Genomic DNA, 57,053 nt, shown 5'->3' with positions numbered 1-57,053 from the left:
CCACAGACCATAACAGGAACTCCTGTAACAATAGCTTTTGTGGGTAGACAGATCTTTTGGATGATGATCAATGTGAACGCGACCGTGATCCATCATTCAGGGAAATACGAGGGATACCATGGCTTCTGAACGCAACACTGTGATGGTGGAACCCGTCGCTGAAACCAAGTCCCCGGAGCGTCGGGCGTGGTGCGCGCCGATTGTGCGGGCCATCGACATCAGCGAAACCGCCGCCGACACCTCCAGCCCGGGTCCTGATTCGGGTTTTAACAGCTGATCGCCCATACGGGCGCTGATGCTGCTTCGTTCTGGTTGCACTTCGCCGCGAACTCGACCCGGGCGGGGCCGCGGCGGAATGCTCGCGTCGAGCCGGCAGCGGTCGGCTTGGATACGGTGGAGATTGGCGACGCATCCCGTCGCCGCTAGGTCTCCGACCTGCCGGTCAGCGGCGACACCGTCGCCGATCTGGCCGCTCTTTCCCGCCCAGCATTGCCCACCCCCAGACCATAACGGGAAGTGCTGTACCAACAACTTTGTGGGTATACGGACCTTTCGGATGATGATTGTGGCCATGATCGTGCCGCATCATTCAGGGAGACACGAGCGATACGATGGCTTCTGAGCGCAACACCGTGATGGCGGAACCCGCCGCTGAAACCAAATCCCCGGAACGTCGGGCGTGGTGCGCGCCGATTGTGCGGGCCATCGACATCAGCGAAACCGCCGCCGACTCCATGGCCTTTGGTAATGATGGGAGTTTTGGCAGCTGATCGTTGACGTGCTCCCCAACGTGTGTCCGGTCAGAACTGGTTTTCAGGGTCAATTTCCCTTCCCGAACGTGTAGATCGGTGCATTCGCCTTTTATCGATCCCCAGAGGCGTTTCGCCAACACACCGTCTTTCGAGTGCCCGCACTCATCCATGCCATGCACACCCCGGCCACCCGATCGGTGTATTGAGGACACCGGCGCGCCGTGGCGAGACAACGCACCCCGCCTCAGCGGGTGCGGCGGGCCGGGGTCAGGGCGCGGCCCTTGGCCGGGGCGTCCGGTGGCGGTTCGGCGGGGGCGGGCGGCGGTTCCACCTGGGCCAGGATGCCGTCCAGCGCGCCGAAGGAATCGGCGGGCGGCGTGGACTCGCCCTTCTGCTGGCGCAGGAAATCCTGCAAGGGACCATAGGCCTTGATGGCCCGGTCCACCTCCTGGTCGCTGCCGGCGCGATAGGCGCCCAGCCGGATCATCTCCTCCATGGCCTCGTAGCGCGAGAGCAGGGTGCGCACAGCGGTGATGGTCCGGTTCTCGCTGTCCGCGTGGCAGGCAGGCAGGGCGCGGGACACGCTCTTCAGCACATCGATGGCGGGATAGCGGCCGCGTTCGGCGATCTTGCGGTCCATGACCACATGGCCGTCCAGGATGCCGCGGACAGCGTCGGCCACCGGCTCGTCATGGTCGCCGCCCTCCACCAGCACGGTGAACACAGCGGTGATATCGCCCGTGCTCGCCGTGCCCGGCCCGGCCCGCTCCAGCAGGCGCGGCAGCTCGGCGAAGACGCTGGGCGGATAGCCCTTGGTGGTCGGCGGCTCGCCGGCCGACAGGCCGACCTCGCGCTGGGCCATGGCGAAGCGGGTGACGCTGTCCATCAGGCAGAGCACGTCCTGGTCGCCATCGCGGAAATATTCGGCCACGGCCATGGTCAGATAGGCGGCCTGGCGCCGGGCCAGCGCCGGCTCGTCGCCGGTGGCGACGATGACGACGCTGCGGGCCAGACCCTCCGGCCCCAGATCGTCCTGGATGAATTCCTGCACCTCGCGCCCGCGCTCGCCGATCAGGCCGATGACATTGACATCGGCGGCGCTGGACCGGGCCAGCATGGCCAGCAGTGTCGATTTACCGACGCCGGAGCCGGCGAAGATGCCCAGGCGCTGTCCGCGGCAGAGCGGGATGAAGCTGTCCAGCACGCGGATGCCGGTTTCCAGCCGGGCGCCCATGCGCCGGCGCTCGAAGGCCGGTGGCGGGGCTGCCCGCAGCGGGCGGTTGGCGTCGCCGCGGCCGATGGGACCCTTGCCGTCCACGGGCCGGCCGAAGGCATCGATCACCCGGCCCAGCCAGGACTGGTCGGGCCGCACCAGCCCCATGGCGGTGCCGGCCTCGACCTGGGCGCCGAGTCCGATGCCGTCCAGCGGAGCGAAGGGTAGCAGCACGGCCCGGCCCTGGCGGAATCCCACCACTTCACACGGGACGGCGCGGCCGTCCCGGGCCATGGCCCGGCAGCCATCGCCCACGGACAGGCGCCGCTCCAGACCTTCGACCTCCAGCGCCAGTCCCGAGCAGGTGACGACCTGGCCGTGGAAGCGCGGTCCCTGCATCTGCTGAATATCGGCCAAAAGTCCGGCCAGGATGGTCATGGCGCATGTCCCTTTGCTGGCATGTCCGGGAAGGAAATGTCGGGGCGTATCGTGGGCGGGGCCGTTTAAAGCCGATTAAAGCCGCGGGACTGCCGCTCCTGCCTTAAACGCCGCTTTAAAACCGGCGTGGAACCATCCGCCTCGACCGACCGCACCCAGGAGGGGACCTGATGGACCTTTCATCCATCGGCCTGTTCAAGCTGGCCAGCCAGCGCATGGATTATCTGTCCGCGCGCCACAGGACCATTGCCGAGAACATCGCCAATGCCGACACGCCGGGCTTCCGGGCCAAGGACCTGAAGCCGTTCGACTTCCAGGCCACCCTGGGTCAGGTCAGCCAGGTCCGCACCGATTCCGGGCATCTGTCGCCCCTGCGCGAGGCCGCGGCCTTCCGCGAGGACCGCCGCGCCCCGGTGTACGAGACAGCGCCCGACGGCAACGGCGTGGTGCTGGAAGAACAGATGATGAAGTCGGCCGAGGTCCGGCAGGCCTACGATCTGGCCACCAACCTGTTCCAGAAGAACGTGGCGATGCTGCGTCAGGCCTTCACCAGCCGCTGATCGCATCGCCGCCGTCCAGGGGATCTGCTCCATGTCCATCGACAGTCTCGCCGTCTCCTTCGGCATCGCCGCCTCGGGCATGAAGGCCCAGTCCACGCGCCTGCGGGTGGTGGCGGAGAACATGGCCAACGCCAATTCCACGTCGGAGACGCCGGGCGGCGATCCGTACCGCCGCAAGACCGTGGTCTTCGCCAGCGTGCTCGACCGGGCGCTGAAGTCGGATACGGTCGAGGTCAAGCGCATCGGCCGCGACCAGAGCGATTTCCGCCTGGAATACAATCCCGGCCATCCGGGCGCGGACGAGCGCGGCTATGTCAAGCTCCCCAACGTCAACACGCTGGTCGAGAGCATGGACATGCGCGAGGCCGGCCGGTCCTACGATGCCAATCTCAATGTGATGCAGCAGGCCCGCGGCATGCTGGGCCGCACCATCGACATGCTGCGCGGCTGAGCCGGGAAGGAAAATCACCATGGTCGTCGTTCCCGCTTCGGGTGTTGCCAGTGCCTATGCCGCCGGCAAGATGCCCGGCCTCGCCGGGCCGGCCGAGTCCACGCCGCTGTCCGGGGCCGTGCCGGCCCGCGGCAGCTTCCCCGATCTCGTCACCGACGCCGTCAAGTCGGCCGTCAACACGGTGCGCGAGGGTGAGCGCATGTCCGCCGCCGGTCTGCAGGGCAAGGCCAGCGTGCAGGAGGTGGTGCAGGCCACCATGTCGGCCGAGCTGACCGTCCAGGCCGTGGTGTCGGTGCGTGACAAGCTGGTGAACGCTTATCTCGACATCATGCGCATGCCGATCTGACGGGAACGGGCGCGATGAACCAGGCCGATGTGCTGGATCTTCTGCGGAGCGGCATCTGGGCCGTGATCTGGGCCTCCGCGCCGCCCCTGATGGTGGCCCTGGTGGTCGGCTTCGGCATCTCGCTGTTGCAGGCCCTGACGCAGATCCAGGAAGCGACGTTGAGCTTCGTGCCGAAGATCGCCCTGATCATGGTCAGCATCGTCATCGCGCTGCCCTTCATGTTCCATGTTCTGTCCAACTACATGGAGCAGATCGTCAGCCATATCGGCGGACCGGTCGGGCCATGAGACGGGCGCTGGCCTGGGCGCTGGCTCCGGCCTTGGCGCTGCTGTCCGTCGGTCTCCCCGGACCGGTGCGGGCGGATGAGCCTGCCGGTGGCCCGATGACCGCCTGTCTGGCCGCCATCCGCACGGCGGAGAAGGACCACCGCATGCCGGGCCGCCTGCTGATGGCCGTCGGCGTCACCGAGTCCGGCCGTGATCTGGAGGGGCGTCTGACCGTCTGGCCCTGGACCGTCAATGCCGAGGGGCAGGGGCGCTACTTCGCCGACAAGCAGAGCGCCATCGCCCATGTGCAGGCCTTGCGCAAGCGCGGGGTGCGTTCCATTGATGTGGGGTGCATGCAGGTCAATCTGCATTGGCACCCCCGCGCCTTTCCCGATCTGGAAACGGCCTTCGATCCCGCGGCCAATGTGGCCTATGCCGCTGCCATGCTGAAGGACTTCCATGGCGACCTGCGCAACTGGTCACGGTCGGTAAAATTCTACCACTCGCGCACGCCGGACAAGGGCGACGCCTATTTCGACCGGGTGGCGGCCAATCTGCGCCTGGTCATGCTGCGCCGGAACGATCTGGCCGATGCGCCGCCGCCGCGCAAGCGCCGGCCGACCAGCATCGCCGCCGAGGGCTGGCGGCTGCCGCCCACCATGCAGGTCGTGCGCCCCCTGGGCTGACGCGTCCCGGCTTGAACGCCAGTTTTACCGGGGATGCGTAGGCTCGACCGACGAATTCCGGAGAGCCGAGCCTCGATGTCCGCCGCAACCACCGCCCTGCCGATCGGCCTGCGTCATCGCGACGTCCTGTTCGCCCTTGGTCTGATCTTCGTGCTGGCCGTCCTGATCCTGCCGGTGCCCGGCTGGATGCTGGATATGGGGCTGGCCCTGTCCATGGCCATCAGCGTGCTGATCCTGATGGTGGGGCTGTGGATCAACCGGCCGCTGGATTTCTCCAGCTTTCCCACGGTGCTGCTGATCGCCACGCTGCTGCGGCTGGCGCTCAATCTCGCCTCCACCCGCCTGATCCTCAGCCAGGGGCATACCGGCACCGATGCCGCCGGCCATGTCATCATGGGTTTCGCCGACTTCGTCATGGGCGGCAATTTCGTCATCGGCCTCATTGTCTTCGCCATCCTCGTCATTGTGAACTTCATCGTCATCACCAAGGGTGCCAGCCGCATCGCCGAGGTGGGCGCCCGCTTCGCCCTGGACGCCATGCCGGGCAAGCAGATGGCCATCGACGCCGACCTGTCGGCCGGCCTGATCGACGAGACGGAGGCGCGCAAGCGGCGCTCCGAGCTGGAACAGGAAAGCCAGTTCTTCGGCGCCATGGACGGTGCCAGCAAGTTCGTGCGCGGCGATGCCGTGGCGGGTCTCATCATCACCGCCATCAATGTGCTGGGCGGGTTGCTGATCGGCGTGGCCCAGCATGATCTGGCCTTCAGCGAGGCCGCCAAGACCTACACCATCCTGACCGTCGGTGACGGTCTGGTGACCCAGATCCCGGCCCTGATCGTCAGTCTGGCGGCCGGCATCCTGGTGTCCAAGGGCGGTAACCGCGGCTCCATCGACGAGGCGTTGCTGAACCAGCTGGGCGGCTATCCCAAGGCGTTGGGTGTCGCCTCGGGCCTGATGGTGTTCCTGTCCCTGGTGCCCGGCCTGCCGATGGCGCCCTTCCTGCTGCTGGGCGCCGCCACCGGCGGCATGGCCTGGTACCTGCCCCGCTTCGCCCGCAAGCAGGAGGAGCAGAAGCGCCATGACGAGCTGATGGCGGCCAAGGCGCCTACGGCCGAGGAGCCGGTGGCCGACATGCTGCGGGTGGACGATATCCGGGTGGAGCTGGGCAACGGGCTGGTGTCGATGATCATCGATCCGGCCACCGGCCTGTCGGCCAAGGTCCGCCGGCTGCGCAAGCGCTTCGCCACCGATTACGGCTTCCTGCTGCCGTCGGTACGCCTGCGCGACAGCGCCTCGGTGTCGCTGAACGCCTACGAGATCTCCATCCAGGGCGTGCTGATCGCCAAGGGCGAGGTGCAGGTGCGCAAGATGCTGGCCATCGACCCCCGCAACGAGGGCATCGACGTGCCTGGCAGCGACACGCGTGAGCCCACCTTCGGCCTGCCGGCCCGCTGGATCGAGCCGGGCCTGTCGGAGGAGGCGGAGCTGAAGGGCTTCACCGTCGTCGATCCCGACAGCGTCATCACCACCCATCTGGCCGAGATCATCAAGGAGCATATGCCGACGCTGCTGTCCTATGCTGCCACCAAGCGGCTGCTGGACGAGCTGGACCGCGAGCATCAGAAGCTGGTGGCCGATCTGATCCCCGGACAGGTCAGCCTGTCGGTGGTGCAGCGCGTGCTGCAGGGGCTGCTGGCCGAGCGTGTCTCCATCCGCAATCTGCCCCTGATCCTGGAAGGCATCTCCGAGGCGGCGGCCTGGACCCGCAACATCACCCTGATGACCGAGCATGTGCGCTCGCGCCTGGCGCTGCAGATCTGCCAGGCTCTGACTACGCCGGACGGCTTCATACCCGTCATCGTCGTCAGCCCCGAATGGGAACAGGTGTTCCTGGACAACATCATCGAGGAGGGCGAGGATCGGCAGTTCGTCATGCCGCCGTCCACGGTGCAGGATTTCCTGCTGGCGGCCCGGGCCAAGATCCAGGCGCACGCCACCTCCGACTATTGGCCGGCGGTGCTGGTGGCGCCGGCGGCGCGGCCCTTCGTGCGCTCGCTGCTGGAACGGGTCAGCCCGTCCACGCCGGTGATCTGCCACAACGAGCTGCACCGCAAGGCGCCGGTCACCACCATCGACCAGATCTGACGCGGGCGCCGCCCATGCTCCCGTCCATGCCCCTGTCGCTGCCCCTGACCCAGCTGCTGACGGCAGAGATCTATGGTTTCCTGCTGGTTCTGGTCCGCGTCGGTGCGGCCCTGTCGATGCTGCCCGGCTTCGGCGAGATGGCGGTGCCCCTGCGGGCGCGCATGGCGGCCGCCATCGCCGTGTCGCTGGCCCTGTCGGCCATCGTGCCCGGCCTGCCCGCCGTGCCGCCGGATGCGCCGTCGGACCTGCTGCGCCAGCTGTTCGGCGAGCTGATGGCCGGGGCCGTGCTGGGCGTCGGGGCGCGCATCATCTTCGGGGCGCTGCAGATGGCGGGGCAGCTGATCTCCCAGACCGTCGGCCTGTCCAGCATCTTCGCCCAGCCGGGCCTGGGGTTCGAGGCGGGCTCCGTCCTCGGCAGCTATCTCATGCTGGGCGGGCTGGTGCTGATCTTTGTCACCGACCTGCATCTGGCCATGATCACGGCGCTGGTGGAGAGCTACCGGCTGATGCCGCCGGCGGTGCTGCCGTCCATGGGCATGCTGGCCAAGCTGACGGTCGAGACCGTGTCCACCGCCTTCCGCATGGCGGTGCAGTTCTCCGGTCCGTTCCTGGTTCTGGGCTTCGTCTACAATGTGGGCATCGGGCTGGTGAACCGCGCCATGCCGCAATTCGCCGTCTATTTCATCGGCCTGCCGGTGTCGATCCTGGGCGGGCTGGTCGTGGTCGCGCTGACCATCGGTGTCGTTGCGACCACCTTCCTCGCCGGGTTCGGCGACTGGCTGCACCGGTTCGGAGGCTGATCCCCCATGAGCGAGCGCGGTGACGACAGCCAGAAGACCGAAGAACCGACCCAACGAAAACTCGACGAGGCCCGTAAGCGCGGCGATGTTCCCATCAGCCGCGATGTGGGCTCCATGCTTGTGGTGCTGGCCGGCGTCATCCTGGCCGGCGGTGTCGGGCCGTCGGTGGGACGGGCCTTGATGGACGGGTTCCTGCCGCTGGTCGAGAACCCCGCCGACATCGTGCTGGCCAGCCCGGCCGATGCGTTCAACGTCATCGCCTATGTGGCCGGCGGTGCCGGCCTGGCCCTGATCCCCGGTGTCGTCATCCTGCTGGCTGCCGGCGTGCTGGGAGCCCTGGGGCAGGGCAGCATCGTGGTCTCGTCCGAGCGCATCCGGCCGAAGCTGGAACGGCTGTCGCCGATGGCCGGCTTCAACCGGCTGGTGTCGCTGCGCAATCTGGTGGAGTTCCTCAAGGGGCTGGCCAAGGTCACCACCATCGGTGTGGCCTTCTTCCTGGTGGTGCGGCCGGAAATCAAGCGCGCCGAGGCCATGTCGCTGGTGGATGCCGCGGCCCTGCCGGGGTTGCTGTCCGATGTGACGCTGCGTCTGCTGTTGGCGGTGCTGGTGGCCAGCCTGCTGATCGCCGTGCTGGATCTGGTCTGGCAGCAGCTCTCCTGGCTGCGTCAGCAGCGCATGAGCATGCAGGAACTGAAGGACGAATTCCGGCAGGCCGAAGGCGACCCGCATCTCAAGGCCAAGATCAAGCAGCTGCGCCGCGACCGCGCCCGCAACCGCATGTTCGCCGAACTGCCCTCGGCCACCGTGGTCATCACCAACCCCACCCACTATGCCGTTGCCCTGCGCTACGACCTCAGCAAGGCCCCGGCCCCGGTCTGCGTGGCCAAGGGGCAGGATCTGGTGGCGCTGCGCATCCGCGAGGTGGCGCAGAAGCATGAGGTGCCGGTGGTGGAAAACCCGCCGCTGGCCCGCGCCCTGCACAAGGCCGTGGAGATCGGCGAAGAGGTCGAGCCGGAGCATTACGTGGCCGTGGCCGAGCTGATCAGCTACGTCATGAGCCTGAAGGCCAAGACCACCGTGGCCTGAGGCCGGGGATGTCCCTGCCGGCCGGGCCGCCGCACCCCCTGCGTGCGAAGGCCTGATGTCTGGTTCCCATGCGCCGGTGGGGGCCGCGATTCTCGACGCTTTCTGCACGCCGATGGGAGGGCCAAGCGCAGGGTTCTGCTGTCCCGTGCCGCTCGCGCCTCCTGCGCGTGGCCGGTGGCGACGGCCGACGATCCCCTCGGACCTTCTCGGCCTCCTGCACCCGCTGATCGACCCGTGCGGCGGGCTGGTATCTCTGTGCCGGCAAAGGTCCCACGGGAAAAGGGCCGCTCCATGGCGGCCCTTGTGGGGTGTGGGAGAACCCGTCCGTGTGGGTGGCACCAGTCTCAGCGTGCCGGCAGGCTGGCCGTCTGGGTCTTGGGCTTCTGGGGTGGCCGGTCGGCCGGGAGGACCCGGCGCTCGGCCATGGTCCGGGTCAGGGCGTTGACCTTGACCGGGTCCATCTCGGCCAGGATGGGGGCGGACCGGCGTTCCTGCATCAGATCCATCAGGTCCACCAGGATCAGCGGGTCGGCCTCGTTCAGCAGCCGCGCCGCATCCTTGGGCTTCATGTTCTCATAGATGGTGACCAGACGCTGCAGATCGGCCTTGGCCATGCTGCTGCGGCGGTCCAGCAGGGCCGAGACCTCGCGGCCGGCCTGCTCCAGCCGGGCCAGCTGCTCCCTGGCCTTCTGCTCGGCGGCCGACAGCATCTGCGCCCGCATGTCCAGTTCGGTCTGGCGCTCGGCCAGGGCCTTGCGCTCGGCGGCCAGCATATCGGCCAGGGCCGGGTCGCAGGACCCGGCGGCGGCCACCGGTTTGGCGGGAGCCTTACCACCCCCGGCCGACGGGGGGGCGGGCAGGGTTGCGGAGGCCGGGGCCGGAAGGGCGCCGGCCGGCGGATCGGCCAGCAGGTCCGTGACTCCGGGCAGCACCTCGTTGGCCGCGACCTGGGTCGGACGCGCATCGTCGCCGAAGGGTGAACTGACGCCGATGGCATAGAAGGGCGCGGCGACGGCCGAGGCTGCGATCACCAGCGGCAGCAGCCGCGGCTGCTTCAGCAGTCCGCCTTTGAAGGGGAAGTCAAAGCGCACGGATGGTCTCCCGGAACAGGCGCAGGGCGGCACGCTCGGCATCACCGGCGGGTGTCTTCGAGGGTTTCTGACGCTGGGCCGACCGGCCCGGTCCCACCGGTACGCGCTCGGGCGCGGTCAAGGGCGGCCTGTCGGCCGTCATCGCCGGCGCAGCCGCGGGAAGGGGTGCCTCGCCGGTCTGCACGGCCATCGCTGTGGGGGCGGCGGGCGGCTCCAGCCCTTCAGCCAGGCGGGCCAGGGCGGCATTGGCCAGGGCACAGGTGCGGTCGATCTCCGCTTTCAGCTGTTCCGCCTCTTCCAGCGAACGGCCGAGATCGCCCGAGATGGTCTGGGCGGCGGCACGCAGAGCCATGATCGAGCGTTCGGCCCCGTCCACCGAATCCGAACAGGCCCGCAGCACGGTGCGCAGCTCCGACTGGGCGCCGCGCATGACCGACAGCCGCTCGTTCAGGCGCGCCAGATAGAACAGCGTGCCCAGGAACAGCATGGTCAGCGTCAGGCTGACCAGCGGCGACAGCATCTCAACGCTGAAGAAGGCCATGGATCACCTCGTCCTGTCCGCCCAGATCGGTATCGATGCGGATGGCGATACGGCCGTTGCGCTGGCCCATCTCGCCCTGGAACATCGGCACATGACCGCAGGTCAGGGTGGCCGGCGCGTCCGGCCGCACTTCCAGCGTCAGCTGGGTGCCCGGCTTCCAGTTCAGGATGTCGGCCAGATTGACCGTCGCCTGGGCCATGACGGCGGACAGATCGACATTGGTGCGGCGCAGCTCGCTCTTCAGGTGGGATTCCCACATGCTGTCGCGGCCGAACTTCTCGCCCATGAACTGCTGCAGCAGCACATTGCGCACCGGCTCCAGCGCGGCATAGGGGATCAGCAGGCTGACGCTGCCGGTCCGTCCGTCCAGCTGTGCCTGGAAGGTCACGGCGACGGCCGCGTTGTTGGCGCGGGCGATGGCGGCGAACTGCGGATTGGTCTCGATCCGTTCCGGCACGAAATGCACGTTGGTCAGCGGGGCGAACGCGGCCCCCAGATCGCGCAAGGCCATCTTGATGACGCGCTCGGCCAGCGCCCGCTCGATCACCGTATAGGGCCGGCCGTCGATGGGCGCCGGCTCGCTGCGGCGTCCGCCCAGCAGGATGTCGACGATGGAATAGATCAGCTCGCTGTCCACGGTCAGCAGCAGGTTGCTGTCCCATTCCTCGGCCTTGACCACCGTGATCAGCGAGGGCAGGGGGATGCCGGACAGGAAATCACCGAAGCGCACGGCATCCGGCACCGCCGCCGTCACCTCGACATTGCCGGAGGTCAGGTTACGGAAGCTGGAGCTGAGCAGCCGCACCAGCCGGTCGAAGATCACGTCCAGCATGGGCAGCCGGTCGTAATTCACGAAGCTGGAATTGACGATCTGGTCGATGACGCTGCGCGTCGGTGCGCCGACCACGTCGTCCACCTGCAACAGCCGGTCGATCTCGGTCTGGCTCAACGTCTTATCCGCTTCCGCGGCCAGCATGCTGCCCCAGGCCGCCTCGTCGTCCAGCAGGCCATCCATCGCGGAGTCGTCAACGATATTCGGATCGCTCATGGACCATCCCCTCTTGCAGGCCGCTATTGCAGGATCAGGGTACGCAGCAGGACGCCGTCCACCGGGGTCGGCTCGGCCAGCAGGCGGACACGGCGCAGCAGCTCGGCCCGCAGCGTGTCGAGGCCGATGCGGCCTTCCAGATCATGTTCATCCAGCGTGCGCACATACTCCTGCACACTGTCCAGCAGCACCGGTTCCAGGCCGGCCAGCCGCTGGTGATGCTCCGGCGGGACCGTCAGCGTCACGCCGATCTTCATCAGCTTGGCCGACGCGGTGGACCGCAGGTTGACCGTCAGTTCCGGCAGCACCACGAAACGGTTGGCCGCCGCCAGCTCCGGGGTCACGTCGGGCGTGGCGTGGAAGCCGCCGGTCAGCAGGCCGACCAGCAGGCCGGCCAGGCCGCTGCCGATGGCGACACCGGCCATGATGAGCAATTGCCGCCGGTTGTTCTTCTTCTCGGGCGGAGAAGGCAAGCGTTGCTCAAGACGATCAAATGTACTGTCAGTCATCGCCGATCCTGCCGCAGACCATCTCCGGAAAATCCGAAGTATTTTCGGTGTGTTTCCTGGGCTGCTGCCTCGCCGTTTTTTACGCTCGTTAAAAGTGGCTCGGCTAAGGTGCGCTTCGGTCACGGGCCGAACATAGCCGGGGCCGGTTTCCAGAAACGTTAAAGATCCGAGGCACCAGGGTGGCGAACCTCCTCCAGAACCTGATGGCGCTTGGCCCGCGGCGGCTGGCGCTTCTCGGCGTCACCGCGGCGGCGGTGCTGCTGGCCATGGGTCTGCTGGCCTATACCGTGTCGCGGCCGACCATGGGCGTGCTCTATGCCGGCCTCGATGATGCGGAGGCCGGCCGAATCCTGGGGCAGCTTCAGACCATGGGCGTGCCGCACGAGGTCAGCGGCGATGGCGGGGCCATCCGGGTGCCGGCCAAGCAGATCGCCCGTATCCGCATGCAGCTGGCCCAGCAGGGCCTGCCCAGTGCCAGCGGCGTCGGTTATGAACTGTTCGACAGCCAGGGCGCGCTCGGCCTGACCTCCTTCATGCAGCATATGAACCGGCTGCGGGCCATGGAGGGCGAGCTGGCGCGGACGATCCAGACGCTGAACGGCGTGAAGTCGGCCCGGGTCCATCTGTCGTTGCCCGATGGCGAGACCTTCCGCCCCAATGCGGCGCCGCCAAGCGCCTCGGTGGTGGTGCGGACCGTCGGAGCCGGGCTGGAGCGCAGCCAGGCCATGGCCGTCCGACATCTGGTGGCGGCCGCCGTCCCGGGTCTGCGTCCCGGTGCGGTGACCGTGATGGATGCCGCCGGCGTGGTCCTGGCCGCCGATGGTGGCGCCACCGACGGCATGGCCCTGCTGCGGGCCGAGGAGCTGCGCACGGCCACGGAGCAGCGGCTGGCCCGCGCCATCGAAGAGATCCTGGTGCCGAAGTTCGGTCCCGGCAATGTCCGCGTCCGTGTCGCCGCCCAGATCGATCTGGGGCGTGAGACCTTGCGTGAGCAGACCTTCGATCCCAACGGCCGCGTCGAGCGCTCGGTGCAGAGTGTGGAGGAGCGGGAAAACTCGTCCGACCGCACCAGCGAGCAGCCGACCACGGTCGAGCAGAACCTGCCGCTGGAGAACGTGAATTCGGCGTCGGCCACCGGGTCGCGCAGCGATACGGCGCGCAACGAGGAAACCACCAACTACGAAATCAGCTCCCGTGTCCGCGAGCGCACCCAGGATGCCGGCGAGATCCGCCGGCTGGCCGTGGCCGTGGTGGTCAACGGAGTCTATGCGTCGGCCGCCAATGGCGCCAGCGAGTACCGCCCCCGCAGCGAGGCTGAGCTGAAGCAGGTGGAGAATGTGGTGCGCACGGCCATCGGCTTCGACGAGACACGCGGCGATCAGGTCACGGTGGAGAACCTCCAGTTCCTGCCGGAGCCGGAGGTGCCCGCGGCGGCGGTTGCCGACACTGGCGACGGCCTGCTGCGCGGCGTCCTGCCCTGGGTGGTGGCCGGGATCGCGGCTCTGCTGCTGGCGGTGATGGCGGTGCGGCCGCTGCTGAACCGGATGATGCCGGTCCCGGCGACCGCCGGCGCTGCCGAGCTGGCTGCCGCCGCGCCGCAGCTGACCGCGGACACGCCACCGGTCGTCGGCCAGATCGGGCATGCCCCGGCGCCGGGAACGGCCGTTGCGCCTGCGCCCGGCACGGCCATGGCCGAAGCCGGCGACGAGGACGCCTCCGGCCGCAATCTGGAGGAGGAGATGGACCAGCTCATCGACCTGCGGTCGGTGGAGGGCGGGGTCAGCGCCGCGGCGCTGCGCCGGCTGGCCAACATGGTGGACACGCACCCCGAGGACAGCGTCAACGTGCTGCGGGGCTGGATCTATGAGGGGACCTCGTGACGATGCGCCCGTTCCTGTTCAACACCCATTTCCCCGAGGACATGCCACCGCAGGCCAAGTCCCGCCCCGATCCCGTGATGACCGGCGGCTTCACCGAGGAGGATCTGGAGGCCGTCCGTGACCGGGCCTTCAAGCAGGGCATGGAGCTGGGCGAGCGCGACGGCTTCGATCGTGGTCAGCAGGCGGCCCGGCAGTCCGCCGATGCCCAGCACGCCCAGGCGCTGGCCGCCGTCGAGGCGGCCCTGCGCAGCACCCTGGCCGACTTGGCCGGCTTCCAGCAGCGACTGGAGCGCGACAGCGTCCGTGTCGTCACGGCCCTGGTGGCCAAGCTGGCGCCGCCGCTGCTGGACGCCGTGGCCGATGCCGAGCTGGACGGGCTGGTGCTGGAAACCCTGCGGGCCGCCGTGGGCCAGCCGGTGCTGGAGATTCGGGTCGCCCCCGCCGCCGCCGAGCGGCTACGGGCCGAGATCGACGGCATGGCGGCCACCGCCGGCTTCCGTGGCAGCGTCAGCGTGAAAGGCGATGCCAGCCTGCCGGCGGGAGCGGCCGCCGCCGACTGGAGCACCGGCGGGGCCGAGCACAATCCGCGCCTGCTCGAACGCCAGCTTGGCGACGCCGTCGCCATTGCCATCAGCCGGCTGACCGTGCGCAGCCGCGACGCCCGCTGACCCCATCCCATCCCGAGACCTGCCGAGACCAGAAGGACACCACCCCATGCCGACGACCCAGCAGGCGAATTTCCCCCAGGCCGACACCATGACCGCTCCCCCCGCCGAGGAGGCGGCCGCCCAGGATCGGGACGATCTGAAGGCCATCTTCAATGTGCCGGTCAACGTGCAGGTGGTGCTGGGCCGCACTACCATGCCGGTCAGCCAGCTTCTCAAGCTGGGGCGCGGCGCCGTGGTCGAGCTGAACCGCAAGGTCGGAGAGGCTGTGGATGTCTATGTCAACGACCGGCTGATTGCCCGCGGCGAGGTCGTCATCGTCGACGAAGGCAATCTCGGTGTCACCATGACCGAGATCGTCAAGAGCGAGCTGGGCCTCATCTGAGGTCCGGCGCCCCCGTGCGGAAGGCCCGTTCAGAAGGACGGAGTGCGGTCACTGTGCTGTCTCGATCCCTCGTCGCCAAGGCTCTGCTGTTCGCCCTGCCGGCCCTGCTGCTGGCCGGACCGGCCCTGGCCCAGTCCGTCACCCTGGATGCCGGAGCAGGCGGAGCCTCCTTCTCCGGCCGTCTGGTCCAGATCATGGCCCTGGTCACGGTGCTGTCGGTGGCGCCGGGCCTGCTGGTCATGGTGACCAGCTTCACCCGCGTTGTCGTGGTGCTGTCGCTGCTGCGCTCGGCGCTGGGGCTGCAGCAGACGCCGCCCAACATGGTGCTGGTGGGTCTCGGCCTGCTGCTGACCGCCTATATCATGGGGCCGACCCTCGACCGGGCCTGGAGCGAGGGGGTGCAGCCGCTGGTGGATGGCCAGATCACCGAGGAACAGGCCTTCGAGCGCACGGTGGAGCCGTTCCGTGCCTTTATGAAGGCCCATGTCCGGCCCAAGGATCTGGCGGTGTTCCAATCCCTGTCCACCCTGGTCGGGCCGGCGCCGGACCCGGGCCAGCAGGCAGCCCCCGCCGCCCCCGCCGTGACGGCCGGCGGCGAGCCGGGCCTGCGCACGCTGGTGGCCGCCTTCGTGATTTCCGAACTGCGGCGCGCCTTCGAGATCGGCTTCCTGCTGTTCCTGCCCTTCCTGGTGGTGGACATGATCGTGGCCGCGGTGCTGATGGCCATGGGCATGATGATGCTGCCGCCGGTGGTGATCTCGCTGCCCTTCAAGATCATCTTCTTCGTGCTGGTGGATGGCTGGCTGCTGGTGGCCCAGAGTCTGGTGCGCAGCTATGGAGGCGGCGGTTGACCGGTTCCGCTCCGCCTTCCGCCCCGCCGGCCCGGCCGCTGGCCCGCGCCGCCGCCCTGCATTACACGCGGGGCGATGACGCTCTGCCGCGCATCGTCGCTTCCGGCCGCGGTGCGGTGGCCGAACGCATCGTGGCACTGGCCTTCGCCCATGGCATCCCGGTGCGCGAGGATTCCGACCTGGCGACCCTGCTGGCCGCCGTCGAGCCGGGCAGCGAGATCCCGGTCGAGGCCATCATGGCCGTCGCCGAAGTGCTGAGCCACCTGTACCGCCTGAACCACTGGCTGGGTTCGGAGGCCGCGCCGGCCGCTGCCAGCCCCGATCCCGCCTGATCCTTTCGGAGAGATCCGTCATGCTGAAAGTCCGTACCGACCATAAGAGCCTCAACGGTCTGGAGAAGGCGGCCGTCATCCTGCTGTCGCTGGGCGAGGAGCGGGGCGCCCGCCTGATGGAGCGGCTGGAGGATGACGAGATCCGCGAGGTCAGCTACGCCATGGCCAGCCTGGGCACCGTCTCCGGCAAGGTGGTGGAGCGGCTGATCCGCGATTTCACCGAGCGTTTCGCCGGCACCGGCGAACTGGCCGGCACCTTCGATACCACCGAGCGCTTCCTCTCCAAGTTCCTCACCGGCGATCGGGTGCAGGAGATCATGGCGGACGTGCGGGGGCCCGCCGGCCGCACCATGTGGGAGAAGATGAGCAATGTGAACGAGCAGGTTCTGGCCACCTATCTCCGCAACGAGCACCCGCAGACCATCGCCGTGGTCCTGACCAAGGTCCGCCCGGAGCACGCGGCCAAGGTGCTGGGCCTGCTGCCGCCGAACCTGATCCAGATGGTCGTGTCCCGCATCATCAAGATGGAGGCGGTGCCGCGCGATGTGCTGGAGGATGTGGAGAAGACCCTGCGCAGCGAATTCATGGCCAATTATGTGCGCACGCTGGGCCACGACAGCCACGCCATCATGGCCGAGATCCTCAACCGCACCGACAAGGGTCTGTTCGACCAGATCATGGAGCCGCTGGAGCGGCGCCTGCCCGAGAGTGCGCAGCGCATCAAGCAGCTGATGTTCACCTTCGAGGATCTGGCCAGCCTCGATCCCCAGGCCATCCAGATCATCATCCGCAACTGCGACAGCGACCAGCTGGCCTATGCCCTCAAGGGTCTGGAGGAGACCCTGCAGGACCGGTTCCTGGCCAACATGTCCGAACGCGCCCGCAATCTGGTGCGCGAGGAGATGGAGATGCTGGGTGCCGTCCGTGCCCGCGACGTGGAGGAGGCGCGTCTGGGCATCCTGCGCGTGGCCAAGCAGCTGGCCGACGACGGGACCATTACCATCACCCGCAACGGCGATGCCGCCGCCATGCTGGTCTACTAACCGCCACTCTGGAGGCAGAAGACGATGGTCGCCGATACGCGCGGTGGTCCGGGCGCCGTAGGCGGCGTGGTGCAGGCAGGGGCGGCGGCGCCGGCGGGGGCTGCCGGTTCCCCGCAGCCCAAACCGATGCTGTCGCCGACCCAGGCGACCATCCTGTCCCGTCCGGCCGAGCTGCCGCAGTCCGGCACCGCCATCGTGTCCGGGATGCTGGGGAGCGTGCTGCCGGGTGGCGAGGTTCCTCTGACCACCACCTTCGGTACGGTCCTGCTGAAGCCGGTTCCCGGTGCCTGGCCATCGGAGCTGGAGGCCGGCAACACGGTTACGGTCACGCTCGGGCCGGGGAACCGTGTCGGCAATGTCCAGACAGCCGTGAGTGTGGTGGAGCGGACCACCGTTGCGCCGTCCCCCGCCCGTGCGCTGGGCGGCGCCGAGGCGGCGCTGCGCGGCTTTCTGGCCGCGGCCGGCACGGAGCCGGCCGTGCAGGTGCCGCTTCGGCCACCGGTGGCGACCGGCCAGATGAGCCTGTCCTCGGCCCAGCCATCCACAGCCACGGCGGTACAGGCCTCGACCGCCAGCCCGCAGCTGGTGGCGACGACGGGGGCCATGCAGCCACGCGTCGGGGTCGCGCCGCTGGTCGGTGCGCCCGTGCAGGCGGACACACCCCGCCCCCTGGCGGCCCTGCAGACGGCCGCCGGCATCACCGACATCCAGAAGGGGGCCGGCACCGGGGCGCAGGATCTGCAGCAGCAAGCCGCCATCCGCAGCCGTGCCGGCGGCAGCGGCGGCGGGGTGGAGATGGCGGCGCTGCCGACGCCCGACGATGCCACACCCCCGGCCCAGGACCTCCAACTCCTGCGCCCTGATCTGCAACTGGCCCAGGTGCTGGCCCATCCCGGCATGCTGGCCCGCATGGCTGCGTTCCTGCCGCGGGCCGATCGCCTGGGGGGTGCGGCACTGCTGCTGTATCTGTTCGGCGCCCGCAATGGCGGCGCGCGTGCCTGGCTGGGCGAGGAGCAGTTGCGTCACCTGACACGCAGCGAGGCGGCGGCCCTGGCCGAGGTCGAGGAGGCCATGGTTCCGGCCCAGCGCATGACGGCGGACGGGTCGGTCTGGACCAGCGTCATGGTCCCCTTCTTCGATGGGGATGCGCCGTCGGTGCTGCTGCTGTCCAGCATGGGAGGGCTGGTGGTGCCGGTCGACCCTGATGGGGAAGGCCAGGAAACCGCGCACGATGAGACCGCAGGGGAGACGGGAACGGCCTTCATGGTGGGGCTGGATCTGCGCAGCCTGGGGCCGGTTCAGCTCCGCGGTTTGAGCATGCCGAACCGGCTGGTCCTTGATCTGGCTGTGGCCGCCATTCCGGACGCGCCGACCCAGACCGCATTCGAAAATGCGCTGGATCAAGCACTTACCGGTGTTTCCACAGGCGTCAGCCTGCGTCTGCATTGGGGCAGGGCACCCTTTTTGATGGAACTGATGCCGGGCTCGGCCCGTTCCATTCACGAGCGCAGACTATGACTTTTTAAAGCGGCTTTAACCCGGTTCGTATCAAACTTTAGGGAAATCCAGACCACATGCCGGGCCGCTGGGGCCTGGCTGACGATGGGAGAGACGGATGTCCCTGGCCGCTTCCCTTGAAACCGAACTGCACCGTCTCCTCGACATGGCGGCCGCCCTCAGCGATGAACAGGGGTTGGCCCGGCTGCACCAGATGCTGACCTGTCTGGCCGAAGGGGCCGAACTGGTGGAGTATCAGCTGGATGTGCCGGAGGGACTGGGCTACATCCCGGCCCTTCAGCGCGCCATGCTGACCCAGACCCTGCTGACGGCCGAGACCGCCGGCTGCTGCTGATCCGTCTGTTCTGACCGGACCGGTGCTTCCGGTCCGGTCAGGGCTTCAACGGTGGACCGTTGCGGACGCGATCCTCCGCCTGTTCCAGAACCGACCAGAATTCCTTGAACAGTTCCACCCGCAGGGCATAGGTCTCGTCGCGCGCCGCGGTATCCGGGTGGAACAGCCGGGCAAAGGCGGCTTTCAAGGCCGCGATTTCCTTCTGGGCGCTGGGCACATCCGTCGCCGGTGGCGCCGCGATCTGCCCCGGTGGTTCCGCATCCCGGACGAAGGCCGGGCGTCCCGCCGGTCCCGGCTGGAAATGGCCGGCGATGCTGCGGGCGACGGGCACGTCGAGGCAGACATAGCTGGCGGCCAGCGCCTGATGGTCGGGCTGCCAGCGCACCACCCGCAGCTCGGCCGGGAAACAGAAGCGCCGGCCGGCCGAAGTCAGATCGATCTGGGCGGACAGGCGTCCGCCGCGGGGCGCCGGCGCCTCGGGGGCGCGCATCAGCAGCCCGTTCTGGCTCCAGTTCACCAGGGGAAGCCGCAGATTGCCGACCAGCGCATGGCCGCTGTCCACGGGCACACGCAGCTGACGCCGCTTTTCGATGAATGGGCTGCGCACGTCCGGATTCCCCCTACCCTCGGTGCTGAAGGTAGCCCGAATTCGCTTAACCCTTGGTAAATCGGGGCGGGTGGGCGCGGCACCGGGCCGCGCCCGCCTGCGGTCTCAATCCTCGTCGTGGGAGTGGCCGGTGCCGTGGCCGCCCGTGGCCCAGGCCTCCCCGTCCGCCTGCTCGAACCAGAAGGGCTGGCGCGGCAGCGCGCGCGGGGCCACTTCGTTCATTCCGGTATCGTAAATACGGCCGTTCAGCACGGTATAACGGATGCTTGTGGTGTTGCGGATGTTCTCCAGAGGGTTGGCATCCAGCACCACCATGTCGGCCAGCTTGCCCGGTTCCAGCGAGCCGATATCGCGGTCATAGCCCAGGGCCTTTGCACCGTTCAGTGTCGCTGCCCGCAACGCCTGCAGAGGCGTGAAGCCGCCGAGGTTGAGTGTCCACATCTCCCAGTGCGAACCCAGCCCTTCGCGCTGGCCATGGGCGCCGATCTCCACGGTGACGCCGGCATCGTTCAGCTCCTTGGCCACGGCGGCGACCTTGGTGAAGTTCAGCTCCTCCTCCGGCATCATGGTGCGCCGGCGCGAGCGGGCATCCAGGATGCGGCGGGGCACATAGTTTGACAGGATCGGGTGCTCCCAGACATTCATGGTCTGGTACCAGTAATTCTCGCCGAAGCTGCCGCCATAGGCCACCACCAGGGTGGGGTTGTAGGCGGTCTGCGACGCGCCCCAGAGCTGGCGCACATCGTCATAGATGCGGGCCACGGGCAGGGAATGCTCGATGGTGGTGTGGCCGTCCACGATCATGGTCATGTTGTGTTCGAACAGCGAGCCGCCCTCCGGCACCACATTGATGCCCAGCTGACGTGCCGCCTCGATCACCTGCTGCCGCTGTTCGCGCCGGGGCTGGTTGTAGCTCTTCACGCTGTTGGCCCCGACCGCCTTCATGCGGCGGAGATGGGACAGGGCGTCGTCCAGGCTTTCGATCTTGGCCGTGATCGGGGCCGTGGCACCATAGAGGATTGTGCCGGTGGAGAAGATGCGTGGAGCGACGATGCAGCCCGCCTTGGCCAGTTCCGCCGCCGCGAAGATCTCGCTGGTGTCGTTGGATGGGTCGTGCAGGGTGGTGACGCCGAAGGCCAGCGAGGCGTAGTTCACCCAGCTCTGCTGCGGGATGATCTCGTCCGCCCCCATGGCACCGTGCCAGTGGGCATCGATGAGGCCGGGAATAATGGTCTTGCCGGACGCATCGATGCGTTTGGCGTCGGCCGGGACGGTCACGCCGTCCGCCGGTCCCACCTGCTCGATGCGGTTGCCGTTGACCAGGATGGTGCCGTTCTCGATCACCTCGTCGCCGCGCATGGTGACGATGCGGGCGCCGGTCAGGGCGATGCGGCCCTTGGGCGTGTCATAGGGCTGGCGGAAGCCGATCTCGATGCCCTGGGCCGGGGCGTCCGGCAGCTTCTCGGGCGCACCGTCGACGAAGGCGAAGCTGTCCTTGAGATCGCGCGAGAAGATCTGCGATCCCAGCGACCACCAGAGTTTCCGGCTGTCGCCGGACCAGTGGATCCATTCGCCGGCATCGCGGCTGACCCGGGCCAGGGGCAGGGACTTGGACTCGGGGCCGATCTCCACGGCCTTGCCGGTGGCGGGGAAGGGGGCGATGTAGGCGTTGAAGCGCTCGGTCCAGGCCACCCATTTCCCGTCCGGCGACACGGCGAATTCGGTGGCGACAGCGGTCACCAGATGGGTGCGCTCGTCATGATCGCCGCCCGGCCCGTCGATACGGATCGATTTCAGCGCCTGTTTCTCCGGCTGGCCCTTGTCGGCCTTTTCCCCGGTGGTGAAGAACAGCCGGTCGTTGCGGGCACCGAACTTCGGCGCGCTGCCCTCTTCCGAGACGCGCTCGGGCTTGCCGCCCTTGGTGGCGACCACAAAGATGCCGGTCTCCCGGCCCCACATGGCCGAGCGCAGATAGCCGTCGCTGATGGCACGGAAGGCCACGCGGCTGCCGTCGGGGGAGAAGCTGGGTTCGACATAGTGGCCCGGACGGTCGGTCAGCACCTTGCCGTCGCCGCCGCTGGCCGGCACCACGCGGACGGAGCCGAAATCCTTGTCGCTCCAGGTGGTGTAGACGATGGAGCGGCCGTCGCGCGACCAGGCCGGATACAGCTCGAAATGATCGGTCTGCCGGGTCAGGCGCTTCGGCGTGCCGGTGGGCAGGTCGCGGATCCAGAGCTGACCCAGCGCCTCATACACCACCTTGTCGCCCTGCGGGCTGACGCTGGCCCAGCGCAGCATTTTCACGTCGAACTCGGCCGGCGCCACCTCCACGGGGAAGCGGACGGCCTGCTCGATGCTGCGGGTCGCCTTGACGTGGAAGGGGATGTCGCTGACGGCCTTGCTGGCCACGTCGATGCGGCGGATATGGCCCCCGGCCCAGAAGACGATGGACTTGTTGTCCGGGGTCCAGGCCATGGAGGGGTAGACGCCATGGACGGCCCAGGTCTCCTGCATGTCGCGGTCCAGCCCGTCGAACAGCGGCGTCTCGCGCCCGGATTCCAGATCCAGCACATAGAGAACGGTCTTGGCACGGACGCGGCGGATGAAGGCCAGGGACTTGCCGTCCGGCGACGGGGTCGGGCGGATGGAGCCGCCGGGGCCAGTGACGAAGGGTTCCAGTTCCCCCGTCTCCCGGTCCAGCCGCTGGATGGCATAGATCTGGGTGTTGGGGTCCTTGCTGTACTCGAACACCTCCCCCGGCGTGGTGTCGTCGCTGAAATAGACATAGCGCCCGTCGGGGGAGAAGGCGGGCTCGCCCGAATCCTTCTGTTCGGTACGGCGCTTGGTCAGCTGCAGCCCGTCGCCGCCGCTGCGGTGGTAGAGCCACATCTCGCCGGCGCCCAGCGAGCGGGTGGAGGTGAAATGCTTGCGGGCGACGATATAGTCGCTGTCCGGCGACCAGGCCGGCTGGTTCAGCAGGCGGAAGCTCTCCTTGGTCACCTGACGCGGGTTGCCGCCGTCGCGGTCCATGATCCAGATGTTGTCGCCGCCGCCGCGGTCGCTGGTGAAGGCGATCCAGCGGCCGTTGGGGGAATAGCGGGGCTGCATGTCCCACTCCATCCCGGTCGTCAGCGCCTTGGCCTCGCCACCACCCACCGGCACCGTGTAGAGGTCGCCCAGCAGGTCGAAGATGATCTCCTTGCCGTCGGGGCTGATGTCGAGCGACATCCAGGTGCCGCTGCTGACGTCGATCGGGACCTCCGTCTTCGGGCCGGGCGGGGTGGCGACGTTCCATTTGGGCGTGTCCGCCGGTTTGCCGGCATCCTCGGCGGCAGAGGCCGGGGTCGGCTGGGCCAGAGTCGGCAGGGTCAGGGCAAGGGCGGTCAGGACCGCAAGCTGCAAAACCTTCATGAAGCTCTCCCGGAGGCGTCTGTAGCGCCATTGACTGGGGCCAACCTAGCCCGTCGGCGCCGCCGGTTGCAGCAAAAACCAGCAGCGGTAACCGATCGGGGGGCCGTCCACGCTCCGTCCGCCTTTTTTCCGCTGCATGCCCACGCCGGGCATGGCAGAAAACGCCCCGGTCATGGAGGGAAGGATGCAGGGATCGACACAGGGATGGAGCCGGCTGCCGGCGGTGGTGGCGCTGGATGGGGACGACACCCTCTGGCACAACGAGACGGCGTTCGCCGCCTCCCACGACCGGTTCCGCGACCTGCTGGGGCGGCATGTGGACCTGCCGGCGGCGGAGGTCGATGCCCTGCTGCTGGCGACGGAGCGGCGGAACCTCTCGGCCTACGGCTATGGCGTCAAGGGCTTCACCCTGTCCATGGTGGAAACGGCCATCGCTGTGACGGGCGGCCGCATTCCCGCCGCGGAGATCCAAGAGATCCTGGATCTGGGCCGGGCCATGCTGGCGCATCCGGTGGAACTGCTGGACGGGGTGCGGGAAGCGGTGGACCGGCTGCGCGCCGCCGGACTGCCGCTCTGGATCATCACCAAGGGCGACCTGTTCGACCAGGAGAGCAAGATCGCCCGGTCCGGTCTGGCCGACCTGTTCCAGCATGTCGAGATCGTGTCGGAAAAGGACCCCGACACCTATGGCCGGCTGCTGGAGCGCAACGGCATACCACCGCGCGATTTCCTGATGGCCGGCAATTCCCTGCGCTCCGACGTGCTGCCGGTGCTGGCCCTGGGTGGCCGTGCCGTGCATGTGCCCTATGCCCTGACCTGGGCCCACGAGGTGGTGGACGAAGCCCCGACCGACGGTTTCGCCACCCTGGACTCACTGCGGGACCTGCCCGACCTGCTGGGGCTGTGACACCGGCGGCAGGCACCCCAGCCCGGCCAGGGTCGTCCGCACCGCCTGGTCCAGAGGCGTATGCGGCTCCGTCCCCAGGAAAGCGGTCAGACGGCGGTTGTCCACCTGCACCGGCACGGACCAGAGATAGCGCATCTCCACCAATTCGCGGCACAGCGGGACCACCGGGCTGATCAGGCGCAGCAGGGTCCAGGGCAGGCGGCGCAACGGCACGTCGGGCCTGCCGCCCTCGCATGCGACGACGCGGCGGATGGCCTGGATCATCGCCAGACCGTCCGGGTCCCAATGGCCGCCGAAATGGAAGCGGGCAAAGCCGTCCAGTCGTGCGTCCTGCTGCAGCAACCGGACCATGGTCTCGGCCAGATCCGGCAGATAGGCCCATTGGTGGCCGATGCCGGCCTGGCCGGGCATGGTGATGGCGTTGACGGGACGCCCCGGCTTCACCAGCCCCTGGGAGAACCAGCTGTTGCCGGCCGTGGGGCCGAAGAAATCGCCGGCCCGCACGATCAGAACGCGCAGGCCCCGCCCGGCCGCCTGTTCCAGCCGGCGTTCCATCGCGACCCTGATCATCCCCTTGCGTGTCAGCGGAGCTTGCCGCGCGTCTTCGGCGATGAGGGGAAAACTGTCAGGACCGTAATTATAGACCGTCCCTGGCAGCAGCAGGCGGGCGCCAGCGGCACGGGCGGCGGCGATGCTGTTGTCAAGCATGGGCAGCACAAGCCGGTCCCAGTGGCGATAGGCCGGGGGGTTGACGGCATGGACCAGCAGCGAGACGCCGTCCGCGGCCTGCCGCACATCTTCGGCCTGCATCGCATCGCCCTGGACCCAGAGGGCGCCGCCGGTGTCGCCCCGCCGTCCGGACTGTACCGCGGCATGGCGGTGCATGGCTCTCACCGTCCAGCCATCGGCCAGCAGCCGCGTGGTCACCGCGCTGCCGATTCCGCCCGTGGCGCCCAGCACCAGGGCTGTCCGCTTTCCTGTCATCAGATCCTCCGGTTTCCGTATCAGTCTTGTGTCTGCGGAACCATGGACCGGAGGCTGTATAAATAGAATTCGCTAAAGATCTTGATGTGCTATACGAAAATCAATGAAGCTGTCTGAACCCGACTGGGACCTTTACCGCACCTTCCTGGCCGTGCTGCGCGGGGGATCGCTCTCGGCCGCGGCGCGGTCGCTGGGCCTCACCCAGCCCACGGTGGGGCGGCAGGTGGAAGCGCTGGAGGCGTCCCTCGGCGCTCCACTGTTCCTGCGCTCCCCTCTTGGCCTGACGCCCACCGCACTGGCCGAGGCGCTGCGCCCCCAGGCTGAGGCCATGGCCGCAACGGCGGAGGCCCTGCTGCGCATGGCCTCGGGACAGGGGCAGGGGGTGCGCGGCACGGTGCGGCTGACAGCCAGCGAGGTGGTCGGAGTCGAGGTGCTGCCACCGATCCTGGCCGGCCTGCGTGTCCGCCATCCGGCGCTGGAGATCGAACTGGTGCTGTCCAATGCCGTGGATGACCTGCTGCGGCAGCAGGCGGATATTGCCGTGCGCATGGTGGAACCGCGCCAGGAGGCCTTGCTGGTGCGCAGGCTGGGCGAGATCCCGGTCGGCCTCTATGCCCATCAAACCTATCTTATGCGCTGCGGCGTGCCGCAGCAGCCGGAGGATCTGGCCGACCATACGGTCATCGGATTCGACCGGGAGACGCCAGCCATCCGGGCCATGCGGGAAAGACTGCCGGCCGTGGCACAGCTGCGATATGCGCTTCGTGCCGACAGCGACGTGGCGCAACTGGCCGCCATTCGGGCCGGATTCGGCATCGGCTTCTGCCAGGTTCCTCTCGCCCGGCGCACGCCCGACTTGGTGCGCGTGCTGCCCGCTTATGTTGAATTGCGGCTCGGTACCTGGATCGTCATGCATTCGGACCTGCGCAGCGCCCCGCGCTGCCGCGCTGTCTTCGATGGTCTGGTCGACGGCCTCCGCAGTCATGTGGAGCGCTGAACCGGTCTGGATCGAAGCCGGGCGGAGGGGGCAGGGTGGTCCCGACAGGCAGTGCCGATGAGGGCCGGCTTCCCTGTCTTGTCACGCCGGTGGTCGCGCCATGGTCCGTTCGCACGGCTGCGGCATGCGCCGCCAATCCCGCAGGAAGTCCAGGAAGGCGGCCAGCGGCGGCGGTGGCTGCCGGCGGCTGGGATAATAGAGCAGGGGACCGGGGAAGGACGGCAGCCAGTCATCCAGAACGGGAACCAGTGATCCGCGGGCGATCGCATCCCCTGCATAGCCGTCGAAGGTGACCAGGAAACCCAGCCCGTCCAGCGCCGCCCGCAGCTGCACGCGGATGTCGAGCACCTTCAGCGGCCCGCGCGGCATGATACGGACCCGCTCCGTCCCCCGCTCGAACTCCCAGGGGAATTCCTGGCCGCTGGGAAAGCGCCCGCTGATGGTCGGAACCTCCAGCAGATCCCGCGGATGGCGGGGGACGCGGCTGCGGGCCAGCAGGTCCGGGGACGCCACCAGCACATAGCGTTGGGGCGGCCCCAGCGGCACCGCGATCATGTCCTGCGCCAGATGTTCCTCGTAGCGGATGCCGGCATCGAAGCCGGCGGCGACGATGTCCACGAAGCTGGCATCCACCACAAGGTCCAGGGCGATGTCGGGATAACGCATGAGGAACGGGGCGATCATTGGCGCCAACACCAGATGCGCCGCCGGCGCCGGCGCAGTGATGCGCAGCCGGCCGGCCGGCTGTGCCCGCTGTCCCTGCACCGTGCGAACGGCATCGGCGATCCTGTCGAGGGCGGGGCCGAGCCGGTCCAGCAATGCCGTCCCCAGTTCCGTGGGCGCCACGCTGCGTGTCGTGCGGTTCAGCAGTCGCACACCCAACGCCTGTTCCAGGTCCCGCAGCCGCTGGCTGAGGCTGGAGGTGGAAATACCCAGTTCCTGCGCCGCGCGCCGGAAGTTGCGATGCCGTGCCAGCACCGCGAAGGCCTGGAGGTCGCGCAGATCCGGTTCGTCCATTGTTCATTTTTCCGAACAGCCCATGTGGGACTGTCCAGCTTATCGCATGCTTGCCGATGCGCCAGAGTGTTCCGGCACGGCAGAGGACGATCTGCCCTGGAAGCGTTGTCACGGAAGGACCCTGAAGCATGGAACAGCGTCGCCTGGGGGCTGCCGGCCCCACCACGGCCATGATCGGCCTCGGCTGCATGGGCATGTCCGATTTCTACGGCCCCGCCGACGAGGCGGAGAGCATCGCCACCATCCATGCCGCGCTGGAGGCGGGCATCACCCTGCTCGACACCGGCGATTTTTATGGCATGGGCCATAACGAGATGCTGATCCGGCAGGCCCTGGCAGGCCGTGACCGCGACCGTGTGCTGATCAGCGTCAAGTTCGGCGCCCTGCGTGATCCGGCCATGGGCTGGAACGGCTATGACAGCCGGCCGGTGGCGCTGAAGAACTTCCTGACCTACAGCCTGCGCCGGCTGGGGGTGGACCATATCGACATCTACCGGCCCTCCCGTCTCGACCCCGCTGTGCCGATCGAGGAGACGGTGGGGGTCCTGGCCGATCTGGTGCAGGCCGGCTATATCCGCCAGATCGGCCTGTCCGAGGTCGGAGCCGCCACGTTGCGCCGCGCCGCCGCCGTGCACCCCATCAGTGACCTGCAGATCGAATATTCCCTGATCTCCCGCGGGATCGAAGCGGAGATCCTGCCGGTCTGCCGCGACCTCGGCATCGGCATCACCGCCTATGGCGTGCTGTCCCGCGGCCTCATCAGCGGCCATTGGACCCCGCAGTCCGCGGCCGGCGGCCAGGACTTCCGCCGTCACAGTCCGCGCTTCCAGGGCGGCAACCTGGATGCCAATCTGGCGCTGGTGGAGCATCTGCGCACCATGGCCGCGCGGCTGGGGGCCACGCCGGCGCAACTGGCCATCGCCTGGGTGGCGGCCCAGGGCCAGGACATCGTGCCCCTGGTCGGCGCCCGCCGCCGCGACCGGCTGGCCGAGGCGCTGGGCGCCCAGGACGTGGCCCTGCCGCAAGCGGAGCTGGACGAGCTGAACCGCATCTTCGCACCGGGTGTGGCCAAGGGCGGGCGCTACAACGAGGCGCAGCTGGCCCATCTCGACAGCGAGCGGTCGGGCACGGGGCGCTGAGTCACCGGCCGGCTTACCCGGACTCCTCCGGTGCGGACAGTGCGTCGCTGACCAGGGCGGTGGCGGCCCCCCCAGGCCAGATGGGCCGCCACCATCAGCGCCACCCGTTCCCGCGGATGGCGTGTGGCCGGGGGCAGCAGCCGGGTGGCCGGGACCCAGCCCAGATAGCTGCCGGCCCAGACCGCCATGCCGTGCAGCATGCCGGTCCCGACGCCGGGACCCAGGACCCGCCGCAGAGCGGGGTACAGGGCGCCTGAAGCGGCCCCGAACCCGAAATGGGCGCCCAAAGTCAGGCCCTTGCGGAGCGGTTCCGCTTCCGGCCAGGGCAGATGGGCCCGGCGCAGCACCTGCCGCGTCAGCGGGCGCGGTGGCAGCGGTTGGCGCCGGTCCGGCGGCAGCCGGGCGTGTAGCGCCGTCATGGCCAGGGTCATGGGCAGGGTGGCGGCGAAGCCCCCAGCGGCCCCGGCCAGCAGGTCTGCGGCCCGGATCGGTCGCCCCTTGTCCGTCTTGTCCACGCAAGCCCCCTCTGCGCTGTCCGTTGGGAGGGCAACAGCGCGGCGGCCTGCCTGTTGCCGGCGTCAGCCCTGCCAGCCTCCCGCTACCAGCCGCCCGACCGCGGCCAGGATGCGGTTGCGTCCGTCATTCCCGCCCGGTGCCTCGGTCAGATAGGCGGTCACCAGCAGCGGGCCGCCGCCGGGCGGCCAGAGGATGGCCACGTCGTTGGCGGTGCCCTTGCCCTGGCCGGAGTCCCAGCTGCCCGTCTTGTCCCCGGCACGCCAGCCCGCCGGCAGTCCGGCGCGCAGCCGCTTGTCGCCGGTGCGGTTGTCGATCAGCCAGCCCACCAGCCGGGCGCGGCTGGTGGGGGACAGGCTGTCGCCCAGGGTCAGCCGTTCCAGCGTGTGCAGCATGGCCAGCGGGCTGGTGGTGTCGCGCACCTCTCCCGGTGGCACGATGTTGACCTCCGGTTCGCGCCGGTCGATACGGGTGACGCCATCGCCCAGGTCACGGAGGAAGGCGGTCAGGGCGGCGGGACCGCCGAAACTGTCCAGCATCAGGTTGGCGGCGGTGTTGTCGCTGAGGATCATGGCACCCTGGCACAGGGCCTCCATGGACAAGCCCGTGCCGGCATGGGGCGCCGTCACCGGGGAATAGTCGATCAGGTCCGCGGTGCCATAGGGCACGATCCGGTCCAGCCGTTCCTGTCCACGGTCGACACGGGACAGGACCAGGGCCGTCGCCGGCAGCTTGAAGGTGCTGCACAACGGGAACCGTTCCTCCCCGCGCCAGTCCACGGCCTCGCCACTGGACATGTCGCGCACGGCGACTCCCAGGCGGCCGCCGCTTCTGGTTTCCAGATCGGCGATAGCGGATCTTATGGCCGCCAGACGGCCGGGCCGGGCGGCCGCGGTGGCCGTGGTCCTTGTTGCGGCCCTGGATGCTGCGGCCCCCAGCAGGGTGGTGCTGCCGGCGGCAACGGCGAAGGCCAGGCTGTGCAGGATGGTGCGGCGTGTGATCATCATGGGTTCCCGGTTGCTTGATCCGCACGCTACGGGGTCTGGCCGGAGGGCGGCAAACCATGTTACGTCGGCCGAGCCATTAAGAAATCTAGGCCATGACCCGCCCTTACCTTCCGCTCAACGCGCTCCGGGCTTTCGAGGCGTCGGCCCGGCATCTCAGCTTCACCCGCGCCGCCATCGAGCTGTGCGTGACCCAGGCGGCGGTCAGCCATCAGGTCAAGGCGCTGGAGGCGCGGCTTGGGGTGCGGCTGTTCCAGCGGCTGCCGCGGGGATTGGCGCTGACCGACGAGGGGCTGACGTTGCTGCCCGGGCTGCGGGCGAGTTTCGACCGTATCGGCCATCTGCTGCAGCGCTTCGACGGCGGGCGTGTGCGCCAGGTGCTGGCGGTCGGCGTGGTCGGCACCTTCGCCGCCGGCTGGCTGCTGCCGCGGTTGGCGGCGTTCGAGGAGGAGCATCCCTTCGTCGATCTGCGGCTGTCCACCAACAACAACCGGGTCGATCTGGCGGCGGAGGGGCTGGATTGCGCCATCCGCTTCGGCGACGGCGCCTGGCATGGCACGGAAGCGGTGCCGCTGCTGGAGGCGCCGCTGGCACCGCTCTGCACGCCGGCCTTGGCCGCCCGTCTGCGAACGCCGCAGGATCTGGCGGGGGAGCGGCTGTTGCGCTCCTACCGTGCCGACGAGTGGCCGGGCTGGTTCGCGGCGGCGGGCTGCGATTGTCCGCCGATCCGCGGTCCGGTCTTTGATTCCTCGTGGGTCATGGTGGAGGCCGCGCTGCAGGGCCATGGCGTGGCACTGGCGCCGGTGCTGATGTTCTCCCGGCTGCTGGAACAGGGACAGCTGGTCCAGCCTTTTCCGGTCGGTGTGGGCAGCGGGCGCTACTGGCTGACCTGGCTGAAATCCCGCAATCCCGGTCCGGCGCAGCAGGCTTTCACGGACTGGCTGCTTCGGCAGGCCGGGGGCTGACAACGCGCAGGAACCATCCCCGCCGCCGGGTTGGGGGAAGGATGTGCCTCTTCCCCGCAGCCCGGTCCGACACGGGATCAGCCGGCGGCGCCGTTGACCAGGGGCCAGACTTCGAGCGTGCCGCGATAGATCATCTCCACGGCCACATAGAGGATCACCGCCAGGCCGACATAGGCAATCCAATGGTAACGCTGCAACAGGCGGGCGATGAAGCTGGCGGCCAGACCCATCAGCGCGATGGACAGGCCCAGGCCGATGACCAGCACGGCCGGATGCTCGCGTGCGGCACCGGCCACGGCCAGCACATTGTCCAGCGACATGGAGACGTCGGCGATGACGATCTGCCACGCGGCCTGGGCGAAGCTCTTGCGCCGCGCATGGCCGGCCACGCTGCCGTCGGCATTGAGATCCTGGTTCTCGATGGCCTCGACCGCCTCCAGCTCCTCCTCGCGGGAGGTGCGCAGCTCGCGCCACATCTTCCAGCAGACCCACAGCAGCAGGATGCCGCCGGCCAGCAGCAGGCCCACGATCTGCAACAGCTGCGTGGTGACGGCGGCGAAGGCGATGCGCAGCACCGTGGCGGCCAGGATGCCGACCAGGATGGCCTTGGCCCGCTGTTCCTTCGGAAGGCCGGCGGCGGCGAGGCCGATGACGATGGCATTGTCGCCGGCCAGCACCAGATCGATCATGACGACCTGGAGCAGGGCGGTCAGGGCTTCGGAGGTGAAAAATTCGGTCATGGGCTGTGCCTTGTATCCTGCGTTCGCCGACGCGGAGATGGCACGCCCACGCCACCCGCCACGCATCGGCACCGCCGCTGGCTTCAGGCAGGCTGGCCGGCCGCGGGAGGGTCGGACGGGAACGCGGACAGGGCCACTCCACGACTGTCCAGTCCGACATCGCAGCCCGAAAGGACTGCCAGAGGGGCCCGGCCTGGCACGCCGGCACCATCATGCAAAATCGTGCTCACGTCAAAGCGGAACATGCGGCGCGCCGGCTCGGCTCCTGCAAGGCAGGCCGGCGTTGTCCGCCACGCCCGCCGGCATGGCCGCCAGAGACAGACGCCCCGCCCCCGGAGGTGGGGCAGGGCGTCAGATTGGAGCCACCAATGGAGGGCCGGCAGAAAGACTCAGCGGGCGGCAACCTGGACGATCTGGTCGACGGACAGGGTGGTGCCGGTGCGGGTCAGGTCCAGGCGGGTGGCGGTGGGCACGCCCGAGGACAGCTGCACGGCGACACTCTCGCCGTCCTTCAGCGTGTGGATGGTGCGCAGTGCAGCGGCGCCGGTTTCATTGGCAGCGGTGGTCACCACGGTGAAGTCGTCGCCCGTGCGGGTGAAATAGATGACGGCGGTCCGGCCATCCAGCTGCACCGTGTGCGCCTGGTTCTCGCGCAGTTCGGCGGTGGCGGCCGCGGCGGTCCCTGGGGCGGTCCCGGCAGCGGCGGTGATCAGCCCGGCGGCAGCCAGGGCGGCAAGGCGATGGAAACGCATCGGGGCAATCCTATCGGGATGATGGTTGCCCTTTATATGGCTGAATTGTTGCGCCGCAACATGAGACATTTTGCTGCGGCACCCATGTGTTTCAAGCAAGTGTGAAGAAAATCACAGGTCCAGTCTATGGCCCAATAGAAAGAAACTGTCGAACAGTCGTTCACCTACCCAGGCCGGCAGTCATCTTTACTGTGACGGGACTGCCGGCCCGGATCGGGAAATGCGCGCCTTACGGGCGGCTGTTCCCGCGCTTGCGACCGATACTGGCGACGCGCAGCGCGTTGGTGACGCCGGAGCGGCCGAAGGGCACGCCGGCGACGACGACGATCTCACCGGTGCCGTCGGCATGGCCGGTGGAGCGGGTGATGGCGGTGGCGCGGGCCACGGCCTCGGTCATGCTGTGGACGGTGGGGGACTCCACCGGCTCCACACCCCAGACAATGGCCAGCCGGCGGGCCGTGGCGGTGAAGGGGGTCAGGCTCAGCACCGGGATGGCCGGCCGCTCGCGGGCGATGCGCAGGGCGGTCGGACCCAGATGGGTGTAGGCGACGATGGCCTTGGCATCGATATCCTCGCCGATCTGGCAGGCGGCGGCGGCGATGGCATTGCTGGTGGTGCGTTCCAGCCGGGCGCGGCTGGCGTCGGTGACCACGCGCCAGCTTTCATCCTGCTCCACACGGGCGGTGATGCGGCTCATGATGTCCACCGCTTCCAGCGGGAACTGGCCGGCTGCGGTCTCCGCCGACAGCATGACGGCGTCGGCCCCGTCGAACACGGCCGTGGCCACGTCGGAGGCTTCGGCCCGGGTCGGCGTCGGCGCCTGGATCATGCTTTCCAGCATCTGCGTCGCCACCACCACGGGCTTGCCCAGGCGGCGGGCGGTGCGGACGATGCGCTTCTGCGCCAGCGGCACTTCCTCGGCCGGCAGTTCCACGCCCAGGTCGCCGCGGGCCACCATGATGGCATCGGTCAGGGCCGCGATCTCGTCGAAGCGCTCCAGCGCCTGCGGCTTCTCGATCTTGGCCAGGATCCAGGCGCGGTCGCCCACGATCTCCCGGGCCTCGATGATGTCTTCGGGCCGCTGCACGAAGGACAGGCCGATATAGTCGACCCCCAGCTCCAGGGCGAAGGCCACGTCGAGGCGGTCTTTCGCGGTCAGGGCCGGGATCGGCAGCACCACGTCGGGCACGTTGACGCCCTTGCGGTCGGACAGGCGTCCACCCACCAGCACTTCCGTGTCCAGATGCTCCTCGCCGCAACGGGTCACACGCAGGCGGATCTTGCCGTCGTCCAGCAGCAGCCGGGTGCCGACGCGGGCGGCCGTCATGATTTCGGGATGGGGCAGCTGCACCCGGGTGGAGTCGCCGGGGACCGGGCTCATGTCCAGGCGCAGGCTCTGGCCCTTCTGCAGGATGACATGGCCGCTGCGGAAGGTGCCGATGCGCAGCTTCGGGCCCTGGATGTCGGCCAGCACGCCGATGGGCCGCTCATACTTGGCTTCGATGGCGCGGATGCTGGCCAGCCGGGCGGCATGGTCCTCGTGCGAGCCGTGGCTGAAGTTCAGCCGGAAGACATCGACGCCGGTCCGGAACAGCGATTCGATCACCTCCTCGCTGCTGCTGGCGGGACCCAGGGTGGCAACGATCTTGGTGCGGCGATTGCGGAAGATAGGTTCACGCATGCAAAGACGGGCCTCGTCGAAACGGGTCACGCCATCAAGATGGCGCGGGCGGCATCGACGGTGGCGCGGACCGGAGCGGTCCCGACCGTCGACGAGTTCGAGGAGAGTATAACTGCCGTTCCCATGCAAGATCGCCAATAGATCAAACCGCACCACCGACGGTGGCCGCCGGGGCCGGCGCCAAATGCCGCAGGGCGCCTTCCAGGTCGGCGATGAGGTCGGCCGGGTCCTCCAATCCCACATGAAGTCGCACCAGCGGACCGTTCAGGCCCAGGGTGGCGGGGTCGCGGCCGGCCTGGACCGGCTCCGGCGAGACCAGTGATTCGTACCCGCCCCAGCAGAAGCCGATGCCGAACAGGTGCAGGCTGTCGATGAAGCGGACCACCCGCTCCTCGGTCACGGGCTTCAGCACAACCGAGAACAGGCCGCTGGCGCCGCGGAAATCCCGGCGCCAGATGGCATGGTCGGGATGGGAGGGCAGGGCGGGATAGAGCACCCGCTCCACCTCGGGGCGCCGCTCCAGCCAGGAGGCCACGGCCAGGGCATTGCGCTGGTGCCGCTCCAGCCGCACCGACAGGGTCCGCAGACCCCGCAGCCCCAGATAGGCATCGTCGGGCGAGGCGGAGAAACCGCCATCAATGGCGGCCCGCCGCAGCGCCGGGAAATAGGTGTCGCGCGCCGCCACCAGCCCCAGCATGGCGTCGGCGTGGCCGACCACATATTTGGTCGCCGCCTGCACCACCACATCCACGCCCAGGTCCAGGGGGCGGTAGAACAGGGAGGTGGCCCAGGTATTGTCGAGCAGCAGCACCGTCGGTGCCGGCCGCATTCCGTCGCCCTGGCGCACGGCATCGACGATGGCGGGGACGTCGTGCAGCTCGAAGGTGATGCTGGACGGGGCCTCCAGATAGACCAGCCGTGTCTGCGGCCGCAGACGGCGGGCGATGGCCGCCCCCTCGCGCGGGGGGAAGAACTCCACCTCCACCCCCTGCTCGGCCAGGCGGGTCAGGCAGAAGCGGCGGGCCGGCTCATAGACGCCATCGCTGACCAGGATGTGGTCGCCGGGCCGCACGAAGGCCTGCAGGGCGGTGACGATGGCGGCGAAACCCGACGACACGGCCACGGCCCCGTCGGCCCCTTCCAGGGTGGCATAGGCCTGTTCCAGCTGGCGCGTGGTCGGCGTGCCGTAGCGGCCGTAGCGGAAGCCCTCATAGCCCTGCTGGGCCGAACGCATGGCGGCAACGCTGTCGAACAGCACGGTCGAGGCCCGCACCACTGCCGGGTTCACGGCCCCCTGGGTGCTGCTGCGGCACCGCCCGACATGGGCCAGCAGCGTGTCCGGGCGCAGGGTCGCCGGCGTTGGACCCGGGACGGCCTGGGCGGACTCGGCAGGGGATGAGGGGGCTGGAAGGGTGGCCGTAGGGGTCATATCCGCGCTCCTGGGTCCGGTGGACGGTCCGGCCCGTGGGGGCCGGTCGAGGCGGGCTGACGCTGCGGCTCTGTGTCCCGATTGGTTGCCGGTCCGGCCGCATCCCTCCCCCCGCGGGGAGGCGCCACCTTGCCCGGGAAGGCAGGTTGGCGTTGGGCGTCGGCCCAACTCTTGATGCAGCTTCGCCTATACCTGCGAACGGGCGGTGCCGCAAGAGGGGAGTCCACGCCTCCTCCCGACGGAGCGGGCCGGTCAGTGTTTCAGCAGGCTGAAGACCGTCTCCGCCATCGCCACCTCACCTGTGCCGGCATCCTGGATGCGCAGATGCAGGGGCCTGTTGCCGCCGGCACCGTCCGGGGCCGTGACGAACAGCCGGACCGTCTGGGTGCTGTCGGCAGCGACCGCGACGCGCAGTGTTTGCCCGGTCTCATCCTCTGCGGGGTTGCGCAGCTCCGCTCCGTCCACCCCCTCGGCGGTGATGACATAGGTGGCCGGGGCCAGGGTACGGTTGGACAGGTTCAGCCGGTAGCCGTTGCGCACCCTGCCGTCGGCCAGGGCCACGGCCACGGGGGACCGCTCCTGCTGCGCGGCGACGGTCAGGCTGGGCCGCAGGGCGAAGACGCCGGCCATCAGCAGCAGGATGCCGGTGACGGCGGCGGCGGAAATCACACCCTTGGCGGACAGGCGACGCCGGGGCGGGGTGCGCGTCGAGGGGCGCGCGGGGGCGGTGGGTGTCAGGGCATAGGTCCTTTCCGCCCGCGCCGCCGCCTCTGCCTCTGCCTCTGCCGCCGCGGCGAAGGCGATCAGGCCGGTCGGGCGGCCCAGCTTGCGCATGACCGGAGCACAGGCATCGGCGCAGAGCCCGCAATTGATGCAGGACACGCTGTAGCCGGCCCGGATGTCGGTCCCGGTGGGGCAGACGCGGACGCACAGTGTGCAATCGATGCAGTCGCCCATGGGCGGGCCGCCGGCCCGCGCCTTGCCGCGCGGCTCGCCGCGTGCGGCGTCATAGGTGATGCTGCGGGTGGAGAGGTCGCCCATGGCCGTCTGGATTCGGGCCCAGGGGCACATATAGACGCAGAACTTCTCCCGCGTCAGCCCGCCCAGCAGATAGGTGCTGGCGGCGATCACCAGCAGCGACGTCCACATCCACGGCCCTGCCGACAGGGTCAGGAAAGCGTGGGCCGCCGTCGGTGCGTCCACGAACCAGAAGGTCCAGCTGGCCCCGGTGACCACGGCCAGGATCAGCCACAGCAGGTGCTTGGCCGCCTTGCGGGCCAGCTTGGCCACTGTCCAGGGCGCCTGGTCCAGCTTCATGCGGGCGTTGCGGTCCCCTTCCAGCAGCGCCTCGATGCGGACGAACAGCTCCGTCCACACCGTCTGCGGGCAGGTGAATCCGCACCAGACGCGGCCGTACAGGGCGGAAACACCGAACAGGGCGATGGCGGCGGCGATCAGCAGCCCGACCAGATGATAGACCTCGTCCGGCCACAGCACGGCGCCGGGCAGCCAGCCCCGGCCCCGGTCGAGATCCAGCAGCACCGCCTGATCGGGAAAGCCCGCGCCCCGGTCCCAGCGCAGCCAGGGTCCCAGATGGAACAGGCCCAGAATCAGGCTCGACAGTGCCGTCTTGGTCCGGCGGAACGGTCCGGCGACCGACTGCGGATAGGCCTTGCGTTGCGAAGGATCGCGGATCGGCGCTGCATCGAACGGCATCTGTCTGGCCTTTGCCAAGCGGGACGGTGAACCGGGCGGTCTGTTTGTGGGCGCGCAAAGACGCGGTTGCCGGCCCGTCCTAGAAAGGAAAGCGGAAGCATGATCGACGGCAGAAACCATATGCCGGCGCGATCATGTGGTGAGGGAAATGGATTTTCGGAGTTATTGAATTGATGGGGATCAAACTGAACTTCATTTTCTGGAGAAAACAATAATAACTTGATCTTGTGTCCTGTTCGAGTTGACGAATATCAAGCGCATGGGCGTATATTTTTCTGAATATATGTTTTGTATTTTCTTCGACGAAAATTCTTTCATTGTGTCGTGTATTGCCGTGACTGTATCCGGGCCGACATGCCGGAGAACGGAATTGTGTTTTGTTGCGATGCGGCAGCCGTTGCCAGCATGAACCGTCCCCTGGTATCAGGAGTCCCATGAGCGTCACCCCGACCCAGCACCGCCGGTTCCGTTGGCTGCTGTCGTGCCTGCTTCTGGGTGCGATGCTGCTGCGCGGCCTGGTGCCGGTCGGGATGATGCCGGACCTCAGCCGCCTGTCGCAGGGGGCGATCCCGCTGGTGATCTGCACCGGGTCCGGCGAGATGACGGTGCTGATGGATCTGACGCGGCCCGACGGTGTGGTCGCCAAGGTCGCAGCGGTCGGGGAAACCCGGCCGGACGGTGGTCATGGCGGCACCGGGGCGGACGGAACCCCGCCGGGGCTGTGTCCCTTTGCCCTGACCCTGGGCTGGGCCCTGCCGGTGCTGCTGGCGCTTGTGGTCCTGCTGCTGGTCTGGCCCCGCCTGGGGACGCTGCGCCCGCCGCGTCTGCCGGCCACCCGCTGCATCTTCCGCAGCGATGATCGTCTGGCCCGCGGGCCGCCCGCCGGGACCTTGATTCCGGCCTGATGGCCGTCCGGCCGATGTGACAGCCGCCCGATGTCGGCGCTGTCCCGCCGCCGGTTTCCCGACCCAGATCCAGTCCTGCTGCCTGCGGGTCCCTGTGCGCGCTGATCGGTTTGCGCCGTTCCGCGCCCGTGCCGGCGTGCCGTGGCCGATGGGCCGCCATCCGTCACCCGGGCAGCCTCCGTCCGTCGAGATCAGACCATGTCCCTGTTCCGCACCCGTATCCTGGCCGGCGTGTCCCCGGCCGTCCTGTCCCTGAGCGTGCTTTCCGCCATGCCCGCCATCGCCGCGGCGGAGGATCCGCCCGCCGCCCCGGCCCAGGTCGCCGCCCTGGCGGCCGATGATGCCACCTTCACCATCGGCGAGGTGGTGGTGACCGGCACGCGCATGGCCCGGTCCAGCGCCACGCTCTACAGTTCTGTCGACCGGCTGGGCGGCGACCTGCTGGAACGGCAGGTGGTGGACAGCGCCTGGGAACTCATGGGCCGCATGCCCGGCGTGCTGCTGACCGATTTCAATCAGGGCACCACCAGCGGCAAATTCTCCTTCCGCGGCTTCAACGGCGAGGGCGAGATCAATGCCGTCAAGCTGCTGATCGACGGCATCCCCAGCAACAGCAATGACGGCAACATGCCGTTTCTGGACATGGTGTTCCCGCTGGAGCTGGCAGCGGTGGAGACGGTGCGCGGCACCGCCGATCCGCGCTGGGGCCTGCACGCCATCGCCGGCAGCGCCGACATGCAGACGCGGACCGGCGGCAACTACCAGCAGGCCCGTCTGACTGCCGGCAGCTTCGCAACCTTCGAGGGGCAGGCTGTGGCCGGGATCGAGGAGGGCGGCTTCAGCCAGAATTACATGGCGGCCTATCGGCAGAGCGACGGCTACCGCGACCATGGCGATGCCGACCGGCTCAGCGCCGCCGGCAAATGGTTCTACACGCTGGGCGACGGCGGCACCCGCGTCGGTGCCATCCTGCGCTATGCCCGCAACAATGCCGAGGAGGCAGGTTATCTGACGCGGGTGGACGCCGAGGAGCGCCCCTCCGCCACCAATGCCTACAACGCGACCGATCGTGGCCGGCGGCGGCTGGCCCAGGGCAGCCTGCATCTCGACACCGATCTGGGCGACCATGCCGACGCCATGGCCCGCGCCTATGTCAACCGTTTCAAGGACCGGCGCTGGGTGCAGTTCTCGCCGGGGACGTCGCAGCAGGAGCGCGTCACCGATGAATGGCAGTATGGCGGCATTGCCGCCGTGCATTACCATGTGCAGGACAGCGGCCTGCATGCGCTGATGCTGGAGGCGGGGGGCGATGTCCAGATCCAGGACAACAAGAGCCTGCGCTATCTGACGCGCGCCCGTCAGCGCACCAGCCAGACCCGCGACCAGTCCTTCGATCTCGATGTCTATGGCGGCTATGTCCAGGCGGTGATCGAACCGACGGACTTCCTGAAGATCGTCCCGGCCTACCGGGTGGATGCCGTCGGCGGCGACCATCATGACCGGCTGAGCGGTCGTGGCTATGATGTCAATGATTACGGCACCATCGACCAGCCCAAGATCAGCGCCGCCCTGACACCGGTCGATGGTGTGGTGGTCTATGGCAATTGGGGGCGCAGCTTCCAGATCGGCGTTGGCTCCGGCGCCTACAAGATCCCGCCGCGCACCACCGATCTGGCCGCCTCCGTCAATGAGGGGTGGGAAACCGGCGTGAAGCTGTCCCCCGGCCGTTGGCTGGAAACCCGGCTGGCCTATTGGGAGCAGACGGCCTCGGGCGAGGTGAAGCGCAAGCTCAACGATCCGCTGGGCGATTTCGACAATCTGGGCAAGACCCGGCGTCAGGGCATCGATGCCCAGGTCAATGTCCGGCCGCTGGACTGGCTGGAGCTGTGGCTGGCCGTCGCCTGGCAGAAGGGCGAGATCCGCGAACCCGACCCGGCCTCCCCCGCCACCCGCGGCAACCGCATCGACCATGTGCCGTCCTGGCTCGGTTCCGGCGGCATCGACGTGCAACCGACGCCCGACCTGCGCCTGTCGCTCTGGGGCAATGGCCAGAGCAGCTATTACCTGGAGTCCAGCAACAGCAAGGGCAAGTTCGGTGATTATGTGCTGCTGACGGCGGAGATCGCCTATCAGGTCACCGAGACGGTGGAAGCCTCGGTCCAGGTCAAGAACCTGACCAACACCGACTATGCCTATGTCTGGTGGGACGGCATCCAGTCGCTGCATTCGCCGGGCGACAAACGTGCCGTCTACGGCACCGTGACCCTGCGGTTCTAAGGCTGCCGGACCAAGGAGCGGGGCCATGACCATCCGTTTCTCAGCTCTCCGCGGTCCGGCGTCCGCCGGCCGGGTGCGGGCGGGGCGTGCCCTTGCGGTGCGCACTGTCCCGGGCCGCATGGCCCGCGCTCTCTGGGGGTGGCTCCATCGCTGGCTCGGCCTGTCGGTGGGGCTGCTGTTCGTGCTGGCCGGGCTGACGGGAAGCCTGCTGGTCTTCTATCCCGAGCTTGACCGGGGTCTGCACCCGGCCCTGCGGCCGGTGCCGGCCGCGGGGCGGCCCCCAAGCTATGAGGCGGTCTATCAGGCGCTGCTGCGGGCCGAACCCGGCCGCAGCGGCCCCTGGCGGATCGAAGTGACGGAGACGGGCGGGCCGATTCCCATCCGCTATTACTGGCCGGCGGAGACGGAGGCGCGGTCCTTCGCCCCGCTGATGCTGTGGATCGATCCGCACGCGCTGACCGTGCTGCGCCAGGCCTTCTGGGGCGACTACCTCACCACCTGGCTGTACGATCTGCATTACCGTCTGCTGCTGGGGGCGGACGGTGCCATCATCATGGGCGTGGCGGGGATCGGTCAGCTGCTTCTGCTGCTGGGCGGCCTGTATCTGTGGTGGCCGGCCGCCGGCAAATGGCGGGGAGCGTTGGCGCTGAAGCGGGGCGCATCACCGCAGCGGCGCATCTATGATCTGCACAAGCTGGCCGGCCTCACCGGTCTGGTGCCGCTGCTGGTCGTGGTGGTCACCGGCGTGCTGCTCAGCCTGCCGGGCGTGGTGCGGCCGCTGCTCGACCGGGTGTCACCGTTGCATGTCCCGGTGACCGGTTCCGTCCATCTGCCGCCGGAGGGGCGGCGTCTGGATCTGGATGCCGCCGTCGCTGTGGCCCGCCAGCGCTTTCCCACGGCCGAACTGGCCTGGATCGAGACGCCGGGCCTGCACCAGGGGGCCTACCGCATCAATCTGTGGCAGCCGGGCGAGCCCAGCCGCCGGTTTCCCCGCACCAATGTCTGGGTGCATCCGCTGACCGGCCGCATTCTGGATGTGCGCGACGGCCTGCGGGACAGGGCCGGCGATACGCTGCTGGCCTGGCTGCACCCGTTGCACAGCGGCGAGGCGTTCGGCATGGCTGGGCGCTGGCTGATCCTGCTGTCCGGGCTGGTGCCGCCGGTGCTCTGCCTCACCGGCCTCCTGCGCTGGCGCCATAAGTGCCGCGCCCGGCGCGCATCGGTGGCGGGCAAGGCGGGGTCTTGACCCTGTAGCGGCTACAGGGTCTATCCCAGGCGGCGGTCGGGTGGCGCAATCATGCCCGGCCCCTGGGAGAGCCTGTCATGGATCAGTTCGCGGATCTGTCCGCCACCGCTTCACCGTCCTCCGCGGCTCCCGCCGTGGGGCCTGAGCCGCTGCGCTACCGCGTCGGCGGCATGGATTGTCCCAGTTGCGTGGCCAAGGTGGAAACGGCATTGCGCCGCCTGCCCGGCGTCGATGCAATCAGCCTGAATTACCAGTCGCAGCTGCTGAAGCTGACCCTGGATCCGGCCGCCACGCCGCGGGAGGGGCTGGAACAGGTCATCCGGGCGCTGGGCTATACGCTCCAGCGTCTGGACGGGCTCAGCATTGTCGCAGCAGATGGCACCACCATCGCGGAGGAGGCGGACAGCGCTGCCGGGACGCCCTGGTGGTTGTCGCCCAAGCTGCGGATCACCCTGGTGATCGGGCTGCTGGTGGCTGCCGGCTGGGTATTGCCCTGGTTGCTGCCGACGGCGGAACCCTATGCCCTGCTGCCCGCCGCCCTTGCCGGTCTGGCCGTGTTCGGGCGTCGTGCCCTGCTGCTGGCGCGCACCGGATCACCCTTCAGCATCGAGATGCTGATGGTGGTGGCGACCCTGGGCGCCATCGCCATTGGAGAGACGGCGGAGGCGTCCGTCGTCGTGCTGCTGTTCGCCATTGGCGAGTTGCTGGAAGGGGTGGCGGCGGGGCGGGCCCGGTCGGGCATCCGCGCCTTGACGGCTCTGGTGCCGCGCATGGCCCTGCTGGTGGAGGAGGGGGGCGCGCGGGCGATACCGGCGGCCCGGGTGGAGGTGGGCCAGACCCTTCTGGTCCGGCCTGGAGACCGGGTGCCCGCCGACGGCACGATCAGCGATGGCCGCTCCGACCTGGACGAATCCCCCATTACCGGCGAGTCCGTGCCGGTGACCAGGGGCGAGGGCGACACGGTGCTGGCGGGCAGCATCAACCGCACCGGCGCCCTGCAGATCCGCGTGACGCGGGCCGCGGCCGACAACACCATCGCCCGCATCATCCGCATGGTGGAGGAGGCGGAGGCCAGCCGCGCCCCCACCGCCCGCTTCATCGAGCGCTTCAGTGCCCGCTACACGCCGCTGGTCATCCTCATCGCCCTCCTGACCGTGCTGATCCCGCCGCTGGTGGCGGGGGCCGACTGGCAGACCTGGATCTATCGCGGGCTGGCGGTGCTGCTGATCGGCTGCCCCTGCGCCCTGGTGCTGTCCACCCCGGCGGCCATCACCTCCGGCATTGCCGCCGGCGCGCGGCGCGGCCTGTTGATCAAGGGCGGTGCCGCGCTGGAGGCCATGGGCCATATGCGGACCGTCGCTTTCGACAAGACAGGCACCCTGACCCGCGGCGAGCCCCAGGTCACGGACCTTGTGCTGCTGTCCGGCAGCGACGGCACCCTGATGGGGCTGGCGGCGGCGGTGGAAACCGGCTCCAGCCATCCCATCGCCCGGGCCATCCTGGCCAAGGCCGCCGCCGAGGCCGTGCCGCCGCGTCCGGTGCGGGAGCAGAAGGCCCAGCCGGGCCGTGCCGCGGAGGGGATTGTCATTGGCCGGCGGGTGGAGGTCGGCTCCGTCCGCCACGCGCTGGAGCGCGGAGCCAGCCTGCCGCTGGATCGGGTTGAAGCCCTGGAGGCCGCAGGCAAGACCGTGGTCGCCGTTCTGGCCGACGGTCAAGCGTTGGGCCTGATCGCTGTGCGCGACGAACCGCGGCCCGATGCCGCCCGCGCTCTGGCACGGTTGCGCGCGCTGGGCGTGCGGACGCTGATGCTGACCGGGGACAATGCCCGCACGGCTGCGGCCATTGCCGACGGGTTGGGTATCGAGGTGCAGGCCGGGCTTCTGCCCGAGGACAAGCTGCGGGCCATCACCGACCTGAAGCAGGACGGCCCCGTGGCCATGGTCGGAGATGGCATCAATGACGGGCCGGCCCTGGCCGCGGCCGATGTGGGCGTTGCCATGGGCGGGGGCACCGATGTGGCCCTGGAATCCGCCGACGCGGCGCTTCTGGGCAGCCGCGTCGACGGTGTTGCCGACATGATAACGCTGTCACGCGCAACCCTGCGCACCATCCATCAGAATGTCGTCATTGCCCTGGGGCTGAAGGCGGTGTTCCTGGTCACCACGCTGGCTGGCGTGACCGGGCTGTGGCTGGCCGTGCTGGCCGACACCGGGGCCACGGTGATCGTGACACTCAATGCCATGCGTCTGCTGGCGAGCCGCTCTGCCCTGCGCTGACGTGGTGGCTGCCTTTCCCGGACGTGGTGCGACAGATGGGAGCGGAACGGTTCGGATCAACCCGGGTCCAATGGTAATGGGGTAGCGTGTTCATAACGGACCGTTACTTCCAGAGTGGCTGACAGCGCAACCAATACGGGCTGCCGCCGTGCCCTGCTGGTAACCGTCCAAGGGAGTGCCGGCGGGGCCGGTGCTATGGCTGTCGGGGGATTGTATGCAGCTCTTGGTCGACCTGTTTCTCGGAATGCCGGCTCTGGCCCGCGTGGTGCTGGTCCTCAGCCTGGTCTCCGCGGCGGGTGTCGCCCTGGGGCAGATCCGTATCCGCGGCATCGGCCTCGGCATCGGCGGCGTGCTGTTCTCCGGGATCGCCGGTGGCCATCTCGCGGCCCAGTGCGGTGTTTCCTTCAATCCCGAGATGATGGATTTCATCCGGGATTTCGGCCTGATCCTGTTCGTCTACACCATCGGCGTCCAGGTGGGACCAGGCTTCATCGAGGGGTTGCGGACCACCGGGCTGGCCTTCAACGGCCTGGCCCTGCTCATGGTGCTGCTGTCGGTGCTGGTGACGGCGGCGCTGACGGTGTTCGGCATTGTGCCCCTGGCGCCGGCGCTGGGCGTCTTTGCCGGCGGTGTCACCAATGCTCCGGCCCTGGCGGCGACCCAGCAGGTCTTGACCGAGGTGGGGGCCGATGCCGGCCTGCTGCTTCTGCCCGGCCTGGCCTTCGCCGTGACCTATCCGTTCGGCATCGCCGGCAACCTGCTGGCCATGTCGACCATCCGCATCCTGTTCCGCATCGATCCGCACAAGGAGGCGGCCGAGTTCGAGGCGGCCCGCCGGCGTGAGATCGCCGAACTCCACGCCATGGACGTGGTCATTCTCAATCCGGAAATGGACGGGGTGGAACTGGGCAAGCTCTCCATGCTGCCGCAGCTGGGCGTCGTCGTCTCGCGCCTGCTGCGCGACCGGCAACTGATGGTGCCGCAGCCCGACATCCCGCTGCGCGTGGGCGATACGGTGCATCTGGTCGGGCCGCAGGCCAAGCTGGACGAGGTCAAGCGGGCCCTGGGGCGGGAAGCCGATGTGGCCCTGACCACCCAGGGCACCGAACTGAAATGGGAACGCATCGTCGTCACCAACAACGCCATTCTGGGCAAGCCCATCGCCGCGCTCGATGTGCGCAGCCTCAAGGTGGTCATCAGCCGCGTCAACCGCGCCGGTGTCGAACTGGTTCCGGACGCGGCGCTGCGTCTGCAGTTCGGTGACATCCTGACCGTCATCGGCCGGCCCGAGGGGCTGAAATCCGCCGCCCAGCTCATCGGCAATTCCCAGCGCCGTCTGCAGCAGGTGGAGATCATCCCGATGTTCATCGGCATCGCCCTCGGCGCCATCGTCGGGTCTATTCCCCTGTTCATCCCCGGCCTGCCGGCGCCGCTGCGCCTGGGGCTGGCCGGCGGCCCGCTGGTGGTGGCCATCCTGCTGTCACGGCTGGGGCATCTGGGCGGGCTGGTCTGGTTCATGCCGCCGGCCGCCAATCTGGCCCTGCGCGAGATCGGCATCGTGCTGTTCCTGGCCGTGCTGGGCATCGCCTCCGGCGCCCGTTTCGTCGAGACGCTGCTGAGCGGGGCGGGCCTGCCCTGGATGGCCTGGGGCGTTCTGGTCACCCTGGTCCCGCTGCTTGTGACGGGCGTCATAGCCCGCGGTGTGCTGAAGCTCAATTTTCTCAGCATCTGCGGCATCATGGCCGGGGGTCAGACCAATCCGCCGGGTCTGGCCTACGCCCATGCCATCGCCGCGTCCGAGGCGCCGGCCCTGGCCTATACCACGGTCTATCCGCTGGCCATGTGCCTGCGCATTCTGGCCCCGCAGGTTCTGGTCCTGCTGCTGAGTTGAGTTCTGCGCCCGGGCGCGGCAATCCACCTCAGTCCGGTCAGCCGCTTCACTGTTGCACCTGGACGTGGTTCGGCCCAAACAAAGGGAAGTGAACCGTATTGCGGGTTTAATTAACCACAATGCGGTTAATTTGGCAAGCGGGAAAGGCGCCGGGCGGATACGGGCCTGGCCAGGTCTCCCGCCGCCGAAAACAACCCAAGGGAGCGCACCATGGCTTACGCAACGACCAACCCCTTTACCGGGGACGTGCTGAAAACTTTTCCGGACGCGACGGATGACGAGGTCCGCCAGGCCATTGATGCCGCCCATCAGGCCTTCCTTGCCTGGCGCACGACCAGCTTCGCCGAGCGCGCGGCCATCCTGCATCAGGCCGCCGAGATTCTGCGGGCCGAAACCGACGCCTATGCCCGCATCCTGACCATGGAAATGGGCAAGCTGCTGGTCGAGGCCAAGCTGGAGGTGGCCCTGTCCGCCGATATCCTCGATTACTACGCCCGCCACGCCGAGACGCTGCTGGCGCCGGAGACGCTGCCCGTGGCCGATCCGGAGACGGGTGTTGCCACGCTGGTGTGCGAGCCGCTCGGCGTGCTGCTGGCCATCGAGCCCTGGAACTTCCCCTACTACCAGATCGCCCGCATCATCGCGCCGCAGCTGTCGGCCGGTAACACCATGCTGCTGAAGCATGCCGCCAACGTGCCGCAGAGCGCCGCCGCCTTCCAGGCGCTGATGCTGCGGGCAGGTCTGCCGGCGGGCGCCTTCCGCAACCTGTATGCCACCCGCTCCCAGATCGAGATGATCATCAACGATCCGCGGGTGCATGGCGTGGCCCTGACCGGCTCGGAGGGAGCGGGCGCCGTGGTGGCGGCCCAGGCCGGCAAGGCGCTGAAGAAATCCACGCTGGAACTGGGCGGTGCCGACGCCTTCGTGGTGCTGGCCGATGCCGATCTGGAGAAGACGGTGCGCTGGGCCGTGTTCGGCCGCCACTGGAACGGCGGGCAGGTCTGCGTCTCCTCCAAGCGCATGATCATCGTCGATGATCTGTATGACCGCTTCCTGGAGCTGTACGCGCAGGGCGTGGCCGGGCTGAAGGCCGGCGACCCGCTGGACCCCGAGACGACTCTGGCCCCCCTGTCCTCCCAGGCCGCGGCCGACGAGGTGCGGGAGAAGATCCGCGAGGCGGTTGCCCATGGCGCCACCGCCACCGAGGTGGGGCCGAAGGTGCCGTCGCGCGGCGCCTTCGTGCAGCCGACGATCCTGACCAATGTGGGCGAGGACAATCCGGCCCGGTATTGGGAGTTCTTCGGGCCGGTCTCCATGCTGTTCCGGGCCAAGGACGAGGAGGATGCCATCCGCATCGCCAATGACTCGCCCTTCGGGCTGGGTGGCTCCGTCTTCACCCGTGACGTCAAGCATGGCGAAGCGGTGGCGCGCCGCATCTCCACCGGCATGGTCTTCGTCAATCACCCGACCATGGTGAAGGCCGATCTGCCCTTCGGCGGCATCCGCCGCTCCGGCTATGGCCGCGAGCTGATCGGCCTGGGCATCAAGGAGTTCGTCAACCACAAGCTGATCGGCGTCGTCGATATCGACGCCAAGTTCTGATCCGCAGCGGTCGGGGCCGGTCCCGGGATGGGGCCGGCCTCCGGTTCGCGCCGATCGGGGTTGGGGCCGACCCGGGTTTGTCCCGGCCTCGAAGTCCCGGCCGTTCAGCCCATCAGGGCCGGACCGCCGGCCCGGTCGGGGAACCGGGCGGCCAGCCAGCGCTCGGCCCGCACTCCTTCGGCCTGGATCTGCGGGATCAGGGCGGCCATGCCGGCCCGGTCGCCGGCCTTGGCGGCCTGGTCCAGGCGGCGGGCCAGATCGGCCAGTCCGCGGAAGCCCAGATTGCCGGCGGTGGACACCAGCCGGTGGGCGGCCCGCGCCGCGCTCTCCGGTTCCGGCGCATGGGCCAGCTGCGCCAGATCGGCGCGCAGCGCCGGATGGGCCGCGGCCACGATCTGCTCCAGCGTGGCCTGGCCGACCGTATCCGCGATCAGGTCCAGCACGGTCATGTCGATGTCGGGCTGGGCGGCAATGGCCGGGTCCCCGGCCGCCGCCGTCTCGGGCTGCGGTCCCGCGTCCAGCCAGAGCATGCTCTTGTGCAGCAGATCGTCCTGGTTCACCGGCTTGGCCACATGGCCGTTCATGCCCGCGTCGCGGCAGCGGGCCAGTTCCTCCGGCAGGATGGCCGCGGTCAGGGCCAGGATCGGCACCTGCCCGGCCGGACCATCCAGCGCACGGATGCGGCGGCTGGCCTCCAGACCGTCCATCACCGGCATCTGCACATCCATCAACACCAGATCGAACCCGCCGCCGCTTGCGGCCTCCACGGCCTGCAGGCCGTTGTCGGCCAGGATCACCTGCTGGCCTGCCTTGCGCAGCATGGCAGAGACCAGGATCTGGTTGGCCCGCAGATCATCCACCACCAGGATGCGTCCGCGCCGCGGCAGGGCTGGGCGCGACAGGGTTCCGGCGTCCGCCGGGTCCAGATTGCTGGCCGCGGGAAGGGGCAGGGTGAACCAGAAGCAGCTGCCCCCGCCGGGCCGCGGGGCCAGGCCGATATCGCCCCCCATGGCCTGGATCAGCCGCCGGCAGATGGCCAGCCCCAGCCCCGTGCCGCCGAAATGCCGCGTGGTGGAGGCATCGGCCTGGGTGAACGGCTCGAACAGCTGCTCGACCTTCTCCGTCGGGATGCCGATGCCGGTGTCCTCCACCCGCAGAAGCAGCTTCCAGACGCCATCCGGGCCGGGGTCACCCTGGACCTGGACCCGGATCGACCCGACGGCGGTGAACTTCACCGCATTGCTCAGCAGGTTCAGCAGCACCTGACGCAGGCGCAGCCCGTCGCCTACCACCATCGCCGGCACATCGGCCGCCACATCGAGATCGAGCGACAGCCCCTTGTCCTGGGCCGTCGTGCGCACCATGCCCAGGCAGCCTTCCAGCACCCGCCGCAGATCGAAGGGATGCGGGTCGATGGCCAGCCGTCCGGCCTCGATCTTCGAGAAATCCAGGATGTCGTTGATGATGGCCAGCAGGCTGCGCCCGGCCTCGTACTGCAGATCGACGAAGGTGCGCTGCTCATCGGACAGGGGCGTGTCGCGCAGCAGGTCGGCGAAGCCCAGCACCGCGTTCAAGGGTGTGCGGATCTCATGGCTCATGGTGGCCAGGAAAGCGCTTTTCGCCTCGTTGGCGGCCTGGGCCTGATCGCGGGCCAGACGCAGGTCCGCAGCCAGATGCTCCAACTGGGTCCGGGCCCTGTGCGCCGTGGTCACATCCTCGAAGATCCAGACCCGCCCGAACTGGCCGTTGCCCAGCAGCGGGCGGGACTCCACCGACAGCAGGCGGTCGTCCAGGTCCCAGATCTCCGTCGCCCGCGCGTGGGGGTGGGCCAGGGCGACGATGATGCCCTTTTCCAGGGAGTCGGCATTGGCGCAGCGCCGCCGCAGCGCCTGCATCCGCTGCGCCAGATCGGCCGGGGCGATGATCCCGGGCGGGCAGCCCAACAGGTCGGCCGCAGCGGCATTGACCAGACAATCCTCGGACCGGGCATCGGTGAACACCAGCCCGATGGGGATGCTGGCCAGCAGATCCTCGAAGCGCACCCGCATCTGCTGCCAGAGATGGGCGGACTCATGGTCGCGGATCATCTGGGGCAGGCGCGGGGCCAGGACGGCGGCCACCGGCTCATGCCCGGCCAGGGGGTGTGGCTGCGGCCAGAGCAGCAGGATGCCACCGGCGACAACGCCCTCGCTGTCCGCGGGCGGCACCAGCAGCGCCGCCTGGGCCGCACCTGTCTCCAGCAGCGGCAGCAGGCAGACGGGCAGGGCCGATGGGGCCAGCAGCACCAGGCCGTCGGTCCGCGTCCCGCTCCAGCTCAACCGGTCCGTGGCGAAGGCGCCGGCCGGCACTGCGGACCCGGCGGCGGCGATGGGCAGGCAGACCGGACCGCGCCGGGCGACGGCGACGGCCGCCCCGGCCCCCAGCGCCGCCCGCAGCATCTCCAGCACGGCGTCCAGGCCGCTGCCGCCCTCCGGTGCGTCGAACGCGGGGCGGACCATCATACGCCGGCGTCCACCAGCGGCAGATGCCGCTCCAGCGCCGCCCGCACCTGATCCGCCGCGGTCATGTGCGGCAGGTGTCCGCGGGTGGGGATGACATCCAGCGTGCTTCCCGGCCAAGCCTGCTGCAGATAGTGCCCCACCGCAAGGGGGACGGCCATGTCCTCGGCCGGCTGCAGGATCACGGCGGGGACCGTCAGCCGGCCGATGATGCCGCGCAGATCGGACTGGAAAATGGTGCGGGCGATGGCCAGGGCGATGTCCGGCCGCATGGAGAACAGGGTGCGGGAGAACTCCTGCAGGGCCGGATGCTCCACGCCGACCACCAGCGGGGCGAAGCCGGCGACCCAGGTGGAGAAGTTGGTGGCCATGGCGGCATAGAGGCCATCCAGCGCCGGCTGGTCGAAGCCGCCGACATAGCCGCTGTCGGGATCGTTGAGGTAGCGGGGGCTGCCGGCCAGCAACAGCAGACGGTCGAACAGGTCGGGCCGGGCGATGGCCGCCAGCGCGCCGACCATGCCGCTGACGGAATGGCCAAGATAGAGGCAGGGCCGGTCGCAGCAGGTCTCAACCAGCGCCACCAGATCGTCGGCGAAGCCGTACAGGCTGCCATGGCGCCGGGGGTCGAACAGATCCGCGCCTCCCGGGCCGCATCCCGCCAGATCGAACAGAACCACACGGAAATGCCGGGTTGCCCAGGGCAGCAGCCGGTCCCAGGCGCTCTGGTCGGTGCCATAGCCGTGGGCCAGGACCAGGGTCACTGGGCCGTTGCCGAGAATCCGGCCGTTATGCCGCGCCAGCACGGTCTGCATGGGGCTTCCTTCGCCGACGGTCCGTCCGCCGGGGACGGAGGATGCGTGCCCCGGCCGGCCGTTACCAGTCGAACGACTGTGGCAAAACAGGAGCCCGACCGGAAGGGGGAACCTGTCATGGCAGGATCATCCAGGCCGGGGCGCTGGAATGCCAAGGGCCAGGGTCCCGCTGCCGGAACCCTGGCCCTTGTCTGGAATGCCCGCAGCGCCGGTCCCGACGTCGGGACCGGAACCCGGCCTGGGATCAGTGGGCGGCCTTGCCGGCCGCGTCCCGCGGACGCAGATAGATGAACCAGTAGATGGCACCGACCAGGATGGCGCCGCCGATCCAGTTGCCGGCCGTCACGGCCAGCAGGTTGACGATGAAGGCCCCCAGCGGGATCTCCGGCGCGGCCCGGCCGATCTCATGCCAGAACTCCGCCGGAGCGCCGTGCTGGATCAGCAGCCCCATGGGGACATAGTACATGTTGGCGACGCAGTGCTCGAAGCCGGCGGCGACGAAGGCGGTGACCGGGAAGACGATGGCCAGCACCTTGTCGGTGACGCTGCGGGCCGCCAGCGACAGCCAGACCGCCAGACAGACCAGCACATTGCAGAGGATGCCCAGCACCAGGGCCTGGAAGGGCGGATAGCCCGTCTTGGCGACGGCGTAATAGACGGCCGTGGCCCCGACGGCACCATGGCCGAACATGTACTGCCCGGACAGGAAGACCAGGACGGCCGTGATGGCCGCCCCGACGAAATTCCCGAGCCAGACCATGGTCCAGACCCGGACCATGTCCCGGATGCGCAGCTTGCCGCTGGCCCAGGCCATGACCATCAGCATGTCGCCGGTGAACAGCTGGGCGCCGCCCACCAGCACCAGGATCAGGCCAAGGGAGAACACGAACCCGCCCAGCAGCTTCGTCACGCCGAACGGCATCATGCCGTCGGCGCCGGAGACGACCAGGGTGGCGATCATGGCGCCCAGGCCGATGAAGGCCCCGGCCAGAACGGCCAGGGCGAACAGGGTCGCCCCGCCATAGTGGGCTTTCTTGACGCCGAGATTCTCGGCCGCCCGGGCGATGCCCTCCGGCAGGGGGGCATCGATGAAGGGGGCGGGCTTGTGCTCGTCCATCACGCCCCCACCAGATCCGGCGTGGCCTGCTTCTGCCCGGTGGCCTGGATGGCCGTCAGGGCCACGGTGTAGACGATGTCATCCACCAGGGCGCCGCGGGACAGGTCGTTCACCGGCTTGCGCAGGCCCTGCAGCATCGGGCCGACGCTGACGACATTGGCCGAGCGCTGCACCGCCTTGTAGGTGGTGTTGCCGGTGTTGAGGTCCGGGAAGATGAAGACGTTGGCATGACCGGCCACCGGGCTGCCCGGCGCCTTCTGCCGGCCGACGCTGGCGACGCTGGCGGCGTCGTACTGCATCGGACCGTCGATCAGCAGGTCCGGCCGCAGCGCCTTGGCCAGACGGGTGGCTTCACGCACCTTCTCCACATCGTCACCGGTGCCGGAGGTGCCGGTGGAGTAGGAGATCATGGCCACGCGCGGCTCGATGCCGAAGGCCTTGGCGGAGTCCGCGGACTGGACCGCGATCTCGGCCAGCTGTTCGGCCGTCGGATTGGGATTGATGGCGCAGTCGCCATAGACCAGCACCTGGTCCGGCAACAGCATGAAGAACACGCTGGACACCAGGCTGACGCCGGGCCGGGTCTTGATCAGCTGCAGGGCCGGACGCACGGTGTTGGCCGTGGTGTGCACGGCGCCGGAGACCAGGCCGTCCACCTCGTCCAGGGCCAGCATCATGGTGCCGAGGACCACCGCGTCCTCCAGCTGCTCGGCCGCCTGCGCGGGCGTCATGCCCTTGGATTTGCGCATCTCCACCATGTGCGGGACATAGCGGTCGCGCACGCGGGCCGGATCGATGATCTCCAGGCTGTCGGGAACCGACAGGCCCAGGCCGCGGGCGACGTCATGCACCTTCGCCGGCTCGGCCAGCAGCACGCAATGGGCGATGCCCTTCTCGTGGCAGCGCAGGGCGGCCTGGATGGTGCGGGGCTCGTCGCCTTCCGGCAGGACGATGCGCTTGGCGGCGGAGCGGGCGGACTGGATCAGCCGGTGGCGGAACACCGGCGGCGACATGCGGTCGTCCTCCTCCTCCTCGATGCTGACCAGCAGCGGCGCGCAGTCGATGCGGGTGGCGATGAAGCGCAGCACCTGCTCCATCTGCCGCTCGTCGTCGGTGGCCACATGGCAGTTCAGGGCGGCAAGGCGGCTGGCGGTGCCATAGGTGTCGGCCGCCGTGCCCAGCACCGGCAGGCCGGACTCGCGGGCATGGGCCATCAGCGCATAGACCGAGGCCGGCAGGGTCCCGCCACAGGTCAGCAGCAGGCCGGCCAGCGGCACGCCGTTCTGATGGGTCAGGGCCGCGGCCAGGGCCACGTCGCTGCGGTCGGTCGGGGTGACGACCAGGGTGCCGGGGCCCATGCGGTCGATGACCTTCTCCACGGCCTGGGCGGCGACCACCACCTCATGCACGCGGGCCTGGGCCATGGTGCCGGGATGGATCACCTGCAGCGACAGGGCCTCGACCACCTCGCTGACGCGCGGGGCGTTCAGCGACGGCTCGAACGGCACGGCGGCCAGCACCGGGGTGCGGCGGCCGATCTGGGCGGCGATATCGGCGGCGGTCGAGCCGTCGGTCAGCTTGTTGACCAGGACGCCGGCGAAGGGGGTGTTGCCGGCGGCCAGCTCGGCCTCGGCATAGGTGCGGGCGGTGATCTCCAGCATCTCCGGCAGGTCGGCCAGCGGCTGGGCGCTGCCATCGACCACCGGCACCAGCGATGCGGCCAGGCTGCGGCGCATGGCGGCGTTCAGCGCCTGGGCGCCGGGGGCGGCATCACAGGGGATCAGGCCTTCGACCACGACCACATCCTTGGCGTGGCTGGCGCTGTCCACCAGGGCCACCACCTCCTCCATCAGCGCATCCATGTCGCCGGTGCGCAGGCGCTGTTCCGCCTGCTGGAAGGTCAGGCCGCGCGGGGCGTTGACGCCGCAGAGGCTGCTGGCGAAATGGACCGAGGGGTCGGTGGTGCGGGACACTTCCTCCGGCTGCGAGATCGGCTTGACGAAACCGACGGACAGCCCCTGGGACTGCAGGGCCTGCACGAGGCCGAGCGCCATGGAGGTCAGCCCCGCATCGTGGGATGTGGGGACGAGGAACAGGGTCTTATGGCTGGACATGGTCGTAAACCTCTCCGGCCGCCCTGTGGGGGCGGCCGGTTGCAAGGGGCAGTCAGTGGACGAGGAGTTCCGCCAGTTCGGCGGCATCGCGGGCGATCATCCATTCCTCGTTGGTCGGAATGACGACGGCGGCCGGGCGCACGGAGCGGCTGATGAGGCCGGTGGCCCCGCCCACGGTGTCGCGGTTGACCGCTTCGTCCAGATCCAGGCCGAGCGGACCCAGGCGCTGCAGGGTCGAGGCGCGGATGAAGGCCGAATTCTCGCCGATGCCGCCGGTGAAGACCACGGCGTCGAGCCGCGGCAGCGTGGTGGCCAGGCCGCCGATATGGTGGGCCAGACGGTGGACGAAGACATCCAGCGCCAGCTTGGCGCCGGCATGGCCCTCGGCCGCGGCGGCCTCCAGGGTGCGGCAGTCATTGGACAGGCCGGACAGGCCCAGCAGGCCGCTTTCCTTGTTCAGCACATGGTCGATGGTGGCGGCGCTCCAGCCCAGCTTGGTGGCCAGATAGGTCAGGATGCCGGGGTCGACATCGCCGGAGCGGGTGCCCATGACCAGCCCCTCCAGCGGGGTCATGCCCATGGTGGTGTCGATGCTGCGTCCGTTCAGGACCGCGGTGGCCGAGGCGCCGTTGCCCAGATGGGCGATGACGATGCCGTGATCCGCGGGGTCCAGCTGCAGCAGGCGGACGGCTTCCTCCGCCACGAAGCGGTGGCTGGTGCCGTGGAAGCCGTAGCGGCGGACGCCATGCTCGTCATAGAGCTTGCGCGGAATGGCGTAGAGATAGGCCTCTTCCGGCATGGTCTGGTGGAACGCGGTGTCGAACACGGCCACCTGCGGCACCCAGGGCAGCTTGGCCATGGCCATGCGGATGCCGATGAGGTTGGCCGGGTTGTGCAGCGGGGCGAGGCCGCTGACGGCCTCGATGTCGGTCAGGATCTCGGCGTCGAGACGGATGGAGCGGGCGAAGCGCTCGCCGCCATGGACGACGCGGTGCCCGACGGCACCGATGCCAGACAGCAGGCCGCGTTCGGACAGGATGGCCAGCAGGCCCTCCACGGCGGCTTCGTGTCCGCCGCCATCCAGGCTGGTGGTGGTCTTGACGCCGTTCTGCTTGCAGTGCAGGCGCGCATCGGCGGCGCCCAGGCACTCGGCCAGCCCCGAAATCAGGGGATCACGGCTGTCGGCGGCGAAAACGGCGTACTTCAGGGAGGAGCTGCCGCAGTTGATGACGAGAATCAGCGGGCTATGGAGCATCGGAACGGTCCCTCGATCAAGTCACGGTCAAGCCCCGGGAGGCGAAGAGGCCGCGTGCGGTGCGGACCTGATCGGCCGTGGGGGTCGGCGTGTCTGCAAGTGTGTAAGTCAGACCCAGGCGCGCCCATTTTGAGGCACCCAGATTGTGGAAGGGCAGGACCTCGACCCGCTCCACCAGCGGTCCCAGGTCCGCGACGAAATCCGCCAGCCGCAGGATATCGTCGCGTCCATCCGTCAGACCGGGCACGAGCACGTAGCGGATCCACATGGGTTTTCCCAGGCGGACCAGCCGGCGCGCGAAATCGAGCGTCGGCTGCAGTGCGTATCCGGTGAGACGGTGATACTGCTCGGGATCGGAATGTTTGATATCGAGCAGAACTAGATCGGTGGCGTCGAACCAATCGTCGGAGACGTTGGCATGCAGCGCGCCCTGGGTGTCCAGGGCCGTGTGCAGTCCGTACTCCGCCTTGATGCGGGTCATCAACGCCCCGGCAAAGGGGGCCTGTACCAGCGGTTCGCCACCCGACAGGGTGACGCCGCCGGCGAAGCGCAGGAAGCCGGCATAGGGGGCCACTTCGGCCACCGCCTCGTCCAGCGTGACGGCCCGGCCGTCATGCAGCTTCCAGGTATCGGGATTATGGCAATAGAGGCAGCGCAACTGGCATCCGGAGAGGAAGAAGACGAAGCGCATGCCCGGCCCGTCGACGGCGGCACCTGTTTCCACGGAGTGGAGGTATCCCGTCGTGACCGCCTCATGTCCCCGGGGGGACGGCGCGGTGGTGTGGTCGGGGCCTGACATGCGCTTCTCCTTACTCACCGGTCCACGATCACATGTGCTCGTGGAAGGTGCGGCTGATGACGTCGAGCTGCTGCTCGCGTGTCAGCTTGACGAAGTTGACGGCATAGCCGGAGACGCGGATGGTGAGCTGGGGATAGAGCTCGGGATGTTCCATGGCGTCGAGCAGCATGTCGCGCTTGAAGATGTTGACGTTGACATGGAAGCCGCCGGCGGCGGCGAAGCCGTCGAGGCAGTTGGCGAGGTTGCGGGTCCGTTCGGCCTCGGTATGGCCCATGGCGTCGGGGGTGGCGGAGGCGGTCCAGCTGATGCCGTCGAGGGCGGAGTCGTAGGGCAGCTTGGCCACCGAGGCGCCGGCGGCGACGAAGCCCTTGCGGTCGCGGCCGTTCATCGGGTTGGCCCCGGGGGCGAAGGGCTCGCCGGCCCGGCGTCCGTCCGGTGTATTGCCGGTCTTCTTGCCATAGACGACGTTGCTGGTGATGGTCAGCACCGACTGGGTCGGCATGGACTTGCGATAGAAGTGCGGCTGGGCCGCGACCTTGTCCATGAAGGTCTTGGTCAGCCACACGGCGATCGTGTCGGCGCGGTCGTCATTGTTGCCATAGGCCGGGTACTCGCCCTCGATCTTGTAATCGACGGCGCGGCCGGACTCGTCGCGGATGACCGAGACCTTGGCGTATTTGATGGCCGAGAGGCTGTCCGCCGCCACCGACAGGCCGGCGATGCCGCAGGCCATGGTGCGCAGGATGTCACGGTCATGCAGCGCCATCTCGATCCGCTCGTAGGCGTACTTGTCGTGCATGTAATGGATGGTGTTCAGCGCCTTGACATAGGTCTTGGCCAGCCAGTCCATCATCTTGTCGAACTTGGCCACGACCTCGTCATAGGACAGCACGTCGCCGGTGATCGGCTCGAAGCCCTTGGCCACCACGGCGCCCGACTTCTCGTCCACGCCGCCATTGATGGCGTAGAGCAGGGCCTTGGCCAGGTTGGCGCGGGCGCCGAAGAACTGCATCTGCTTGCCGATGCGCATGGCCGAGACGCAGCAGGCGATGCCGTAATCGTCGCCCCAATGCGGCCGCATCAGGTCGTCGTTCTCGTACTGGATGGCGCTGGTGTCGGCCGAGACCTTGGCGCAGAAATCCTTGAAGCCGCGCGGCAGCTGCGTGCTCCACAGCACCGTCAGGTTCGGCTCCGGGGCCGGACCCAGATTGTACAGGGTCTGCAGCATGCGGAAATTGTTCCGGGTCACCAGCGGACGGCCGTCCATGGCCATGCCGCCCAGGCACTCGGTCACCCAGGTCGGGTCGCCGGAGAACAGCTGGTCATATTCCGGCGTGCGCAGGAAGCGGACGATGCGCAGCTTGATGACCATGTCATCGATCATCTCCTGCGCCTGCTCTTCGGTCAGGACGCCGGCCTCGATGTCGCGCTGGATGTAGATGTCCAGGAAGGTGGAGAC

At 68.7% G+C, this 57,053-nt stretch carries 51 protein-coding genes and 1 riboswitch; of the genes, 28 read left to right on the top strand and 23 right to left on the bottom strand.

Annotated elements, in window-relative coordinates; translation table 11 throughout:
• The first annotated feature begins 118 nt into the window (after nt 1-118).
• Nucleotides 119-277, top strand: coding sequence for a hypothetical protein (locus DK368_RS21485; protein ID WP_155524621.1), 159 nt, complete (start codon nt 119-121; stop codon nt 275-277).
• Between the two features lie 334 nt (nt 278-611).
• On the top strand, nt 612-770 hold the full coding sequence (locus tag DK368_RS21480) for a hypothetical protein (protein ID WP_155524620.1): 159 nt from the start codon (nt 612-614) through the stop codon (nt 768-770).
• 226 nt (nt 771-996) lie between these two features.
• Here the strand turns inward: DK368_RS21480 and fliI are convergent, their stop codons facing one another.
• Nucleotides 997-2,403: a flagellar protein export ATPase FliI gene (gene fliI / locus DK368_RS17695; RefSeq protein ID WP_114395303.1), complete on the bottom strand. Its 1,407-nt coding sequence runs from the start codon at nt 2,401-2,403 to the stop codon at nt 997-999.
• 170 nt (nt 2,404-2,573) lie between these two features.
• Between fliI and DK368_RS17690 the strand changes: the two genes are divergently transcribed.
• The 8 genes from DK368_RS17690 to flhB all read left to right on the top strand — a co-directional run bounded on the left by DK368_RS17690 (nt 2,574) and on the right by flhB (nt 8,743).
• Nucleotides 2,574-2,963, top strand: a complete 390-nt coding sequence (locus tag DK368_RS17690; protein ID WP_114395302.1) for a flagellar basal body protein — start codon at nt 2,574-2,576, stop codon at nt 2,961-2,963.
• Nucleotides 2,964-2,994: 31 nt separating this feature from the next.
• Nucleotides 2,995-3,414, top strand: coding sequence for a flagellar basal body rod protein FlgC (gene flgC / locus DK368_RS17685; protein WP_193552314.1), 420 nt, complete (start codon nt 2,995-2,997; stop codon nt 3,412-3,414).
• A gap of 19 nt (nt 3,415-3,433) precedes the next feature.
• Nucleotides 3,434-3,760 (top strand): flagellar hook-basal body complex protein FliE, encoded by a 327-nt coding sequence (gene fliE, locus DK368_RS17680; protein ID WP_114395301.1) that lies wholly within the window; start codon nt 3,434-3,436, stop codon nt 3,758-3,760.
• A gap of 14 nt (nt 3,761-3,774) precedes the next feature.
• The gene (gene fliQ / locus DK368_RS17675; RefSeq protein WP_114395300.1) at nt 3,775-4,047 is read left to right on the top strand and encodes a flagellar biosynthesis protein FliQ; all 273 of its coding nucleotides are present in this window, start codon (nt 3,775-3,777) and stop codon (nt 4,045-4,047) included.
• The gene (locus DK368_RS17670; protein ID WP_114395299.1) at nt 4,044-4,712 is read left to right on the top strand and encodes a lysozyme family protein; all 669 of its coding nucleotides are present in this window, start codon (nt 4,044-4,046) and stop codon (nt 4,710-4,712) included. The genes fliQ and DK368_RS17670 overlap by 4 nt, the downstream gene beginning before the upstream one ends.
• A 75-nt stretch (nt 4,713-4,787) precedes the next feature.
• The gene (flhA, locus tag DK368_RS17665) at nt 4,788-6,857 is read left to right on the top strand and encodes a flagellar biosynthesis protein FlhA (protein ID WP_114395298.1); all 2,070 of its coding nucleotides are present in this window, start codon (nt 4,788-4,790) and stop codon (nt 6,855-6,857) included.
• Between the two features lie 14 nt (nt 6,858-6,871).
• On the top strand, nt 6,872-7,657 hold the full coding sequence (locus DK368_RS17660; RefSeq protein ID WP_114395297.1) for a flagellar biosynthetic protein FliR: 786 nt from the start codon (nt 6,872-6,874) through the stop codon (nt 7,655-7,657).
• A gap of 6 nt (nt 7,658-7,663) precedes the next feature.
• Nucleotides 7,664-8,743 (top strand): flagellar biosynthesis protein FlhB, encoded by a 1,080-nt coding sequence (flhB, locus tag DK368_RS17655; RefSeq protein ID WP_114395296.1) that lies wholly within the window; start codon nt 7,664-7,666, stop codon nt 8,741-8,743.
• 344 nt (nt 8,744-9,087) lie between these two features.
• Here flhB and DK368_RS17650 read toward each other — a convergent pair whose 3' ends face one another.
• The 4 genes from DK368_RS17650 to DK368_RS17635 are packed head-to-tail and all read right to left on the bottom strand — an operon-like array spanning nt 9,088 to nt 11,896.
• On the bottom strand, nt 9,088-9,834 hold the full coding sequence (locus DK368_RS17650; RefSeq protein WP_114395295.1) for a MotE family protein: 747 nt from the start codon (nt 9,832-9,834) through the stop codon (nt 9,088-9,090).
• Nucleotides 9,824-10,375 carry a DUF6468 domain-containing protein gene (locus tag DK368_RS17645; RefSeq protein WP_114395294.1) on the bottom strand — a complete coding sequence of 184 codons (552 nt, stop codon included), beginning with the start codon at nt 10,373-10,375 and terminating at the stop codon, nt 9,824-9,826. Before DK368_RS17645 ends, DK368_RS17650 begins: the two co-directional genes overlap by 11 nt.
• Nucleotides 10,356-11,423 (bottom strand): flagellar motor switch protein FliM, encoded by a 1,068-nt coding sequence (gene fliM / locus DK368_RS17640; protein ID WP_240002551.1) that lies wholly within the window; start codon nt 11,421-11,423, stop codon nt 10,356-10,358. Before fliM ends, DK368_RS17645 begins: the two co-directional genes overlap by 20 nt.
• Before the next feature lie 23 nt (nt 11,424-11,446).
• Nucleotides 11,447-11,896, bottom strand: a complete 450-nt coding sequence (locus DK368_RS17635; RefSeq protein ID WP_162306083.1) for a flagellar basal body-associated FliL family protein — start codon at nt 11,894-11,896, stop codon at nt 11,447-11,449.
• Between the two features lie 215 nt (nt 11,897-12,111).
• Between DK368_RS17635 and fliF the strand changes: the two genes are divergently transcribed.
• From fliF to DK368_RS17595, 8 genes are all read left to right on the top strand, one after another.
• Nucleotides 12,112-13,812, top strand: a complete 1,701-nt coding sequence (gene fliF, locus DK368_RS17630) for a flagellar basal-body MS-ring/collar protein FliF (protein ID WP_155524619.1) — start codon at nt 12,112-12,114, stop codon at nt 13,810-13,812.
• Nucleotides 13,809-14,480 carry a FliH/SctL family protein gene (locus tag DK368_RS17625; protein ID WP_155524618.1) on the top strand — a complete coding sequence of 224 codons (672 nt, stop codon included), beginning with the start codon at nt 13,809-13,811 and terminating at the stop codon, nt 14,478-14,480. The genes fliF and DK368_RS17625 overlap by 4 nt, the downstream gene beginning before the upstream one ends.
• A gap of 46 nt (nt 14,481-14,526) precedes the next feature.
• Nucleotides 14,527-14,862 (top strand): flagellar motor switch protein FliN, encoded by a 336-nt coding sequence (fliN, locus tag DK368_RS17620; RefSeq protein ID WP_114395290.1) that lies wholly within the window; start codon nt 14,527-14,529, stop codon nt 14,860-14,862.
• A 56-nt stretch (nt 14,863-14,918) separates the two neighbouring features.
• Nucleotides 14,919-15,713: a flagellar type III secretion system pore protein FliP gene (gene fliP, locus DK368_RS17615; protein WP_240002555.1), complete on the top strand. Its 795-nt coding sequence runs from the start codon at nt 14,919-14,921 to the stop codon at nt 15,711-15,713.
• Nucleotides 15,710-16,045 carry an EscU/YscU/HrcU family type III secretion system export apparatus switch protein gene (locus tag DK368_RS17610; RefSeq protein ID WP_114395289.1) on the top strand — a complete coding sequence of 112 codons (336 nt, stop codon included), beginning with the start codon at nt 15,710-15,712 and terminating at the stop codon, nt 16,043-16,045. Before fliP ends, DK368_RS17610 begins: the two co-directional genes overlap by 4 nt.
• Before the next feature lie 20 nt (nt 16,046-16,065).
• The gene (locus DK368_RS17605; RefSeq protein ID WP_114395288.1) at nt 16,066-17,088 is read left to right on the top strand and encodes a flagellar motor switch protein FliG; all 1,023 of its coding nucleotides are present in this window, start codon (nt 16,066-16,068) and stop codon (nt 17,086-17,088) included.
• A 24-nt stretch (nt 17,089-17,112) separates the two neighbouring features.
• Entirely contained in the window at nt 17,113-18,606 is a 1,494-nt protein-coding gene (locus DK368_RS17600) for a hypothetical protein (RefSeq protein WP_114395287.1), read from the top strand.
• Nucleotides 18,607-18,703: 97 nt separating this feature from the next.
• Nucleotides 18,704-18,940 (top strand): hypothetical protein, encoded by a 237-nt coding sequence (locus DK368_RS17595; RefSeq protein ID WP_114395286.1) that lies wholly within the window; start codon nt 18,704-18,706, stop codon nt 18,938-18,940.
• Between the two features lie 37 nt (nt 18,941-18,977).
• Here the strand turns inward: DK368_RS17595 and DK368_RS17590 are convergent, their stop codons facing one another.
• Nucleotides 18,978-19,547, bottom strand: coding sequence for a hypothetical protein (locus DK368_RS17590; RefSeq protein WP_114395285.1), 570 nt, complete (start codon nt 19,545-19,547; stop codon nt 18,978-18,980).
• A 105-nt stretch (nt 19,548-19,652) separates the two neighbouring features.
• Nucleotides 19,653-22,958, bottom strand: a complete 3,306-nt coding sequence (locus DK368_RS17585) for an amidohydrolase family protein (protein WP_114395284.1) — start codon at nt 22,956-22,958, stop codon at nt 19,653-19,655.
• A gap of 184 nt (nt 22,959-23,142) precedes the next feature.
• On the opposite strand from DK368_RS17585, the gene DK368_RS17580 reads away from it, so the two are divergent.
• Nucleotides 23,143-23,865, top strand: coding sequence for an HAD family hydrolase (locus tag DK368_RS17580; RefSeq protein ID WP_114395283.1), 723 nt, complete (start codon nt 23,143-23,145; stop codon nt 23,863-23,865).
• Here the strand turns inward: DK368_RS17580 and DK368_RS17575 are convergent.
• A complete protein-coding gene (locus DK368_RS17575; RefSeq protein ID WP_114395282.1) occupies nt 23,830-24,849 on the bottom strand; it encodes an NAD-dependent epimerase/dehydratase family protein in 1,020 nt (339 codons plus the stop codon). The two genes, DK368_RS17580 and DK368_RS17575, sit on opposite strands and share 36 nt — an antisense overlap.
• A gap of 103 nt (nt 24,850-24,952) precedes the next feature.
• Here DK368_RS17575 and DK368_RS17570 point away from each other — a divergent pair, with 103 nt between their 5' ends.
• The gene (locus tag DK368_RS17570; RefSeq protein WP_114395281.1) at nt 24,953-25,846 is read left to right on the top strand and encodes a LysR family transcriptional regulator; all 894 of its coding nucleotides are present in this window, start codon (nt 24,953-24,955) and stop codon (nt 25,844-25,846) included.
• A gap of 81 nt (nt 25,847-25,927) precedes the next feature.
• Here DK368_RS17570 and DK368_RS17565 read toward each other — a convergent pair whose 3' ends face one another.
• Nucleotides 25,928-26,863 (bottom strand): LysR family transcriptional regulator, encoded by a 936-nt coding sequence (locus DK368_RS17565; RefSeq protein WP_114395280.1) that lies wholly within the window; start codon nt 26,861-26,863, stop codon nt 25,928-25,930.
• A gap of 128 nt (nt 26,864-26,991) precedes the next feature.
• Here DK368_RS17565 and DK368_RS17560 point away from each other — a divergent pair, with 128 nt between their 5' ends.
• Nucleotides 26,992-28,002, top strand: a complete 1,011-nt coding sequence (locus DK368_RS17560; RefSeq protein WP_114395279.1) for an aldo/keto reductase — start codon at nt 26,992-26,994, stop codon at nt 28,000-28,002.
• On the opposite strand, the gene DK368_RS21760 is transcribed toward DK368_RS17560, so the two are convergent.
• Both DK368_RS21760 and bla read right to left on the bottom strand, forming a co-directional pair.
• Nucleotides 27,945-28,517, bottom strand: a complete 573-nt coding sequence (locus tag DK368_RS21760) for a hypothetical protein (RefSeq protein WP_193552313.1) — start codon at nt 28,515-28,517, stop codon at nt 27,945-27,947. The genes DK368_RS17560 and DK368_RS21760 overlap by 58 nt on opposite strands.
• Before the next feature lie 63 nt (nt 28,518-28,580).
• Nucleotides 28,581-29,522: a class A beta-lactamase gene (gene bla / locus DK368_RS17550; protein ID WP_205028277.1), complete on the bottom strand. Its 942-nt coding sequence runs from the start codon at nt 29,520-29,522 to the stop codon at nt 28,581-28,583.
• Between the two features lie 92 nt (nt 29,523-29,614).
• Between bla and DK368_RS17545 the strand changes: the two genes are divergently transcribed.
• A complete protein-coding gene (locus DK368_RS17545) occupies nt 29,615-30,484 on the top strand; it encodes a LysR family transcriptional regulator (protein WP_114395278.1) in 870 nt (289 codons plus the stop codon).
• Between the two features lie 77 nt (nt 30,485-30,561).
• On the opposite strand, the gene DK368_RS17540 is transcribed toward DK368_RS17545, so the two are convergent.
• From DK368_RS17540 to ccoG, 5 genes are all read right to left on the bottom strand, one after another.
• Complete coding sequence (locus DK368_RS17540; RefSeq protein ID WP_114395277.1) at nt 30,562-31,224, bottom strand: TerC family protein; 663 nt, start codon at nt 31,222-31,224, stop codon at nt 30,562-30,564.
• A gap of 389 nt (nt 31,225-31,613) precedes the next feature.
• Nucleotides 31,614-31,976: a hypothetical protein gene (locus DK368_RS17535; protein ID WP_114395276.1), complete on the bottom strand. Its 363-nt coding sequence runs from the start codon at nt 31,974-31,976 to the stop codon at nt 31,614-31,616.
• Between the two features lie 229 nt (nt 31,977-32,205).
• A complete protein-coding gene (pyk, locus tag DK368_RS17530; RefSeq protein ID WP_114395340.1) occupies nt 32,206-33,657 on the bottom strand; it encodes a pyruvate kinase in 1,452 nt (483 codons plus the stop codon).
• A 142-nt stretch (nt 33,658-33,799) separates the two neighbouring features.
• On the bottom strand, nt 33,800-35,086 hold the full coding sequence (metC, locus tag DK368_RS17525) for a cystathionine beta-lyase (protein ID WP_114395275.1): 1,287 nt from the start codon (nt 35,084-35,086) through the stop codon (nt 33,800-33,802).
• Between the two features lie 71 nt (nt 35,087-35,157).
• Nucleotides 35,158-35,269: riboswitch (SAM-I-IV-variant riboswitch) on the bottom strand.
• Nucleotides 35,270-35,338: 69 nt separating this feature from the next.
• The gene (gene ccoG / locus DK368_RS17520; RefSeq protein ID WP_162306081.1) at nt 35,339-36,802 is read right to left on the bottom strand and encodes a cytochrome c oxidase accessory protein CcoG; all 1,464 of its coding nucleotides are present in this window, start codon (nt 36,800-36,802) and stop codon (nt 35,339-35,341) included.
• Nucleotides 36,803-37,236: 434 nt separating this feature from the next.
• Between ccoG and DK368_RS17515 the strand changes: the two genes are divergently transcribed.
• The 6 genes from DK368_RS17515 to DK368_RS17490 all read left to right on the top strand — a co-directional run bounded on the left by DK368_RS17515 (nt 37,237) and on the right by DK368_RS17490 (nt 46,999).
• Nucleotides 37,237-37,707, top strand: a complete 471-nt coding sequence (locus tag DK368_RS17515; protein WP_114395273.1) for a DUF2946 family protein — start codon at nt 37,237-37,239, stop codon at nt 37,705-37,707.
• Between the two features lie 198 nt (nt 37,708-37,905).
• A complete protein-coding gene (locus tag DK368_RS17510; RefSeq protein WP_114395272.1) occupies nt 37,906-39,984 on the top strand; it encodes a TonB-dependent receptor in 2,079 nt (692 codons plus the stop codon).
• A 25-nt stretch (nt 39,985-40,009) separates the two neighbouring features.
• The gene (locus DK368_RS17505) at nt 40,010-41,230 is read left to right on the top strand and encodes a PepSY-associated TM helix domain-containing protein (protein ID WP_205028275.1); all 1,221 of its coding nucleotides are present in this window, start codon (nt 40,010-40,012) and stop codon (nt 41,228-41,230) included.
• A gap of 77 nt (nt 41,231-41,307) precedes the next feature.
• A complete protein-coding gene (locus tag DK368_RS17500; protein ID WP_114395271.1) occupies nt 41,308-43,506 on the top strand; it encodes a heavy metal translocating P-type ATPase in 2,199 nt (732 codons plus the stop codon).
• Between the two features lie 214 nt (nt 43,507-43,720).
• Nucleotides 43,721-45,397 (top strand): putative transporter, encoded by a 1,677-nt coding sequence (locus tag DK368_RS17495; protein ID WP_205028274.1) that lies wholly within the window; start codon nt 43,721-43,723, stop codon nt 45,395-45,397.
• 210 nt (nt 45,398-45,607) lie between these two features.
• Nucleotides 45,608-46,999 (top strand): NAD-dependent succinate-semialdehyde dehydrogenase, encoded by a 1,392-nt coding sequence (locus tag DK368_RS17490; protein ID WP_114395270.1) that lies wholly within the window; start codon nt 45,608-45,610, stop codon nt 46,997-46,999.
• A gap of 104 nt (nt 47,000-47,103) precedes the next feature.
• Here the strand turns inward: DK368_RS17490 and DK368_RS17485 are convergent, their stop codons facing one another.
• The 7 genes from DK368_RS17485 to DK368_RS17455 form a co-directional block, all read right to left on the bottom strand.
• On the bottom strand, nt 47,104-49,500 hold the full coding sequence (locus tag DK368_RS17485) for a hybrid sensor histidine kinase/response regulator (RefSeq protein WP_114395269.1): 2,397 nt from the start codon (nt 49,498-49,500) through the stop codon (nt 47,104-47,106).
• Nucleotides 49,497-50,309: an alpha/beta fold hydrolase gene (locus tag DK368_RS17480; protein WP_114395268.1), complete on the bottom strand. Its 813-nt coding sequence runs from the start codon at nt 50,307-50,309 to the stop codon at nt 49,497-49,499. The genes DK368_RS17485 and DK368_RS17480 overlap by 4 nt, the downstream gene beginning before the upstream one ends.
• A 244-nt stretch (nt 50,310-50,553) precedes the next feature.
• Nucleotides 50,554-51,426 (bottom strand): formate/nitrite transporter family protein, encoded by an 873-nt coding sequence (locus DK368_RS17475; RefSeq protein WP_114395267.1) that lies wholly within the window; start codon nt 51,424-51,426, stop codon nt 50,554-50,556.
• Complete coding sequence (gene pta / locus DK368_RS17470; RefSeq protein WP_114395266.1) at nt 51,426-53,540, bottom strand: phosphate acetyltransferase; 2,115 nt, start codon at nt 53,538-53,540, stop codon at nt 51,426-51,428. The genes DK368_RS17475 and pta overlap by 1 nt, the downstream gene beginning before the upstream one ends.
• A 52-nt stretch (nt 53,541-53,592) precedes the next feature.
• Entirely contained in the window at nt 53,593-54,795 is a 1,203-nt protein-coding gene (locus DK368_RS17465; RefSeq protein WP_114395265.1) for an acetate/propionate family kinase, read from the bottom strand.
• 16 nt (nt 54,796-54,811) lie between these two features.
• Nucleotides 54,812-55,594: a pyruvate formate-lyase-activating protein gene (gene pflA, locus DK368_RS17460; RefSeq protein WP_114395264.1), complete on the bottom strand. Its 783-nt coding sequence runs from the start codon at nt 55,592-55,594 to the stop codon at nt 54,812-54,814.
• A gap of 28 nt (nt 55,595-55,622) precedes the next feature.
• Nucleotides 55,623-57,053: pyruvate formate lyase family protein (locus DK368_RS17455; RefSeq protein ID WP_114395263.1), on the bottom strand; the 1,431-nt coding region annotated here is incomplete at its 5' end.

It is taken from the genome of Oleisolibacter albus (genome assembly GCF_003336875.1).
GTDB lineage: Bacteria > Pseudomonadota > Alphaproteobacteria > Azospirillales > Azospirillaceae > Niveispirillum > Niveispirillum album.
Note: the sequence above shows the minus strand (reverse complement) of the source record. Positions and strands in the feature narration are given on the sequence as shown.

Coding starts and splice junctions, on each gene's coding strand:
- DK368_RS21485 (WP_155524621.1), top strand. CDS start 119: ATGGCTTCTGAACGCAACACTGTGATGGTGGAACCCGTCGCTGAAACC.
- DK368_RS21480 (WP_155524620.1), top strand. CDS start 612: ATGGCTTCTGAGCGCAACACCGTGATGGCGGAACCCGCCGCTGAAACC.
- fliI (WP_114395303.1), bottom strand. CDS start 2,403: ATGACCATCCTGGCCGGACTTTTGGCCGATATTCAGCAGATGCAGGGA.
- DK368_RS17690 (WP_114395302.1), top strand. CDS start 2,574: ATGGACCTTTCATCCATCGGCCTGTTCAAGCTGGCCAGCCAGCGCATG.
- flgC (WP_193552314.1), top strand. CDS start 2,995: ATGTCCATCGACAGTCTCGCCGTCTCCTTCGGCATCGCCGCCTCGGGC.
- fliE (WP_114395301.1), top strand. CDS start 3,434: ATGGTCGTCGTTCCCGCTTCGGGTGTTGCCAGTGCCTATGCCGCCGGC.
- fliQ (WP_114395300.1), top strand. CDS start 3,775: ATGAACCAGGCCGATGTGCTGGATCTTCTGCGGAGCGGCATCTGGGCC.
- DK368_RS17670 (WP_114395299.1), top strand. CDS start 4,044: ATGAGACGGGCGCTGGCCTGGGCGCTGGCTCCGGCCTTGGCGCTGCTG.
- flhA (WP_114395298.1), top strand. CDS start 4,788: ATGTCCGCCGCAACCACCGCCCTGCCGATCGGCCTGCGTCATCGCGAC.
- DK368_RS17660 (WP_114395297.1), top strand. CDS start 6,872: ATGCTCCCGTCCATGCCCCTGTCGCTGCCCCTGACCCAGCTGCTGACG.
- flhB (WP_114395296.1), top strand. CDS start 7,664: ATGAGCGAGCGCGGTGACGACAGCCAGAAGACCGAAGAACCGACCCAA.
- DK368_RS17645 (WP_114395294.1), bottom strand. CDS start 10,375: ATGGCCTTCTTCAGCGTTGAGATGCTGTCGCCGCTGGTCAGCCTGACG.
- fliM (WP_240002551.1), bottom strand. CDS start 11,423: ATGAGCGATCCGAATATCGTTGACGACTCCGCGATGGATGGCCTGCTG.
- fliN (WP_114395290.1), top strand. CDS start 14,527: ATGCCGACGACCCAGCAGGCGAATTTCCCCCAGGCCGACACCATGACC.
- DK368_RS17605 (WP_114395288.1), top strand. CDS start 16,066: ATGCTGAAAGTCCGTACCGACCATAAGAGCCTCAACGGTCTGGAGAAG.
- DK368_RS17600 (WP_114395287.1), top strand. CDS start 17,113: ATGGTCGCCGATACGCGCGGTGGTCCGGGCGCCGTAGGCGGCGTGGTG.
- DK368_RS17595 (WP_114395286.1), top strand. CDS start 18,704: ATGTCCCTGGCCGCTTCCCTTGAAACCGAACTGCACCGTCTCCTCGAC.
- DK368_RS17585 (WP_114395284.1), bottom strand. CDS start 22,958: ATGAAGGTTTTGCAGCTTGCGGTCCTGACCGCCCTTGCCCTGACCCTG.
- DK368_RS17580 (WP_114395283.1), top strand. CDS start 23,143: ATGCAGGGATCGACACAGGGATGGAGCCGGCTGCCGGCGGTGGTGGCG.
- DK368_RS17575 (WP_114395282.1), bottom strand. CDS start 24,849: ATGACAGGAAAGCGGACAGCCCTGGTGCTGGGCGCCACGGGCGGAATC.
- DK368_RS17570 (WP_114395281.1), top strand. CDS start 24,953: ATGAAGCTGTCTGAACCCGACTGGGACCTTTACCGCACCTTCCTGGCC.
- DK368_RS17565 (WP_114395280.1), bottom strand. CDS start 26,863: ATGGACGAACCGGATCTGCGCGACCTCCAGGCCTTCGCGGTGCTGGCA.
- DK368_RS17560 (WP_114395279.1), top strand. CDS start 26,992: ATGGAACAGCGTCGCCTGGGGGCTGCCGGCCCCACCACGGCCATGATC.
- bla (WP_205028277.1), bottom strand. CDS start 29,522: ATGATGATCACACGCCGCACCATCCTGCACAGCCTGGCCTTCGCCGTT.
- DK368_RS17545 (WP_114395278.1), top strand. CDS start 29,615: ATGACCCGCCCTTACCTTCCGCTCAACGCGCTCCGGGCTTTCGAGGCG.
- DK368_RS17540 (WP_114395277.1), bottom strand. CDS start 31,224: ATGACCGAATTTTTCACCTCCGAAGCCCTGACCGCCCTGCTCCAGGTC.
- DK368_RS17535 (WP_114395276.1), bottom strand. CDS start 31,976: ATGCGTTTCCATCGCCTTGCCGCCCTGGCTGCCGCCGGGCTGATCACC.
- pyk (WP_114395340.1), bottom strand. CDS start 33,657: ATGCGTGAACCTATCTTCCGCAATCGCCGCACCAAGATCGTTGCCACC.
- metC (WP_114395275.1), bottom strand. CDS start 35,086: ATGACCCCTACGGCCACCCTTCCAGCCCCCTCATCCCCTGCCGAGTCC.
- ccoG (WP_162306081.1), bottom strand. CDS start 36,802: ATGCCGTTCGATGCAGCGCCGATCCGCGATCCTTCGCAACGCAAGGCC.
- DK368_RS17515 (WP_114395273.1), top strand. CDS start 37,237: ATGAGCGTCACCCCGACCCAGCACCGCCGGTTCCGTTGGCTGCTGTCG.
- DK368_RS17510 (WP_114395272.1), top strand. CDS start 37,906: ATGTCCCTGTTCCGCACCCGTATCCTGGCCGGCGTGTCCCCGGCCGTC.
- DK368_RS17505 (WP_205028275.1), top strand. CDS start 40,010: ATGACCATCCGTTTCTCAGCTCTCCGCGGTCCGGCGTCCGCCGGCCGG.
- DK368_RS17500 (WP_114395271.1), top strand. CDS start 41,308: ATGGATCAGTTCGCGGATCTGTCCGCCACCGCTTCACCGTCCTCCGCG.
- DK368_RS17495 (WP_205028274.1), top strand. CDS start 43,721: ATGCAGCTCTTGGTCGACCTGTTTCTCGGAATGCCGGCTCTGGCCCGC.
- DK368_RS17490 (WP_114395270.1), top strand. CDS start 45,608: ATGGCTTACGCAACGACCAACCCCTTTACCGGGGACGTGCTGAAAACT.
- DK368_RS17485 (WP_114395269.1), bottom strand. CDS start 49,500: ATGATGGTCCGCCCCGCGTTCGACGCACCGGAGGGCGGCAGCGGCCTG.
- DK368_RS17480 (WP_114395268.1), bottom strand. CDS start 50,309: ATGCAGACCGTGCTGGCGCGGCATAACGGCCGGATTCTCGGCAACGGC.
- DK368_RS17475 (WP_114395267.1), bottom strand. CDS start 51,426: ATGGACGAGCACAAGCCCGCCCCCTTCATCGATGCCCCCCTGCCGGAG.
- pta (WP_114395266.1), bottom strand. CDS start 53,540: ATGTCCAGCCATAAGACCCTGTTCCTCGTCCCCACATCCCACGATGCG.
- DK368_RS17465 (WP_114395265.1), bottom strand. CDS start 54,795: ATGCTCCATAGCCCGCTGATTCTCGTCATCAACTGCGGCAGCTCCTCC.
- pflA (WP_114395264.1), bottom strand. CDS start 55,594: ATGTCAGGCCCCGACCACACCACCGCGCCGTCCCCCCGGGGACATGAG.